This window comes from Photobacterium sp. GSS17 (assembly GCF_028621875.1).
Classification (GTDB): Bacteria; Pseudomonadota; Gammaproteobacteria; order Enterobacterales; family Vibrionaceae; genus Photobacterium; species Photobacterium ganghwense.
Map to the genome: position 1 here is coordinate 115,343 of NZ_CP117518.1, position 57,400 is coordinate 172,742.

The window sequence follows — 57,400 nt, forward strand, 5'->3', positions numbered from 1 at the left end:
ATATCGGCCTGAGAATCTCCGCTGTGCCAAGGTACAATATCGGCATCAACCGTCAGGGAGGCACCGGCCAACTCACCGTTGACCTGCAACCTGCCTTGCTGTTGATTGAGCAGTTGTAGCAGATCGCCACGCAGATCAAGCTGATATGCTTGTCCCATGACCGCGCCCTGGGCCAGCAGCTGCCATGCGCTGTCGTCCTGATTCAGAGAAAGGGTTTCCAGATAGCTGTCGTAGAACAGGTTTTCCTGGCGGTCCTGATAAATCAGCGAGATATTTTTGGCTGAAATCTTATCACTCAGGGTGAGATGTAGTCCGGCAGATGTAGAGTCTGGTGTTGTATGAGGTGCTGGCTGGGATACAGGTTGAGCTGCGGCGATCCCGTTGCCGAGTAACCAGTTCGCATGCCCGTCTGCGTCTTTCCCCAATTGGACCTGGATGTCTTCCAGCTCCAGATAATCTACCGCCAGCGTACCGGTCAGCAGTGGAAGCAAGTTGACCCGGGCGTTGAGCTTGCCCGATTGCAGCAATGGCTGCCATTGAAATGCCTCGGTGTTAGCAACAGAAATGGCTTCGAGCTGTATTTCCGGGCTGAATGAGAGCGCCAGGCGGATATCTCCCTCGATCCGGGTTTCCCGCGCCAGCGTATCGGTCAACCACTGACTGATTCTGGTTTTATGTGGGGTCAGATCGACGTCAATGCCGACGCTCAGCAGCGCAGTCAGCGCCACTGTCGGTGTCAGAACGCCAATACCAGTCCATTTGGCCCATTTCCTTAATTTAAACTTGCGTAAAAGGGTTTGCTTCTCTGGCGAATCGGCGTTGTTGTTCGTTTGAGCGTCAGAGGAAGATACTGGTTTTTTTGATTGCATAATTTTATGAAGGATGACGTTGGGTAAAGGCGCAGCGTTATCGCCGCAGCCGCTTACGAAGGCGTTCCCGAATGCTTGTGACGTTGACGTGAAACGCGTACAGATCACTGCCAATACCGTAATTTGGCGGCACCTTAACACAAATCAACGGGCAGTGGCAGGCAGGCCAACATATCTGACAGACACTTTGCTTTTTAGTTTCAGATGCGGGAGTTGCATAAGCGATTTTGCCCCTGTTGAGGAAAAAACGCGCTATTCCGGATCTGCTCGGGCAGCACTGCTTGGACAGTAATTAAAACAGGGTGAAGCAGCCTGACTGCAGAGGATTTAGGCAGTGTGAAGAGGGCTGCGCGATGGGGTGGCTTGGAGAAGGCTGATGAAGAATGCGCGCAGCCAGTCAGTGATTGAAGTATGGAATCAGCATGATTGATGTTTTTTATGATTTTCAATCATTTGTGTCTGAGGTTGGGTTTATCTAAACTTGAGTTTTCAGGATCCTTTTCGTCTTGTTAACCTTTCGCTTGTGAAGGGAAGATTAACGTTTGCACCAGCCCTTTGCTCTCCGACTATTGGGTAACAGGAAAATAGTATGACGACACACCCGCCTTCTATTCTGACCATCCACGCTTTAGCCGCTGGGCGAGGGAGCGGAACGTCCGATACGCTGAACGCATCATTGCACCTCGGCCAGCATCTTGTGGTTTCCGGGCCATCGGGGTGTGGCAAAACCAGTCTGTTACAGGTGCTGGTGGGATTGCGTCCCGCACATGGGGGAACCGTAACCTGGCAACAGCAGGTTGTTCAGGAATCCAATCTGCACTGGTGGCGGCAACAATTTTGCTATCTGCCGCAGGACCCGGTGATGGGGGCAATGTCGCTGATTGAAGCGTTGTTACTGCCGTGGCGGTTAGGCGCCTGCAGCCATACGTTGCCTGTGCGCGAGCAGTATCAGCCGTTGCTGCACAAGCTGGGTTTACATCATGATGACGAGACAGCGGTGACTCGCCTTTCCGGCGGTGAAAAACAGCGCCTCGCAATTGCCCGGGCAGTGCTGATGAACCGCCCCTTGTGGTTTATGGATGAGCCGACTTCCGCCCTGGATCCGAATAATCGCGACAACGTGCTGGCATTGTTGGCACAAGAGTCTGTCACGGTTGTATCTGTCTCACATGACCCGGCCTGGATAGCGTGCGCTGACCAGCAGTACACGATGCACGGTAATGATCACAAGGAACCGTAATGATCAAAAGGAGCCGTAATGATCAAAAGGAACCAATAGATCGGACCGCAAGCCAGGAAGGCACGTCAAGCAAGCTGAACATGAACAGTAAAGAAGAAGCAGTAAACAAATAGGGCGATAATGGGTAGTGCACTGACGCTCAGTCCGTGGGCATTGGCAGGATTTTATCTGCTTTGTCTTTTGCCTTTGGGGCTGTTCTATCGCTGGCAGTTGGGGTTAGGTAAAGACCTGCTGATGGCCTTGCTGAGAATGACGGTGCAGCTGTCGGTCGTGGGACTGTATTTGCAGGTTTTGTTCTCTTTTCAGCATCCCGGGCTTAATGCGCTCTGGTTGTCGGCCATGGTGCTGGTGGCCGCGGTAACAATTTGTCGCCGCTCGGGCGTTTCGCTCAGGCGGACAATGCCTGCAGTGATGGCTGGTCAGGTGGTGGCTCTGGGGATTGTACTGCCGCCGTTGCTGATTGGTGTTATCCAGACCAACCCCTGGTGGCAGGCTCAGTACCTGATCCCAATCTCGGGCATGCTGCTGGGTAACTGTCTGGCGGCCAATGTACTGGCGCTGGAGCGGTGGTACAGCCAACTCAGCGAGAATCACCGAGAGTACCAGTTCTATCTCGCGATGGGGGCGCCACACCCGGAACGGCCGTTTCACCGCATAGCCGTGAAAGCGGCACTGGCACCACAGCTGGCGTCTATGACAACCCTGGGTATTGTCAGCTTGCCGGGCATGATGACCGGCCAGATCCTGGGTGGCACCGAGCCGATGCTGGCAGTGAAATATCAGCTGGTCATCATGGTGGCGATCTTCATTTCTGCCACCTTGTCTGTCACAACCACACTGGCAGTTGCGGCGCGGTACGCGTTTGACCAATACGGCGCACTCAGGCTGTAACGTTAGCGGGCAGCGTATGTTCTTCTGACATTCGTCGATCGGTCTGCCACACTTAAAAATGCAGACTTTATTGACGATTGGCTGTTAAACAACCGGGACATTATTCGCGGAGGCAACCATGAACAGGCGGCGTTTCCTGGCAGTATTCACCCTCGCAGCATGTATGCTGGAATCGGTGGGGAACCGGTTTCGGACTGCCTTGGCGGCCGGTAAACTTCGTTTGACACCCTCGCAAACTGAAGGACCGTTTTATCCGGTGGAGGCTATTCCGCTTCGCGAGAATTTGATCCTGAATGCTGATGCGGTGAATGGTTCACCAATGTGGCTGAGTGGCCGGGTACTGAATACCGAGGGTGAGCCGCAGGCCGATTGTCGGGTGGAGATCTGGCAGTGTGATGGTGCAGGGATTTATCATCATCCGAACCAACCCGGTCAAGCGCGGGTTGACCCGTATTTCGCCGGTTTTGGTGCGGTGGTCACCGATGCGGAGGGAAGATACCGATTTTATGCCCTTTATCCGGTGCCATACACAGGAAGGCCGCCACATATTCACGTCAAAGTCTGGCGCGGTGAACGGGAATTACTGACGACACAATTATACCTTCGAGGTCAGACTGGCAACGAATGGTGGGGACGAAACCGCGATGAATTGCAGATGGATCCCAAACCCATTGCCTCCGGCTCACGAGACGCCGGACAAGGCATGGCGCAGATGGGCGCCGTGTTCAATTTTGTGGTGTAATGAGGTCAGGGCAGTGCCGGTTTGACTCATTCTTCAAAGGCCGAGGGTGAACAAGTTGCGTGGTTTTGCTTAAGGTATTTTTAAGGTATTAAGTACAAGCGTGCAACCTGTTCCTCGTTCTTCCTATCTTCCTTGCTCTTTCTGTGTTCCATGCTTTCCCTGCCGCCAGTTCTGTCTTTTAGCTGTTTCGCTCATCCGTATCTCCGGTTACCACATGGTCGGCCGTCAGTCGAAGGGGCGTCTGTTGTTTTGTTTTTCAGTCTATCGCTTCGCAAACCCGTTTTTGGCGATGGCGGCGCAGGTATGTTGACCACCTGACTGGCATCATCGGCACGACAATCAGCACGATGCCCACCAGAGTCAGCACATCCGGTATTTCATCAAACCACATCACTCCCATGACAGTGACAAACACCAGGCCTGAGTATTCGGCCAGAGCAATACGGTTTGCTTCCACACCTTTGTATGCCAGTACCACTAGGGCGTGATAACCGAGCACCAGCAGGTTAATCAACATGATCCAGCCCAGATGCGACCAGGAAATCGTACCCCATTCAGGTATCGCCAGAATGAAAGCCAGAGGCAGTGTCATTACCCCGGTCCAGAACAAGGTAGAAATTAACGGCTGATCGGTGGGTAAGCGACGAATCAGGATATTGCCTAATCCCATTGAGAGCGCGCACCCCAGTCCGGCCAGTGCTGCCCAGTGAAACTGTTCCGGCCGCAGGACAACCAGTACGCCGCCGAAGCCAACCAGCGTGGCGATGATCTGTTTCAGAGCCGGTCTCTCTCGTAATAAAACCACTGACAGCGGCAGCATCAGCAGTGGGCCGACGTAAAACATCGCATTAGCGGTCGCCAGCGGCAAATAGGTAATAGTGATCATCGCGCAGGCGCTGCCAAGCAAAATAAGCTGAGCCCGGGAAAATGTGATGAAGCAACGCCCTTGCATCCTTTGTGCGCGGGGAAGCCTCAGCCACAGCGGCAGCAGGATAAGGGTGCTGATAAGCTGCCGAATAAAAACATACTGAAATGTCGGTACTTCTCCGTTGAGAACTTTAAGCGAAACATCGGAAAAAGAGGCCAGCAAATTGGCAAGCACTAAAAGTGCAACCGCTCGGGAAATGGAATTCGACATTAAACTATGCCTGCAGAGGAAACGGCGATGCGCCAATAAACGTGGCGTCATTGTAGTGCAAATTTCAAAGTTGAAAAGGTGTTTTAAAAATTATTTTTCGATTTGGGGTTTTTATGATGGCACGCTAAAAAACAAACCCAGCTGACTCTCATAAGTGATAAGTCTGATTTGCCTGACAGGGTCCCAGCAAGTCACTGACTATACTGTCATTGGCTGACTGATAGGTTGGGGAAAAGGTGAAGGTGAGTCGGGTAAAGCACGTACTTTGTGTCATTGCTCCGCTTAGCACGGGGATGACGATGGTCCGGAAATACGGCAGATTTTTCGGCCGCACTCTCGTGGGAAGGATCAGGCCGCGGGCTTGGCAGCCTCTTTGGCTGTGGGCTTTGCTGCTCCTGTGGCTGATACTCGGTTGGCGACCGCTCACTGCGCATGCTGAAGAGGGCGGTGGCGGGCATTATCAGCCGGGAACCTTAACATCGGCCATTGACATGTTACCGCTGGTGACACCGGTTACCGCGCCCAGAGCTTCCCCGTTCAGTGTGCGTCTGGACAGCTTCGGCTATGACGGAAATATCGCCAAGCCAGAGCAGGCCGTCCCTGTGGGGGGCATGCTGGCGACCCGTCTCGATATTGATATGAAGGTGCTTGCCCTGAACCTGATGTGGAACCCTGGTCGGGAATTCGGTGATGGCTGGGCGTATGCTCTGGGACTGTCACTGCCTTATGTCTCGCTCGATGTCAGCGCAAATGTGGAGGATGACCCGGTTTCCGGGCGTACCGGGTTCCGACATGACAGTGAGGATGGTATCGGCGATGTTCTGTTGCTGCCGGTGATGCTATCGACTTCGGTGGCAGACGACTGGTATAGCGAATGGCGGCTTGGAATTTATATGCCGACCGGGCGCTATGAGGTGGGTCGTCTTGCCAATCCCGGCCGTAATTACTGGACGTTTTCCCCATCGGCTTCAGTGGTCTACCTGCAGCCAATGACCGGGCAGGAGTTTGTAGTCTCCGCCGGCATCGATGTGAACACGGAAAATGCAGAGACCCACTATCGCTCCGGGGTGCAGGGGCATCTGGAATCAACGCTGATTCAGCATGTGATGTTGCTGGGTGGCTTTACCGGAATCGGCCTGACCGGTTACTGGTATCAGCAACTCAGTGCTGACAGTGGCGACGGTGCCAGATTCGGGGATTTTAAGGGCATGGCGGCCGGAGTGGGACCAGTGCTGACCTATCGAAAGCAGTTTGCCAACTCGGAAATTGTGTCTGAGCTCAAATGGCTGAATGAGTTTACAACCCGTCGGCGGCCGGAAGGTAACACCTTCGCGTGGAAGCTGCGGGTTAATTTCTGAACCAACTTTTTTGCTCACTCTGCGTTAGCGCAAAGAAAAAAGATGTCGCTCAAAAACTATCTATCTCCCAAAATGAAAAAAGCAGGGCTGAGCCCTGCTTGGATTGTTGGCCATTTCGGAGACGTCGGCGGTTTTCACACTTTCGCTAAACGGCTTAGTTAAACGGCTTAGTTAAACGCCTTAGCCAAACGCTTGGTATTGGCCTGATAGCGGCAGCTTCTGCGAGAGATTAGCCCCACACCGCCACGTCTGGCGCAATCACCTGACTGCCCTGATAAATCAGGCCGTTGTCACGGTCTTTGCTGAGCAACAGTGGTCCGTCGATATCGACCCAGCGCGCTTGCTGCGCCAGCAGCATTGCCGGTGCCATTGCCAGCGACGTTCCAATCATGCAGCCGATCATAATGTCAAAACCCAGCGCCTGAGCGTCTTCCAGCAGTGCCAGCGCTTCGGTCATCCCACCGGTTTTATCCAGCTTGATATTGACGATCTGATAGCGTCCGACCAGTTCAGGCAGCGAACTGCGATCAATGCACGACTCATCCGCAGCAATCGGAATGATTGGGTCGATTTGCTCCAGCAAATGATCCTGACCCGGAGGCAGAGGCTGTTCAACCATTTCGACCCCCAGCTCGGCCAGTTTAGGCAGATAGTCTTTCAGTTGCTCCAGACTCCAGCCGGTATTGGCATCAATCACCAGTCGGGTGTTTGGCGCTGCGGCACGCACCGCTGCCACACGCTCGATGTCGCCTTCACGGCCCAGTTTGAGCTTGAGGATCGGACGGTCCTGATTCTGCGCTGCCATTGCGCCCATGTTTTCAGGCGTATCCAGCGACAGGGTGAAGACCGTGGTCACCGGTTGCGGCGCTTCACGGAACCCGGCCATTTGCCAGCCAGTGTGGCCTTTTTGCTTCGCTTCGAGCTCGAACAGGGCACAGTCAACCGCGTTGCGCGCACACCCGGCCGGCATCAGCGACAGGAGATCTTCACGGCTGGCGCCACGTTCTACGGCCTCGCGAGCCGCCTCAATGCCATCGGTGACGTTCGGGTAATCCGGTTCGAACACATCGCTGCGTTCACATTCCCCGCGTCCGACAATGCCGTTTTCCTCTATCTCAACGACCACCACTTCGCCATGCAGCATGGGATCCATTCGAGAGATAACGAAAGGCTGTTTCAGCGGCCACTTTTCAACGGTGACAGTCATCTTGCGCATCATCAGCCCTCCAGCACGTCAACAATTGCTGCCACGCCGGTGCGGACCGGATCCACTACGGGTACCCCAAATTTGGCCTGATAACGTTCAATGGCTTTCAATGCATCGTCTTCAGACAGTGATGACGTGTTGAGCGCGATACCGCCCAAACGGATGTTCGGGTTGGTGATGCGACCCAACGCCAGATTAGTTTCGATCAGCGTGTCAAAATCCGGCACTTCAAAGCCCGGCATTTCGTCCATCTGAATACGGCCTTCTTCGTGACACAGAATAATCACATCGGCTTGTGCACCGTGCAGCAGACCCAGGCTGACACCGGCATAAGCCGGGTGCAGCACCGAGCCCTGACCTTCGATAATATCCCAGTGATCGGCATCGTTGGCCGGGCTCAGTTGTTCAACCGAACCAGCAATAAAGTCAGAGACCACGGCATCGACCGGTACGCCGGAGCCTTCAATCAGGATCCCGGTCTGGCCGGTGGCACGGAAGGTCGCGTTGATGTTACGTGCGGCCATTTCCTTGTGGATCGCAAGTGCGGTAAACATTTTGCCAACACAGCAGTCGCTGCCTACTGTCAGCAGGCGCTTACCGCTGCGAGGCTGGCCTGTACCGCATTGCAGGGTTTTCGGCGGGTTACGGACGTCAAACATCCGGCGTCCGGTGCGGTTGGCCACCGCGACCAGATCTTCGATTTCGTTGAGGCGGATATGCAGGCCGCTGGCAATGTCCATACCGGCTTCCATCGCTTCAATCAGCAGCGGGATCCAGCTCTGGGGCAGGGTGCCGCCCATAGGGGCAAGACCCAGAATCAGGGTTTTGGCTCCGGCTTCTGCCGCGTCACGGATCGACATATCCGGCAGGCCAAGATCGGCTTTGGCATTGTCAAAACGGTTCTGCGCCAGGCATTTTTCCGGACGCCAATGGGCAACACCTTTCGCCACTTTGGCCATCAGCAGATCCTGAGCATCGCCCAGAAAAACCAGATACGGGGTTTTCAGTTCATTCATTGTCATGGTGTTGTCCTTCTGTCATTTATTCGCAGTGTTCCATCAGCATGTTTTCAAACCATGCCAAGGACGGTTGTTTTCAGGCTTCAATACATTCAGTACTGGGAGGATAAAAATCGTTGTAGATGTTCCGATTGCGGGTGGTTGAACAGCTGTTCCGGTGGCCCCTGTTCGGCAATTTTTCCCTGATGGAGGAAGATTACGTGCGTGGAGACATCACAGGCAAAGCGCATCTCGTGCGTCACCATAATCATGGTGCGGCCTTCTTTCGCCAGCTCGCGGATCACGAGCAGGACTTCACTGACCAGCTCCGGGTCCAGTGCCGATGTCGGTTCATCCAGCAAAATCACGTCCGGCTCCATCGCCAGCGCTCGAGCAATGGCGACGCGTTGTTTCTGGCCGCCGGACAGTTGATCCGGGTACATATGGCATTTTTCCAGCATGCCGACCCGATCCAGCAGTGACTTGGCCTGCTTCTCGACTTCGTCTTTGTCGCGTTTGAGCACACAGCATGGCCCCAGCATGACATTTTCCAGCACCGTCATGTGGCTCCACAGGTTGAACTGCTGGAACACCATGCCCAGATGGGCACGGGTACGCTCGATCTGGCGTTGCAGTGCCTTGTCGGCCTGACCGGCGGCCGCCTTGGACAGATCCAGCTCCTCGCCGTGTACCTGTAAAGTGCCGCTGTCAGGCATCTCCAGCAGGTTCAGACAGCGCAGGAAGGTGCTTTTGCCTGAGCCACTGGAACCAATAATGGTGATGACGTCATGCTTGCGGGCTGCCAGCGAGACGCCTTTCAGCACGTCGATATTGCCAAAGGCTTTGTGCAGATTGTCGGCCTGCAAGGCGATTTCAGCGGTATTAACGGACATGGGTAGCCTCCTTGGCTTGCAACGGTTGAGCTGTGGCTGATGTGGTCGTTTGTTGCATGCTTGGCTGTTGTGTGGCCGGTCGTGTGTCTGCCTGAGAGCTGGCCGGACGGCTCACAATATTCAGTCGCAAGTGACGCGTTAAGCGGTGTTCAATCCGGCGCCAGACCAGCACAAACAGCGTGGTGATTAGCAGATAGATCAGGGCGGCCCAGACGTAGACGGAAATATCAAATGTCTGTGAAAACGCACGCCGGGTTTGACCCATCAGATCCAGCAGTGTGATCACACTGGCAATCGCCCCGCCTTTGAGCATCAGGATGATTTCATTCCCGAGCGCCGGAAACGCGATCCGATAGGTGTGGGGCAGAATGATCTTGCGATACAACAGGTGCGGCGACATGCCCATAGCCACCCCGGCTTCCACTTCTCCGGGTGGAACCGCCTGTAACGCGCCGCGCAGAATCTCAATCTGGTATGCCGTGGAGTTCAGCGCAAAGGTAAACAGGGCGCAGTAAAACGGATCACGGAAAAACCACCACAATCCTGCCTCCATCAGTTCGGGACGAAACTGACCGGAGCCGTAATACACCAGAAACAGTTGCGCCAGCAGTGGGGTGCCTCGGAAAAACGATACATAAAGGCGTACCGGATACTGAAACAAGCCTTTTTTACTGCGGCGCAGCATTGCCAGTGGCAATGACAACAGCAAAGCAATCGCGACCGCAATAAAGGTCAGCTTCAGGGTCATGATGGCGCCATCAAGCAATTTGGGCCCGTAGCTGATTAACATCTCAAACATGGGTATATGTCCTTATCCGGTGCTATGAGGCGCGAATGCCGCGGTTAGCCCGCTGCTCTAGCTTGCCGATACACCAGGCAAAGCACAGGCAGATAATCCAGTACATGACGCAGACCGCGAGGAAAAACAGAAACGGTTTCTTTGTGACCCCAACCGCGACGTTCGCCATGCGCATCAGGTCGTTCAGGGCAATCACGGAAACCAGAGCTGTGTCCTTGACCAGGTTGATCCACAGGTTACCGAGGCCGGGCAGTGCCAGGCGCAGTAGCTGCGGAAGCTCAATGCGAAAAAAGATTTGCCTGCGGTTCAGGCCGATCGCCAGGCCGGCTTCGAGTTGGCCGCGATCCAACGCCTGCCAGGCGCCGCGCAGCACCTCACCGGCATACCCGGCAAACACCAGCCCCAGCGCGACTGTGCCCGCCACAAAAGGGCTGAGTTCAAAAAACTCGGCCTCCGGATTGATGGCTTTCAGCAGGGTGTTAATCAGCAACCCTGCGCCGTGGTAAATCATGAACAGGGTTAGCAGTTCAGGAATCCCGCGGATGGTGGTTGTAAAGGCGGTGGCCGCTGCACGAGGCAGCGGTTTGCCCGACACCGAGGCCGCCGCCACTATAAAACCCAGTATCAGGCCAATAGGCAGCGTGACCAGAGCCAGACCCAGAGTCACCCCCAGGCCGCTCAGTAGTTCATCGCCCCAGCCCTGCTGGCCAAAGCTCAGGTAATCAAACCATTGCATAAACATTTCTCCGAAATCACTGCAAGTCGGGATGTCTGCCGGTTTATTCCAGCGTCAGGATGTTCAGAGAAAAGTATTTGTCGTTGATTTTCTGATAGGTGCCGTCAGCCACGAGAGCTGCCAGTGCCTGATTCAGTTGCAGGCGCAGTTTGTCGTCTTCCTGGCGAACGGCAATCCCGACGCCTTCACCGACGTATTTCGGATCGGTAATGAGTTCACCAGCCAGTTTGCAGCAGTTGCCATCCTGCGATTTTTCAACCCAGTTCAGCATTGGAATGATGTCACCGACCTGTGCATCGAGACGGCCGGAAACCAGATCCAGATTGACGGCATCCTGTGTTGGATAGAGGCGGACATCCGAGTCAGGGTACAGTGCCGACAGGAAATCCCCCTGTGTGGTTGCACCCTGTGCACCGATGGTTTTGCCTGCCATGGCAGACGGTGAGAAATCCGTGAGTTTAGACTCTTTCGGCACCACAAACGTCATGGCTGATTTCTGGTACGGTTCGGTGAAGTCTACCTTCTCTTTGCGTTTTTCGGTGATAAACATTGACGCAATCACGGCGTCATACTTGCCAGCCAGCAGCGCCGGAATAATGCCTTCCCAATCCTGTGCCACGAAGGTGCATTTAATGGCCATTTTGTCACACAGTGCGCGACCAATATCGATATCAAAACCTGCCAGCTGACCGTCCGGGGTGTAGTAGTTGAACGGAGGGTAGGCGCCCTCGGTCGCAATTCGCAGGGTTGTGTCTTTAGCCTGTGCCTGATGGACAGGCAGTGACGCAAGCAGTGCTGTCAGTGCCAGCGAGCAGAATGTATTTCGCATTATGGTGTCCTTTGATTTTTTATTGTGATGTTGTGTTTGCGCGTTGCATCCCTGTCGTGTGGTGACTGGCTTGCTGCCTCCTCTTCTACGTTCAGGCAGTCAGTGCAACACTCTGAGTGTTATTAAGATGTTAAATGTTTACAAATGAAGAATTGCTATGCTATTCATAGCCTCACGCTATGTGTTGCACGTAAAACTTGTAAGGAATGCTGAATGCTGACGTCTCACGAACGGCTGCTGCGGAATCTGGACTGGAATTTGTTGTATACCTTTCTCACAATCGTGGACGAAAGCAGTATTACTGGTGCCGCCCGTAAACTGTCGCTGAGTCAGCCGAGTGTCAGTAATGCCCTTAAGCGACTGGAATGCCATTTGGGGGTAAAGCTCATTACGCGGCGTAAAGGGGTGTTTACCCTGACCAGCCAGGGGCTGAAAGTGTACGAATATGCATCATCCACCCGTCGGGTACTGGCGGATATGGCGGCACAGTTTTCTGAAGACGAGCACGCTATTCACGGTGAAATCGATATTCAGATCGCCAGCCATATTCACTGCCCGGCGTTTGACCAAACGCTGGCCGACTTTCACCAGCTTTACCCCAATGTGCTTTTCACCATCAATACCCAGCCGAGCGCGGAGATTGTGCGCGCGGTAAAAGACGGTGAGATTCATATTGGGATCTGCAATAAAAAAACCTCGCAGACAGGGCTCAGCTTTGACTTGCTGGGTTATGAGCAAATGGGGTTTTATTGCAGTCGTCGCCACGCGTTATATGGCCATACGGATCTTTCCATTGAAGATCTCAGCGGGCTGTCTTACGTCTCGTTCGAAAGCGACCAGCCAGGTGAGGGGCTGAGCGCCATTGCTCAGCTTCGATCCCAACAGCCGTTCTGGGGAAAACTGGTGGCCGTCTCTTCTAACGAAGAAGAAATCCGGCGTTTCATCCTGGCCGGGGTAGGATTCGGCGCCCTCACCGTTGAAGGCGCAAGGCCCTATGTCGAGCAGGGGGCACTCTGGCAACTGCCGCCGTATCAGCAATTGCCGGTGGCAGATATTTATCTGGTCACACCGGAGAACGTGCCGCTCAGTGATGTCGAATCACGGTTTGTTGCGATGCTGCGTCAGGCCAACAGCCGGGTAGTGGAACAGATACATTTTGCTCACTAAGCACTAAACACTAAGCACTAAGCACTAAGCACTAAGCATTAAGCACCGAGCATGAGTATGAGCACTGAGCACGGGCACTGAGTATAAGTACTTTGGCACTTGGCTCTGAGATAGTGAGCCTGTGAGCGTTAAGCCACTTTGTTTTCGCAGGCAGGAAGCGCTTGTTGCCAATGGTTGATGCCACCATTAGATGCAGCCTATCGGCAGGGGGAAGTGTGTCGAAACGGCATGACAGACTTTTTTCCTGATTGAAACTATCACTCAAACATCACTGAACGGTCGCCGTTTTGAGCTATGTGGCCCGATGCCGCTCTTTCGCTGGCGTCAACGCAGCAATAAAGTGGGAGCAATCTTTAACTTTATGAATTTAAACATTAAAAATGGTTTTTGTTACGTTCTCTTCTAACATGGTGTAACTGCCTGAACCGCCATCGTTTTTTTGTAGCACTTGTCTTTTCTTTCCTGAAACTATCACGCTGGTCATGGCCAAATGAGGGTGTACTCACTTTTTATTTTGCGTGGCGAAATTAAGATGTCGGTCAGTTGGGACTGCCTCAGTGTTTGAATACTTCACCTTGATGAATCGAAATCAGCAGCAATTAAAACTGAAAGTTAAACGGTGAGTGGTGCAGTCTGAGTGGCATAGCTTAAGTGGGATAGAAGCTTAAGTGGAATAGCTTGAGTGGTACAGCAAAGGAAGGGTTATGAAAAAAACGATTTTTCCCGTGATGATGATGGGTATGTGTGCGGCGTCGGCGATGGCTGGCGTGACCGGGAATGCGCCAAATACGGATCTGAACCTGATGCCTTACCCGCAATCGGTGGAATTGCATCAGGGGCGAATTGCCATTACCAGCGATTTTAAGGTGTACATTCAGGGCGACCAGTCTGAGCGCATCACGTTTACTGCGCAGCGTCTTATTGACCGTCTTGCCCGTCAGACCGGGTTGCCGCTGCTGTCGCCTTTCGCCAGCCAGGTATCTGAAGCGACGGTAATCATTGAGGTCAAAGAAGCGGCCAAGACGCCAGTCCAGTCACTGGATGCTGATGAATCGTACACGCTTACGGCTGAAAACGGCCGGATTGTTTTATCTTCAGCCCGGCCTTACGGGGCTATTCGGGGTATTGAAACTCTGCTTCAGCTAGTGGAAACCGACCGTGACGGTTACTTTGTACCGCAAGTGACGATCTCTGATGCTCCGCGTTTTCCCTGGCGCGGAGTGTCTTATGACACGTCGCGCCATTTTATTCCCGTCGCGGTGATTAAGCGCCAGCTGGATGCGATGGCATCAGCCAAGCTGAATATTTTCCACTGGCACCTGTGGGACGATCAGGCCATTCGTATCCAGCTCGACAGTTATCCGAAGCTGTGGCAGATGACGGCAGACGGGCACTATTACAGCAAAGACCAAATCCGTGATGTGGTTGCCTACGCCCGTCAGCTGGGCATTCGGGTTATTCCGGAAATCTCCCTGCCGGGCCATGCCTCAGCTGTCGCGCACGCGTATCCGTCGCTGATGTCTGGTGAAGAAGGACAAACTTATCCGCATCAGCGCCATTGGGGCGTTTTTGAGCCGCTGATGGATCCGACCAACCCGGCGCTTTATACCTTCCTGGGGAAAGTGTTTGACGAAGTGGTGGCTTTGTTCCCGGATGAGTACGTGCATATTGGGGGAGATGAACCAGACTACAGTCAGTGGACGAATAATGCGGGCATTCAGGACTTTATCCGGTCACATCAGCTGGACGGTAACCAAGGCCTGCAGTCTTACCTGAACACCAAGGTAGAAACCCTGCTGGCTGAGCGCGGTAAGAAGGTAATGGGCTGGGATGAAATCTGGCACAAAGACCTGCCTAAATCGGTCGTGATTCAGAGTTGGCGTGGCCACGACAGTATTGGCCGCGCGGCGCAGGAAGGCTATCAGGGAATTTTGTCTACCGGCTATTATCTGGATCAGCCACAGCCCACCAGTTACCACTACCGCAACGACCCGATGCCACCCGGCATCCAGGTTGATGACACCCTGCATCCCGGCGAAACCTTTGTGACCTATGAGTGGGTGAAACCCCGCACCAAAGGGGGGCCGCGCAAAGGGTTGCTGACAATTATCGAAGGGAAAGACGGCACGGTGCGGGCTTTTACCGACTATAACGGCAAATCTCGGGCGAAGGTCGAGGTGCTTGACTATGTACCGGGTACCCGCTTCCGGGGCCATTTCGATAACTTTATGTCCTACACCGAGTTTAATTTGCGTTTTGCCGACACTCAGCTGGCTGAAGGCAGCTACCAGCTGATCGGCAATGTGCGCTGGCCGACAACCGGCACGCTGGTGGCGGGCACAGCCATTAAAGGCTCCGAGATTCCGGCCCCGACTGGCGGGTATCCGGCTGAGCTGAACGCCCAGGAGCAGCAACGTATTCTGGGCGGCGAACTGACGGTCTGGGCGGAAAATCTTGATGGTATGACGGTCGAAAACCGGATCTGGCCACGCAGCTATGCCATTGCCGAGCGGCTTTGGTCTGATGCTGCACTCACGGATGAGGCGAGCATGTACAGGCGCATGGCGGTGGTAGATGACTGGGCGGAGCTGTCTGTCGGCCTGCAACATCATGTGAATGCCCGCCTGATGTTGCAGCGGTTGGCTAACGGGCAGGGCCCAAGCAAGGCTCATGGACAGGCTCAAGGCACTGCCGCTATGCATATACCGGGGACGCTTCAGGCTGTCACGACATTACAAACTCTGGCCCGTTATACGGAACCGGCGCAGTATTATGCCCGCAACTGGGAAAAGTGGATTCAAACCACACCTTCCGGCCAACTGTATAACCAGCACGAACGCCTGAATCGCTTTGTGGATGCCCTGCCGGTCGAAAGCTTGACCGTGTACGGAATGAATGCGCTGGTGAAGCACTATCAGGCGGAGCGTCAACCGGAAACGCTGGTTGCGCTGCGAGCCCATTTTGAACTGGCCGCACAGGCAGCGGAGCAGGCGAAAACGATATTTGCGGAAAATACCGCGTCTGTGGCGACGGTACCGTTGGCCGATGCCACCACTGATGTCGCGGAGATAGCTGGCCAGCTTATCACCGCACTTGAGCAGGGGAAGGCGCTAAGCCAGGCTGACAGCGATGCCTACCGTCAGCGGCTGAGTCAGGCGGCAGCCATTTATGATGAAGCCATTGTGGCCACGGTGAAACCCGCAGAAAGCTTGTTGGTACTGGTTGAAGAAATGCAGCCCAGCACCTGAGGCGAATGTGGCAGAAACAGTATTGCCAACGAAGTGACATTTTTGAATGTCTCTGGGCGTAAAAAAACCGGCGAAAGTTTCGCCGGTTTTTTGTTGATGTCAGTTGGTTAACTGTTGTTTGCGCTTCATCAGAAAGAGGCTGATAGTGAGTGCTTAGTGCGCTGTCAGAATGGCCTCGCTGTCACTGACCAAAGGGATGAGAACCGCCACCTCAATACGATTGTGACCCAGCAAACGAATGTTCCACTCGAAATGGTTGGCCCGGCACAGGTTATCGACAATCGCCAGACCCAGTCCGTGCCGGTCACGCTGACTGCGGGAAGGATCGGCCTGATACAGCGGTTTGCACAATTGTTCAATATCCTCCTCACTGAGCGGCGAGGAGAGGCTGTTTTTAATGCTCAGCATCAGCAAATCCGGTTCACGGTGCGCCATTGTGATGTCGACCCTTGACGCCGCGGGGCTGTAAAACAGGCCGTTGTCCAGCAGGTTGGTCAGAATGGTGTCCAGACTGAACAGATCGGCATAGACCGTCGGCTCATCATCGTAATGGAGGGCGACCCGCTCCCGGCAGTCATCGTATTTAAACGCCAGCTTGCCCAGCACCTTATCCAGCAGAGGCAGCAAAGGTTGCGGATGACAATCAATATTGAATGCGCCGGTGGCGGAGTGTTGCAACAGCATCAGGTTGTTCACAATCTCTTTCATGCGCAGGGCAATATCCAGCATGTCTTCTTTGTAGCTGGCACCGATACGCTCATCGTGCGGATAGCGAATATAGACTTCACTGAGGCTGATCATCTCGGAGATCGGCGTTTTGAGCTCGTGGGCGATATCCGCGGTCAGGCGTTTTTCGTTGGCCAGCAGCTGGCAGTTAGTCGAAATGAAGTGGTTAAGTTCTTTGCGAATCGGGGTGACTTCCGCGTAATCGACAGCAGGCTCTGGAATATGGGCGTGGGAGGCCGAAATATCCAACGATTTAATGTTCTGGTTTAAGTCCTGTAATGGCTTCAGCCCTGAATCAACGATGCGGGTGACCAAAAACCGCACCCCAATGATGGCCGCAACAAAGCTGAGGATCAGAGAGATATCTATCAGGATCAGTACGCCACTGATGCTGTCAGTGCTGGCAGCCACAGAGATATAGATGGCATTTTTCTGGTGAATGACATCTGGGTTTTCGTTAGTTTGCGCAGGGGGCATGTAATACGTGAGAACCGTTTTACCGTCCTGACCATTGGGCAATGTGACCGGCACGATCACCGAAGTGTTGAGCGGAATCTCCGTTTTCAGCAAATTGGTGCCCGGATACGCATCCAGAGAATGGGAACGGGCTATTTCGGTACCTCCCTGCCAGATCTGGAAATAGTCAGAGTCTGAGTGGAGGTCAAACAACATCATGGCATCTTTGTTGTAATTGAACTTGGCGTGCTCATCTTCCTCCTTCAGAAAAGCTCTCAGGTAGTTGGCTTTACTGGTCAGGGACTGATCAAACTGATTGTCTACCCAGTCGTCCACACTTAAGTCGACAATGAGAAAAATGGCAAACAAGATCAACCCGATAACGATGGTGATGGCCTTCACCAACTGGGTACGAATGGACAGCATCAGACACTTCCTGCGATGTAGCCGAAGCCACGTTTGTTTTTCACCGGGAGGTTACCGCCTTTTTCCCTGACTTTCCGTCGGATTGCGGAAAGGTGGGATTCGATGGTGTTTTTCGCCAGCAAATCAAATGATCCGACGACCGCTTCACTGATTTGTTCCGCATTGACTACCCGGCCTTTCGACTGAAACAGGTACTCCACAATTTTATACTCGTTCTTGGTCAACTCGATGAAATTGCCCTGATAGCTCAGGGTTTTGGTCGACAGATCAAGACAGAAACCTTCTATTTCTAGCAGGTTACTGGTCTGTGCCGTTTGACTGCGGCGCAGCAGGGCCAAAATACGGGCATGCAGTTCTTCAAATGAAAAGGGTTTGGTGAGGTAGTCGTCGGCACCTGACAGCAACCCGTTAACCTTATCTTCGGTTAATGAGCGAGCGGAGAGGATCAGTACCCGTGATTGCTGCCCGGACTGACGAAGACTTTTGAGAATACTCATGCCATCGACATTGGGCAGCATCAGATCCAGCACAATCAAATCATAATGGTTTAGCTGCGCCATAGTCAGTCCTTTAGAGCCGTCGCCGGTACTGTCGACCGTAAACCCGAGGTTGTTCAGGCCGATACTTAAACTGCGGCGAAGTGGCTCAGAATCTTCAATGACTAATAATTTCATGGCATACCTGTTTGTCAATCTGTGGTTCAGTGCGCTGCTTACCGCGCTGCCTTACGGACAGTGGGCATGCGGCTGTTTCAGCTCTTTCGAGTTTACCCGATATGGTGAGATCCCCCACATCATTATTGGTGTATCTGGCCAGTTTACCGCTCACTTTAGCGTTCAGATTAGCGTCGGGTTGGGTCCGGTACATACCGGTTAAGTCTGTCAACATGGTGGTTTTTCGAAAAGAAGGCTTCAATTTCGATTAAGACCCCAGGGTTGAGCTTGTGACTAAATTCCCGTGGGGTATCCAGTTGTGGGGTAATCGATAAATATAACCAGTCCTTATAGATTTTTTGCCGCCAGGACGCCGAAATCCAGAAGTTAGTGAGTGGATCGGATTCATTCGTATCAATACTGACACCGGTTGAGTATTCCATCAGATGGTGGTCGTTTAGGCGGTTAAACAACTCAATCTGGTTTACCAACTCCCAGCCGCTTTCATCGAACAGGTACTGGGCGCTGGAGCTGAACTTGTAGATACGGGCCGGATCGTTGTTGTTGCCGTAGTAAAAGTTAAATTCGGTCAGAGAGCCCAGTCCTTTAGAATCAAAATAGAAGAGCTCTTGCTTCAGCTGCGTGGTCCAGTTTTCTGATAAGTTATCGACCCGGCGTAAATTCGCTCGCACAAAGGGATCCAGCGGCAGTTTAAATTTTACCCCGACATCAAAGTGGGTTTTCCACTCGCCCCAATGCGCATTCTGGAGGCGAAACCCGGCAATTGCGTCACTGCCGGACGTTGTGCTGCTACTTTTTGGGGTCAGTGCCCGTTGTTTACTCTCCAGCGAGTCATAGTCATCCGGATCCGTTTCCAGGATCAGCTTCCAGTCACGTTTGGTATGGGGCAGGTCGATTCGCGCAGAAATTTTGAAATCTGAATCAAAATAACCGCGGTGGGTGTATTCCGGTTTGTAGCGAATCCGGACATAACTTTTATTCATTAACTCTTCTTCGTTTTCCTCCTTGGCGAGACTGTGATCAATATAGGTACTGAAATCATGCACGGTGTCAGCCACATAGGTTTCGGTTTCGTCAGCCCAGTAAGTGGTTTGATCCAGCCAGGAGGACTCATCTGAAGGCTCTGTCTCTTCAGCATTAATCGAAAACGGGGAAGGTGGCAGACGAGATTCATACTCCGGCATGATCGGTTCGATATCCGCATCCGTTCCGTTAGCCCATGCCGGGCATACCGATAAACTGGGTAGCAGTAAAAAAATGGCCGGAGGACGCTTGCAATCATGCATGACTGCCAGCGAATGCTGCAGAGCTTTGTTCAGCGAGCGATACCGAATGTTCATAAGCGATCCATTGACTATGAAAGCATGGCCACTGTGCAGATATGTTATTTTTATTGTGCTTTTAGTATAGGTAAAAATAAAAATATCACAGAGGTAAAAATAATATTTGTCCGTTTTTATCTAATGATATTGAATATTTAATGTGTAACGAATGAATAAATGTTTCATTCGTTACACAGGTCTTTATTTCACTGATATTTAGGAGATATTCAGTGAATCTTCAGCATTTGTTGATATTAATGTTTTTGGATAACAGCCTCACAATATTTATCCTCTACTTTCAAAACAATTAATATCGCTTGATTAAATATATCCTCTATTGATATATCGCCTCAGGAGTTAGCTGATAACGTTTAATCGTTTTGGGTGGTTCACATTCTGGTAATAACGAATTCTCATCCAACAAAATCCATTCACGGCGGTGAGCAAAGCCCATCACTTGCGATTTACTGGTATCAAAGCAAATTATGTTACCGTCATTCTTAGCCAGAATGAATCGGTTAGGGCCTTCTTTCATCCATAACCAAGCATTTTTATCCTGTTCATGAACACTGCTTAAATAACTGAAATGCGTCATGGGAACGGATGAAAATAACAGAAACTGCTCTTTAAACCGAGTCATGCCCAGCTCGCCATCCTGACCGACAATGGAAGAAACGTCAGCCATGATATCTTTCGCCGGGGTACGAATCGGGTTCAGCAGGGTATAGCCCCAGGTGCTGTACAGCAGCCAGGTCAGAGCTAATGCCAGGCCGTATACCGGCAGGTTTAACCTGAATTTGCGCAGCCATAAAATTCCGCCCCAAATCAATGCCGCAACGGCGAAAAAGGCGGCAAAGGGCAGCAGATTGTCGCCCAGCTCTTTGGTAAGCACCCGGGCGTGGAACAGCGCGAGTACAGTGGCTGCGGCCATGGCGACGGTCACAATACCAGCCACGCCGGTAAACAGACGATTTATCCATTGCGGTATGCCTGATTGTGTTATCAGTGCGCCCATCACCATCGCCAGCATTGGCAGCGCCGGTAAAATATACACGCCACGTTTGCCTGGGCTGATGCTGAAGAAGATAACAACACAGACCACCCAAACCAGAATGGCCTGAATAACCGGTGACTTGAAGATCTGCTTCCAGTTTTCTTTGTTGAACAGAAAAAAGTAGAGCGGGAACCACAGTACGGGAATCACACTGACAATGAAGTAATGCCAGGGTTTGAGGTGGCCGGTTGGATTGGCATAGCGCTCAGCGGTTTGCTGGAGCAGGATGTTATTCCGGTACGCGATGTAATCCGGGTTATCTTTGAAGAACGAAAAATAGAGCACGGGCAGCAGCCAGAGAATCAGAACCCCCAGCATGGTAGCCGGGCCGAGCAAGGCTTTGGCTTTCAGTTGTTGCTCGAACCGTTGCCGCCCGGTGAGGTGCAGCACGGCGATAGGAATGAGGACAAAAACCGGCAGGAATCCGACCCCTTTGGTCAGAATCCCCACGGCCATGCATGCCCAGCTGAACAGGTACCAGCGTGGGCTGGGTTGCACGAAGAAATGGCGAATCAGTCCGTACATCGACACGGTTATCCAGCAGGCGACCATGGCATCGATTTGTGCCGCTTTGGCTTGAATCACAAACTGGGGCGTAATCAGCAACAGTACCGCTGCATTACGTGCAGTTTGCACATTCCAGAGCTTGGCGGCCAAGTCAAACACGCACCACACCATGACCAGACCCGCGACCGCGTTAGGGATCATGAAAGTCGACGAGAGACTGCCAGTTAGCTTATACAGCAGCGCCATCAGCCACATGAATACTGGCGGTTTATCCGGATAAAGTTCGCTGCCTCTGAGCGGGAAGAACCAGTTGCCTGATTCCACCATTTCCTTTGCCGCTTCGACAAAGCGAGGTTCGTCTGCTGGCCAGGGATCGCGTAACCCGATGCCGGCAAAAATGACAATGAAAGCGATCGCCAAGATGGCGAATAAGTTGGCATAGTAGCTGTTGCTCAAAGAACCGGCGTTACCACTGTGGGGCACTGTGATGTTTTGGTGCTTTTCTATATCGGGGAGCTTTTTGAAAAAGCTGAATCCATTCATGAGTGATTTTCCATTTTCAATGGTGCAATGCGCTGACGGATATGATCGCGATAGATCACACCCGTCAGAATGAAACTGATTAGGGTCAGCAGAATGCTGGCGTAAATCATGGCATCGTTGGCGGCACTGATACCGCTGCCAATCAGGCAAAAGATCAACGTCTGCGGAATGTAGCCCAATAAGCTGGCGGTAATAAAAGGCTTAAACGGCACGCCAATACTGCCTGACAGCAGGTTAGTCAGCACATTATTGCCAACCGGAAATAAACGCAGCATCAAAATTTTCAGGAACGGTGTTTGCCGGACAAATTGCTGAAACTGATTCATTTTTTTCGGGAAGGTACGGCGCAGTGTCTGGCTTAGCAGGGTGTTGGCAACGAAGTAATTCACACAGGCGGCGAGGATGCAGGTCAGTAACGCAATTTGCAGGCCGAAGACAATGCCGTACAAGTAGCCGTTGAGTGCGGCAACAACCTGTCGGGGGCCGCCCAGTCCGACAAACAGAAAGCTGATGCTGAAAATGACTAGATGGCCAGATAAGCCGTTGGTGAGAACATAGTTATTCAGCCACAGTTTATCCGTCATGTGGGCAAAAACCGGCGTATTAATGCCGGCAATTAATACCAGAAACACGGAGCAGGTTAAGAGAGGCTTCATCACTGTCATAAGCGCTACTCGTCAGACATTTGGCCGGTATGCAGAGTGACCGATGGAGGATACTTCGTGCGTTTGCGCAGCCACAATACCCCCATTAAATCAATGATGCCCGCCCAGGCGCGGTTCCAGGCGTTGTAGTTCGACTGACCGGCCTCGCGGTTGCGGTGGTTCACCGGACATACCACAATCTCACCGTTCAGTCGTTTGATCAGGCAGGGCAAAAAGCGATGCATGTGATCAAAATAGGGTAGTGCAAGGAAAGTCTGTTTCGGGAAGAGCTTCAGGCCACAACCTGAATCTGGGACGCCATCGCGCAGAATCGTCTGGCGGATCGCATTGGCAACTTTGGACTGAAAGCGCACCCAGGAGGTGTCTAGGCGTTTCTGGCGGTATCCGGCGATACAAAAATGTGGTGCCTGACACTGGAGTGCCAGTTTGAGCAGTGCAGGTATATCAGCCGGGTCGTTCTGGCCATCTGAATCGGCGGTGACAATCCATTCGCCACGGGCGTGGCTGATGCCGGTATGGATGGCGGTACTCTGTCCACAGCTGACAGGATGCGATAAAACGGATACCCGGCTTTTCCGGGGTGAGGGTAACGGGGTGTGAGAGCCATGAGCGACTTGCTGCTGACAGAACTCTTCGGCGATGCATGCCTGACCGGCTCGAAGTGCCTCTTCGACGGTGTTGTCTGTGCTACCGTCATCAATCACCAAGATCTCAAACTCAACGTTCCCTGTTAATGCGACATGTAGCTCTTCAATGAGCTGTCCAATGTTGCCCTGCTCATTTTTGGCTGGCAGGACGACTGAGATCAATGGGTACATACAATCTTTCCCTAAAAGAAAACAGGATATTTGTTCTACTTTTAATTTGTATTGCAGGCAGAAATAAAACTGAGAAGTTTATCCAGCGACATATCCAAGCCCTCTGCGGTTTGAAATTGGCAAGGTCCGGTTAACCTGTTTCAGCTTTCTTCTGACCGTCGATAAATGTGCTTCAATCGAGTTTTTTGAAATTGAAATTCCTTCATTGGTTAAATGTGCTTTGATCTGCTCAACACTTTTTAATTTGCCGTGATCGGTAAACAGGAATTCAATGATGAGAAATTCAGTCTTTGTGAGTTTTATCACGTCACCCTGACAGTACAGGCATTTTTCTGATTTATTCAGCATGCATTCGTCGATCAGAATAAGGGCGTCGTCCATATGGGACTCTCTGCGTCTGAACAATGACTGGATGCGGGCATACAACTCATCAAACGACACCGGCTTCGCAATAATGTCATCGGCACCGGATGTTAAGGTGCTGACGATGACCTCCGGGGTGTACTCCGTGGTCAGGGCCAGTAGCCGAACAGAGAGCTCCAACTTTCTGATACTGCTGATAAAACCCTGATGCTCAGGGTTATTTTTATCATAGTCCAAAATAATCAGGTCGTAGTGCTCACTCAACAACATTTTGAGGCCATCATGGTGATTCTGTGCAATGTGTACCAGTAATCCCATTTCCACCAGTTTGCTATGGATACGTTTTTGCAAACAATGTGATTGATCGATGATAAGCAGTTTCAGCATGTTGTTTAAATCTCTGTTCTGTTTATTGTTCTGATTTAAAAGGAGTCATTGTTTAGTTTATTGAAAGTATGACCGCCAGCCAGAGAATGCCGGCGATCAGAAAACTGATAAAGACACAGGCTGAGCCAATGTCTTTAGCCAGACCGGATAACGGGTGATAGTCGGTACCGATTCGATCAATCGCGGCCTCGATGGCGGTATTGGCCATTTCGGCAAACAGGACGAACAACAAGCTGCAAATTAGCAGGGCTTTTAATAGCACAGATATTGGAAGCCACACTGCGATTGCCGTCAGCGGAATAAACAGCATCAGTTCCTGCTGAAAGGCCGCTTCATTTTGTGCCATCCAGCGAATACCGCGATAACTGTTGGCAAAGGTATAAATAATTCGATTCAGGCCTGTGCGCTTTTGTAATGTCTGGGTTGTCATAGGTGGTTAACTCATCGAAGCCTGACAGCGGCTGATAATATCCATGTCGTTATTTTTATCCTGGGTGGTGACACCAAAGAAACCAATCAGGGTGTGGAAGAAGTTATCGTGCGAGTATTCGCCAGTTTTCGCGCTGGCTGATAAACAGTCACGATCAATCTTTCTCTGCTCAGAATACTGATCCGGTAGCCACATCAACCACGGCACCTGAGTTTGCTCTTTCGGCGCGATGGCATACGGTGTGCCGTGCAGATAAATGCCGTTTTCACCCAGCGATTCGCCATGGTCGGAGATATACATCAGGGCAACGTTGTACCGATCCTGATAGGTTTTCAGCTTATTAATCATTTCCGCCAGTACAAAATCGGTGTATGCGATGGTGTTGTCGTAAGTGTTGACGATTTGCTCATCGGTACAGTGCTCGATGTCGCTGCGCGGACAATCCGGCAGAAAACGCGCTTTATCTTTCGGGTAGCGTTTGTAATAGGTCGGGCCGTGGCTACCCATGATGTGGAAGGCGATCAGCTTGTTGCCGTCCGTAGCCTGAATTTGCTGGTCAAGCATTGGTAGCAGCACTTCATCGTAACAAGCGTCATCCTTACACAAATCGGGATTTGCCGTGTGATCAACGCCTAACAGCCGGAAGTTTTTGGCAATGCTTTTGTCACCGCCGTCATTGTCAATCCAGGTGAGGTCTACGCCGGCACGGCCAATGACATTCATGGCATTGTCACGGCTGTTGGCCTGCGCTTTGTTGTAGCCTCCGCGATTCATATTAGAAAACAGGCAGGGAACTGAAACCGCCGTCGCTGTGCCACAGGATGAGACATTCTGAAAAGCAATCAGCCCCATTCCTTCGGTATAAGGATTGGTATTACGGCTATAACCGTTGTAGTGATAATTCATTGCGCGCGCGGTTTCACCCACAACCAGTACAACCAGATTCGGTTTTCCGTTAGGAACCGAAACCAGTTTGGCATCTTCCCCCAGTGGCTGATAAACCAGCGGCTCAGTCAGGTAGTTACGCTGAACATATTTGATGGTGTTGTAGGCAAAAGCCGGGTTAATCATCTTGTTCAGGTAGCTGTTATTGCGTCCTACAGAGGCGTAGTCTTTATAAAACAACAGTGCAATGAGGGCGATACCAAGAATCGCTACCAGAACAGCAATGAGTCGTTTCAGAACGGCTTTAAAATGAGACTCAGCTTTTTTGACTGTGATGCTACTGAAAAAAAGGGCCGGCATCAGGCCGAAAACAACAAAATACAGCACGGAACTCAGGCTTAAATAAGAGGTCGCCTCACCAGAGTTTGTTTCGAAAATATTTTCAATCATGCCGTAGTCAAAAATGACGTTATATTTCATCGAGGCATAAAATGCCATTGACGATAATAATGTCAGAATGACGGAGAAGGGCTTTAGCACAAACGGCAAAGAAAAAAGTGTAAAAATAATAATAAAACAGAAGAAAAGCAGTAGCGGGCTACTGGCAACAAAACTCAGCGAACTTTGAGCTGCCAACTGATAGATTTTGCTGGTTACCGGCAAGTTGAGCACCAACGCAAAATAGGCGGCAACCATCACAATGTAAGTAATGGCACTCATTTCCATTTGAAAAGGTTTGCGAAGTGTCGCGGTCAATGTATTCAAGCTAAGAAATCCAGTTTTCATTCAATAACCTGATATTAGAATTCAAGACTTAAGATTTACTTAAGATTGATTGAGGGGAAACTGAAATTTTTGCCACTATGCTTACTTGTGCTTATAAGCTACGTCGTGAAGAAATATAAAACCGTAGGTTAGATGAGAAATGTCTGAAAAATAATACGAATAAAAATCACATTGTATTAACCCGACAATATGTCACTGCGTTAATAACCTTAGAACAATACTTAGACTGTCTTGAAATTGATGCATTAATTTCAGCGTTTCTTAAGAAAAAAGTGCAATCCTTACCCTTGAATAACGACAACATGGGGGAAAGATTATGCCTGTCCCAACCTCAGTCTTTGTGACCGCGTTTCTGACCGTTATGGCAGCGTCCACTCACTCAGATTATTCGTGTTCGACTCAACCGGAAGAGACATGGGTACCGATGGATCAGGCGAGAGAACATTTAATTCAAAGGGGTTATCACATACGTTCGTTTAAAAAAACACGTTCGAACTGTTACAAGCTGTACGGATTTAATCAGGAAGGGAAAAAAGTGGATGTTTACTTTAATCCCGTCGATCTAAGTAAAGTCAAAGAGCATTAAAATGGATAAACATTACAAATGGGATGTAATTGTACGGATTACACATTGGGCAGTGGCTGGCCTCTTTTTCGCGAATTATTTCGTGACCGAAGAAGGGAGTGAAATTCATGAATGGGTAGGTTATTGCATTATCGGTTCGATTGTTATCAGGCTGGTTTGGGGAATGGTTACCCGTTCCCCGGCCAGGCTGTCTGCTTTCAAGCCGTCGGTGACTCAAGCGGTGACACACTTGAGCGAAGTCATCTCCACTCGGGTCGATGCGTCAGTCGGTCATAACCCGGCCGGCGCGGTGATGATCTGGCTGATGTGGTGTGGCTTGCTGGCAACGGCAGTAACCGGCTGGATGGCGCACGTTGAATTGATGGGTTACAAAGATGGGTTGAAAGAGATCCATGAAGTATTCGCTAACCTGACTTTCATTGCTGTGGCTATCCATATCTGCGCTGTGATTGTGATGAGCCGTTGGACAAACCGTTCTTATCTCAGCGGAATGCTCAAATAAGCGCTACGAGTGTGTGCCATAGGTAAACGGTGAAGCACCGTCAAAAGCCGTAAAAACCAATAGAGATGCCAAGAGATGCCGGGTATGCCAACAGATACCCGGTTTGGTTTACTTGAGGACAGCTCTTCAAGCCAGACCTTCAAGTGGACGATTCAAACAGCCCTGTCAGATAAGCCAGAGCAGTCCGGCGCGCTCAATACGCATAGAGTTTGTGAACCGGCGTGTGACAACCAATATACTGGCCGTCACTCATGTTCAATGATCAACGATTCAGGATAAACTGCTCGATCACTTTGGCGACACCGTCGTTGTCGTTGGTATCGGTAATGTGGTTCGCCAGAGCTTTGGTATCTTCTGTCGCGTTGCCCATAGCCACTCCCAGTCCAGCATAGCGAATCATGTGGTGATCATTTCCGGCATCGCCCATGCAAATGACTTCGCTGGCATCAATGCCCAAATGTTCGGCTAACATTGCGACACCTGTCCCTTTATTGCTGTTCGGGTTAAGCAGTTCCAGGAAGAACGGGGCACTCTGTACGACGGTGTATTGTTCTGTGACGACTTCCGGCAGTTGGCGAATTGCGGCTGACAGTATTTCTGGCTCTGCCACCATCATCACCTTGATAATCTCTTCATCATCCGGCAGGTCGGCAAAATCGATCACGGTGGCACTTACCTGATTGATGTCTGCCTCATGGTCAGTAAAAGCGTTGCTTTGTGGCGTGATCAGGCCGCGAGTCGTTGAAAACGCATGCACGAACGTACCCAAATCGCGAGCCAGGGCAGCGATGTTTTTCGCATCACGGCCTGCCATGATTTGCTTGCGCAAAATCGTCCGGCTTTTCACCTGTTGCACCAGGGATGCGTTGTAGCTCAGTACAAAATCCTTGTCGCTGGTCATGCCCAATTCTTCCAAATAACGGAGCATGCCTTCTAACGGTCGTCCTGATGCCAGAACAACGTGTACGCCTTGGTCACGAGCAGCGGCAATGGCTTGCTTCGTCCGGGGAGAGAGTGTTTTCTGTGAGGTCAGCAGGGTGCCGTCCATGTCGAGAGCAACGAGTTTGTACATCTGAAAATCCACCGTAAAAATCTTGGGAGCGTCGAGGTCAACGGCGTCTATTGTAATCAACTTTTGTGATCAACTCGACACTCCCATGAAACCTATATGCAGATGGATTAATGTAGACCGGTATGCACCCAGACATCGACGATGCTGATTGGGGAAATACTGAAGAGACAACCTCGTGGCAAAAACCACTTAATATCTCGCGCAGCCGTCACTGCGCGAGAGGTTATCGTTGCCAGCGCAAGCGATTCAGCCAGCCGGGTTGCTTTAGTATCCCCTTTAGGGGAATGAGTTCGCTGGCTGCCAGCGCGCCGCAGATGATGCAGCTCATTGCCAGCAGCGTGGTTGTCGATAACGCTTCATGGAATATGGCCGCTGCCAGCAGTGCGGCAACCACAGGGGTAAACGAGCCCAGTGCGGCGCTCATCTCAGCGCCCAGTCGTGAAATGGCAAAGCCATAGCTGAAGTTGGCCAGAACGCCCACAGCCACACCTTGAATTAGCAGATGCACCATAATGTCGCTGAGCGGTGCAGAGAACAGATTGAATGTTACCCAGCCCAGACCATGAAACACAGGTAGCAGCAGACATGCCGAACCTGCCAGTACCAAGCCGCCGGTGACAGGCGTCAGACCGCTAACCCGCATGGCGACGGTAAACCAGGCCCAACTGAAACTGGCCAGTAACAGCAATCCATGTCCCTGTACGACGTCGGTTTGGCCACTGAACAGAGAATGGGTCACGAATAAGCTGATGCCTACCACAATCAGACCGATACCGGTTTTACGGGAAGCTGAAATGCGTTCTTTATAGCAAAACGCGGCAATGGAGGAGACAAACAATGGCAAGATGCCCGGAATCAGTGATGCGCCATCGGCAACAGGGGCCAGATGCAGGCCATTAGCGGCCAGCATTAAGAAGGGTAAACCGGCTCCCCAGCCGATAGCCAACAGGTAGCGTTTCGGGGTGGTTTGTATTTTTCGCAGAGAATGGCGGCTGAGATAGCCAAAGACGAGAGCTGCCGGTACAAAGCGCAGCAGGGCAATATCCCCAATGGTTAGGTCAGATTCGCTGGATGCGCGCAATGAGATAAAAAAGCTCGACCAAATCAGGAGAGTGGCCAGCATGGCCGTGATACCTAACAAGGTATCCTTAGTGGTTAAACGTTCCATTGTTTAGTCCTGATGTTATTTCTATAAGAAGGTGTCAGGAACTTATTATGGAAAATGTAAACGGGTTAATGTTGGCAAAAAGTCTGCTTTGATCATCTAATATTGATGATGATTACCAAAATAAGATTATTTTTTGATAATTATTGCCAAAATATGAGATGGAACTTAACGATGGTGTCGAAATGGACAAGAAAGACAAACAAATACTGATGGAGTTGCAAAGCGATGTGCGCAAGACGACGGCGGATATTGCCGATGCTGTCGGGCTCTCTGTTTCTCCCTGTGCCCGCCGTATCCGCAAACTGGAATCGGATGGCGTTATCGCAGGCTATCAGGTCAAGCTGGACAGGAAGAAAATGGGGCTGATGATGACCTTTTTTGTCAATGTCCGGCTCAGTAATCACCGGGATCAGGTTATTGATGCGTTTGAAGAAGCAATCGCTGAGATGACAGAGGTGATTAGTTGCCACGTGATTTCCGGCTCATACGATTACCTGTTGGAGGTTGTCAGTAAGGACTTACCTCACTATGAGTCTTTTATGCGTAAGCTGCAAACCCTGAATATGGTGCAGGACATCAATACGAACCTGGCGATTCGGGCCGTAAAGCAGGGGTCGCCACTCACTATCGTTTAATCGTTGCACTCGGAACACGTTGTGATTGTTACCTGCTGGGTTAGCCATGCCGTGGTGGGGAATCCCTGCGTGATTTCAGCGAACAACCTACGCTTAAAAATGGGCGGGTGTTTATTGTTTCTCGGGGCGAGGCCCCGGAATGAGGAGCTTGGTTGTATGCTCTGATTGCTATGTCCTGGATGCCATGCTGAGTTCAAGTACGTCGTGGGTTTGTGTGTGTCAGCGCAGCAATTAGCGGATCAAAGAGTCGAGAGTAAAGAATATGGCAATGCAAAACGAAGATAAGAGCACTTGGGCCATTGGCGGCGGTGTGATCATCGGTTTGGGTGTAGGATTCTTTTTTCTACCGGAATCCGTTTTTGGATTTGTTGGTTCGCTTTTGGTTGGGCTGGGTGTGGGACTGGTGGTGACGGCAGTGTTATCTGTTATTCGTAAGCCGTAAGCCGTAAGCCGTAAGCCGAGGCCTGATGATGCTCTGTTTGATCAACACGCTTGGCTATTGTGGTTTTACATACCGTTTGAATTTTCATAAGGTTTGAATTTCAGATACAAGGCGAAGGGCACGCCTTTAAACGGGAAAATGACCTACATGGAAACAAGAACGGAATCTTGTCTGGAATGGGAATCACTGGCGGCGAAGTTGCGCCTCGTGCTGGCTCATTGGCCGCAAGTGCCTGAGCACAGCATGCTGGAACCCGTTGCGGTTGGCGCAACGAATCATGTTTTTCGGGTACATGGTGAGCCGGAGGCCGTATTGCCCGTCTGGTATCTTCGGCAATATCGCACTCAGGATGTCTCGAAAATTCAGCGCGAGCACCGGCTTTTGTGTTCCCTTGCCAGTACTCTTGAGACTGTTGTTGTTCCCGTGACGTCGTCTGCGGGCGAAACGCTGGTTTCGCTGGATGGCCATTACTTCGCCTTATTTCCTGAAGCGCGGGGCCAATCAGTGCCTGCTTGTCAGCTGACGCTGGATCATGCCTGTTCAGCTGGGGAAGCGTTGGGACGGTTGCATTACGCATTAAATCAAGCGTGTTCTGAAAGCGAGCTGTCTGAGTATTCGACGATTACTCTGCGCTGGCCGCAGCAGGAATGGGTCCGCCGGCTGGAAAAAGTTATCGAGGCAATCGAACAGCGCTTACCGTCGCAAGCTCTATTCCAAGCGCTCTTTAAACCGCTCTCTCAACCGCTATTGCCAATCCAACCGTTATCGTTAATCCAGCGGCAAGCGCCTATAAAACCGCTGCCGTTAAACCCATTGTACCGCTTACCGCGTGGGACTGATGCTTGGGCGTTACGGCGCGCCATCCGACAGAAGGCGTATCTGGCAAGTTCGCGAAGCTTGCACCATTATACCCCGACCTCTCCGCTGAAACTGATTCATGGTGATTATCATCACTACAATGTCTTTTTCGACGGTTCGAATCAGGTATCGGGGATTATCGACTGGGATTTGGTCGGACGAATGCCGCTCGGGTATGAAGTTGTCAGGGCCTGTATGTATATGTTCCAGATGGATGTTGAACGCTCACTGGCTTTCATTCGATCTTATCTGACGGTGATGCCGCTTTCTTTTGCGGAGCTGAGCGATGGGGCTAAGTCCTGGGGGATCTATGCTGATCACCATGTTTGGGCCTTAGAAGAAGTGTATCTGAAAGGTAACCTCTCAGCGAAGAAATTCATTCCGCACCATGACTTTGAAGCCTTTCAGGAACGCTGGAAACCTATCGGAGACCAGCTTTCCTCTTCCATCTGTTTCCAGCACCGCTAATCCGGTCGTTAACTTATGGTAAGTAAGGATGAATTACTAATAAGTCAGATTACTCAGCTCGACATAATTGGTGTTCCAGGGTTGGCATGTGCCGTCCAGTTCAATTTCAAACAGGATTAGTTCGCTGCTGTCGATAGCCCGAATGACGACCCGATTAGGGTTGTCATTGGTGCGATCAACGGCGGAGTAGGTGATCAGATAATTGTCTCCACTTTTGTATACGCTTGAACAAATATCACTGAAAATACCGGCATCGTATATCCAGGTGGCGTCTGCCGTCATGGACGATTCATCAATGGCAAAGGACATGGCTAAACTGGAGGCTAATGCAATGCCTGTTGGCGCGCCAGCGGGTTGATTGAAACTCAGTTGCCCATTGTTAAACAGCATGAGTTCACCATTGACGATCGATAAAGCGTGCTGGCCAATAGGTTTCGTGTCGCTCGAAGTTAGCGACAGAGGCTGCAGTGAAGGATGATTGACGAACCAGTGTTTAGTTTCATCGCCCAGTAACCATTTCATTTTTTTGCTGGCGTAATCGATTTTAACGACAAAATTTTCCCGGCTGGACACTATAATACTGTCATCGTCAGGGGAATAAATCGCAGAGTTCATGTGAAACCAGTCAATACCATTACGGATGAAATCTGACGGATCTTCGCTGTTTTCTGTCAAATGCGTTGAAATGATTTCGCCAAAATCCCAGTGATCAATTTCATTCCCATTCTGATCGACTTCTAATAACACGGACTCGACCAAATTATTGCCGTTTTTTGTGGTGTCCACATTTAAGAAATAGCCGGTTTTTCCTTTTGAGGTTTCGTGGTGTGGTCTAATCTGTGTCAGTTGACTGGAGGTAATCTTGAACCTTTTTTCATCACCGGTCAGGGAAAGATACACCAACTCATCATTATCTTGAATGACAAAACGCCCGTCTTTAAAAAGTGCGTAACGATAAGCACCTGTTGGTGTATTGGCTGTCCAGCGCACATTGCCATCGACATCCACAATGATGGGGCCTTGATCTGAGTTGTTTTCAAGATGGATAAAACTAAAAGCGATGTTGCTGGTATCCAGTTTTTTGTTGATTTGCAGATTGTCGTAATTGCCATTGGGATCAATATATTCGCTGGTTGTAATCTGTGTTGACACGGAGCGTGTGGAGCCGTCGGTCAATGTAATATCAACAGTGACCTGATTGTTATAGCCGCTGTAAAGCCCGAAAACAGGCAAAATAAAGCCACTTTCTGTAGCGGTGAGGGCATCAGGCGTGAAGGTGGCCTTGATGGGTTTGGAAAACGTACCGGGCATGGGCTGAATGGTAAATGAGACGCTGGAAAGGGAATTAATGTCTAACCCGACGTCTAAATCAGAAATAAACACTGATGAGTCAGTATCTTTTTCAGTTACATTAATTGGGGATGTGGTGTTTATGGTGTCATTGGTTGAAGAAGTACTCTCCGAGTCATTACAACCAGTCAGCAACAACAATAATACAGCAGCAGGATACCTTTTCATAAGCAATAATCAGTTAATTTCGCTATGAAGATTTTAAATGATCAGTCATTCTTATTTGTCTCAGTTTTAATAATGGGGAATGACGATATTATAAATCTGTTTGGTATAACTTTTTAGTGGTTAAGTATTGTGGTGAATTTATACTTCTATTTTGATGTGTTCTTTTTAAGTGATTGTAAAGTTACAATTTTAAAATAACGTATCTTGCGTTGGGAAATTTTGATGGTGATGAAAGCAAATAAAGGCATCAATGTTGATGCCTTTATTTATCATTGTTTTTTGTTGTTACTTTTATTTTTTCTAGCGGATACGTTCTGTTTGGCTTAGGGGCGATTTAATTATTCTGATTTGTTTACGATAGTTTATCACTTGTCAGGGTTTCGCTTTATTGGGCTATTAACACTGGGTTTTATCCATTACAGCGAAAACGGTGACAATTTTAACTGATTCAACTGGCTAATGTGTGTGTAATGGCTAATTTTACGCATTGACTTGGCCAGCAGCAGTAAAGACGTCAGCAACTGATAACTTTGATCGGCTTGCGCCGGCGTTAAGGTCAGTTGCAAGACGGAGTGTTTGTCAAAACCTGCCAGATACTGCTGGAGTTTGTCTGACATTGCATCCAGTTTTTGTTCGTGCTCGTTGATGGCACTCGCTTCAGCATGATGAGTGTGCACTGATGATAGATCATGCTGAGATTCATTCAGCAATGGTGTATCCAGCAAACTGGCCAACTCCTCAAGTGTGTGTTTGAGTAATCGCTCGATACCGGTATTGCGGCTATGCGCCAACCATGTCTGGTAACTATCCTGGAATGCGTGAAAGTGAACGCACAAAGTGTAGCTTTCTTCAATCAGCTGGCGAATATTTGCTGGCGCAACATCAGGGAAAGCTGGCCAGTTCACCCGGGTAGAGGCCACTTCAGCCATCGTGGCGGAACGCAACGGAGTCTGACTGAAAGCCAGCCAGGTAGGTTGTGGCTTATCGGCGGCACGGCTCATCACTGTGAGTCGATGCAACAGACCAAGGCGAAACCGTTTCAGTTCCCGTAGCAACACATGCTCCGCGGTGGCTGGAAACACGGTATGGTTAACCAGAAAAATGACCAACATACTGATTGCAATCAGCATGAGTTGCAGCAGAGCCAGATTAATGTCATAGACCGGATTCAACTGCATGGCACTGCTGGTCATGATCGCCAGAATCTGAGAACCCAGTAAGCGCTGAATAATCTGCTGTGGCTGGTGGAAAACATACCAGATCAGGAAGGCATTCAAAAAGTAGAAGGCACCCAGTTGCCACACCTCTGACATCAATGGCATCAGAAAAACATACTGCGCCAGCATGATTCCAGACCACATCATAATGCTTCTGAGCAGCACGCTGGTGCTGATAAACGGCAGTGTCAGGATCACACTACCCAGAATTCCCCCCAGTAATACGATCAGCGCGCCACCCGGCATCGGGACATACAGCCATAACACGATACATATCCACAAAATCACCGTGATCTTTAATGCATTGATGGCATTTTCAGGCATAAATCGCCATCCGGCAGGCTTTGCTTTTGTCGCTGGTTGCGCTCTTGCCTTATCCAGCATGATGGCTTCAAGGGTGTTTAGCATCTCGTGGTGCAGCCGATCAATTTTGGTCAGGACATTTTCCAGCATTCGCAGTGCCCCGTGATGATGAGACAGCTCCTGTGGCTGCTGGCTAAGGGTACTTTGCTGTGGCAGGGGATTTACGCCTGCGCCGCCGCCAGACAGCAAGCTCTCGGCACGGCGGGTACGTTGCTCAAGCCGTAGCAACAGATCGTGAATATCCGCCTGAGCACTTTCCGGCAATGGCGTAGGCAGAAGTGCTGAAGCTTCGGATAAGTGGCCGCACAGTAAAGCCCATTGGTTCATCTGTGCCAGATAGTGCTGCCAGAGCTGTTTGGTGCTGGCGATATGGTAACTGTCGGCCTGGGCCGCGGAAATCAGATCCTCCAGTCGGGTCAGGCGCTTAATGCTGTCACCGACAGACAGGCTGTGACTGAATGTACCGGTTTCTGCCAATTGCTCTAACGCGGCTTGGAGGTGTGTTGCCTGAGTAGCGTAATACCCTTGCAGCGTACTGGTCAGCACCTGACGGCTGGAGCTAGGCCAGAGCAGACTGTACACCAAGGTAAACGACAGAACCCCCAACACGGTTTCCTGCAGGCGCAGAACCGCAATGTTGAAAGTCTGATCACTGGAAAACTTCCCCATCACCAAAATCAGGGAAGCCACCATAAAGGTCATTGTCCAGACGTAGCCGTTTTTCGGATTGGTCTGATGATAGACACACAGGGCAGTAAACAGTGAATAACTGATCAGAAACGGCAGTTGCTGCTGGGCAAACAGGCCGGCCAGGGTAAAAGCAGCCACCATGCCGAGAACTGTGCCCATAATACGGTGGCGGCCTTTTTGCAGCGAATGGCCGGTTGTTTCCGTTGCCGCCATCACAAAGACGGCAAATGCGGCCCAGTACGGGCGCTCCCAACCGAGCCATAAGGCACTGACAATTGCCAGTGTCAAAGCGGAAGCAACCTTAATCGGCCGCTTGCTGCGTTCGCTGAAAAACATGATAGCTCCTGACGTTAACGCTGAGTCTTAAGGGCGATTTGTTCGATGGTCACCGGTGCCACTTTATGGATGATGATTGAGGCGGAAGTGCCGACCCGTAACTGGATGTTTGGCGGCAGCTGCTCAATCTGCACGCGAACCGGTATCCGCTGGGCCAGACGAATCCATTGAAATGTCGGAGTAACATTTGGCAGTAGCGACACCCCGGTGCTGCCGTCTTTATGGGCAATACCGTAGCCGATACTTTCGACGGTAGCCTGCAGAGGCTGATCCGGGTATGACATCAGAGACACGGTGGCTTTGTCGCCGGTAGAAACGTCACGGATATCTGTTTCTTTGAAAAAGCCTTCAATCCAGAAACTGTGCTGATCCACCAATGCCACCACCGGCTGGTTGGCGACCACCTGAGTACCGACGCGCATGTTCAGATTGGTAATGAAGCCGTCAACCGGTGCCGACACTTTGGTAAAGCCCAGATTCAGACGGGCTTCCTCGACACTGGCCTGAGCCACTTTGACGCCCGCGCGTGCGGCTTCTACACCGTTATTAAGCTGGGTAAGCGTTAACTGGGAGACCGCGCCAGGCTGACGGCGGGCAAGTGAGTGCCCGCGATGGGATTCATCCTGTGCCTTTTTCAGTATTGCGTTGGCCTGAGCCAGGCTGGCTTCCGCTTTTTCCAGCGCAGCCTGATAGGTACGCGGATCTATCTCAAACAGCAGGTCACCGGCTTTGACAACACTGTTGTCTTTAATGTGAATATGGGTGATAGGCCCGGTAACTCGCGGGGTGATCTGGATAACTTGCGCACGAATCTGACCGTCCCGGGTCCAGGGATTGCTGAGGTACTGCTGATATTTCCAGCCAATCGCAGCCAGGGCGGCAAGTAATAAAATAGTTGTCAGGGAAACACGTTTAAGCACAGGCATACTCTCAACAGTCAATCATGAAGGAAAAACAAACGTGCCGAACCAGAGGGTATAAAGCACGGTCAGAGCCAGTTCGACCAGCGGTGGACTGGCAATAAACCGGTGCCATCGCACTTTATTCAGCAGCCGTACGGTGAGGGAAGTGCAGACTAACCCCAAGATGCCAGCTACCATCAGCGGTGGCAGGTACACATCACCAATAGCGACCTCTTTGGGGACTTGGGGTATCGCGAGAAGATCAAACATCACGTCGTACACTCTTAAGCAGAATCAATGGAATTTGACGAGCCGGTCGACTCAGGATTAGATTTCCAAGTGTGATGTTAATCACATGTTGGTAAAGGATAAAGTCGTCAATATGGAAAACACTTGAAACTATTAGTTTCAAATTAGTGTTAAAATCATCCAAATTTTGTTTCTAATAGGAGCTGGGTGTGGATCGGTTAACCAGTATTGAAATCTTTGTCCGGGCGGTCGAATTGGGCTCATTTACCGCTGTTGCCGAGGAAAAAGGCATCAGTTCGCAGATGGTCGGAAAGCATATCCGCGGGCTGGAAGCCTCGCTGGGCACAAAGCTGTTGAATAAATCAACCCGGTTTCAGAGTCAGACCACTGCCGGAGAGCAATACTACCGACGCTGCAAGAACATCTTGTCGGAGCTGGCCGCCGCAGAGGAAGACATTTACCGGGAAATGCATGAGCCCCATGGTCACCTGAAAATTGTGTCCGGGGTACATTTTGGTATTTCTTTACTCTCCCCGTTACTTGCCCGCTTCCAGATGAAATATCCCTCTCTGACGCTGGATCTTGTCCTTGATAACCAGCCGGTAGATGTGCGCAAGGATGGGGTGGATGTCATTTTTCGTGAGTTTTCCAACAACTACGAGAGTCTGGTGGCGGTAAAAGTCGGGGCGTACCCGGTCATACCGTGCGCCTCGCCGGAATACCTGGCCCGATACGGCAAGCCGGGCCATCCGGAGGAGTTGGTCGGGCATCAGTGTTTTCAGCATAACCAGTTGCATGTGGTTACGCCCTGGAGCTTTAGTGACAAAGGACGCATGATTGAACCGAAAGTGTCATCCCGAATGACGTTTAACAGTACTCAGGCGATGCTGGCGGCGGCACTGGAAGGTGCCGGTATTGCTCTTCAGCCGATTTTCCAGGTTCAGGAACTTCTCGATCAGGGCCGTCTGATACCGTTACTGGAAGAATACCCGATACCCCAGGTAGAAATGTACATGTTCTACCAACCGACGCTGCGGCACACGGCGCGGCTGACCTTGTTACTTGAGCATTTGCGGGAAGAGTTGGTGTCGCACGTATAGCCGGATATTTTCGCCCCAAAGCTGCTCCGCTCCGTATTCCTGAACCCTTGTATCGCTGTATAAAAATTGGGGTTGGAGGTGAGCCGTGGGGGCAATATTGCTGGGGCAAACAGTCTGGGATTACAGTGAAAGGCCACTAGAAAGACAACGCGATGCCAGTAATATGCTGTCATCGCGTTGGATTTATCGAAGGGGATTACTCGCCGTAAATGTCGAATTTAAAATATTTGCTGGCGATACGGTCGTAAGTGCCGTTTTCACGAATGGCCTGAATGGCCTGATTGAATTTCTCAGCCAGTTGTTTGTCCTGCTTACGCAGTGCCAGGGCAGTGCCTTCGCCGATGTAAGCTGTGTCCGTTACCGGTTCGCCAACAAAGGTGTAATCAGCGCCACGGGGCTTGTCTAAAAACGCAAGAGCAAGTTGATCCGAGTTGCCAAATACGGCATCAAGACGGCCTGACTGGATGTCCATGTACACTTCATCTTGTCCGGTATAGCGCTGAATTTTAGCCACATCCCCGAACATGTCTGTGACATATCGGTCGTGAATCGTGCCAAGCTGAACACCGATCGCTTTTCCGGTCAGTCCTGCTTTATCAATCACCAGATTTGCGCTTTTGGCCGCGACGAAACGTGCCGGAGTCTGATAGTACTTGTCGGTAAACAAAACGCGCTGTTTACGTTCTTCGGTGATACGCATGGAAGCCATGATCACATCTGCCTTACGGGCCAGCAGCGATGGGATAAGGCCATCCCAGCTCTGGGTGATCCACTCGCACTTCAGCTGAGCTTCGGTACACAGCGCATCGGCAATTTCAATATCAAACCCTTTTGGTGTGCCTGTCTCGTCCTTGTAATTAAAAGGCGGATAGGTAAAGTCCGATGCCAGTCTGACCGGACGCTCGGCGGCCTGGGCATTGGCAAACAGGGTGGTAGCCAGTAACAGGCCCATTCCAACGTATTTTTTCATATTATCCCTCTTCATACCGTACTGTTTGTTGTTATACGTTTATGTCTCGTGATTTGTGCTTCTTCGCCGTTCACGCCGCGTTTTGTGGTGAAGCTGCCTTGAACGCTTTCAGGGCGTTGAGTGTTTCCTGCATGCTTGCCTGAGTACCGACAGAGATCCTGACGCAGCGCTTCAGCTGAGGTTCGTGGGCCTGATTACGTGTCACTATGCCGTGTTCCAGTAGATAGCGATAGAGGCAGTCGTCAGTATTAAATCGGATCAGGACAAAATTGGTCGCTGACGGATAAACCGCTTCCACAAACGGCAGCAAGGCCACTTCGTCGGCAAACCAGTCACGCACTGAAACCAGCGCTTCAGTTTGATTCCGCATCGCTGCAATGCCGCTGTCAGCCAGCGCTTTTTCGGCGATGCGTGCGCTAGGATCCGGAATCGGGTAGGGGGCGATAAGGCGTGATAAATAAGTCATCACGCTGCGATCGGCCAGGATAAATCCAATGCGAGCCGAAGCCAGTCCGAAAGCTTTCGATAAGGTACGGATGACGATAAGGTTCGGGTAGCTGGCAATCAGTTCCGCTACCGTCGTGTGCGGCGCAAATTCAATGTAAGCCTCATCGACCACAATCAGGGTTGTCTCTTTTGCCGCTTCAAGCAACTGGATGATGTGACTGTGCGGGATGACGTTGCCGGTCGGATTGTTCGGTGAGCATAAAAACAGCATTTTGCTGTGTGGCAAATTTTCTTTGATTCCATCCAAATCAAGGCCAAAACCCTCAACCAGCGGCACCTTGATGGTCTTAAGTGCAAATGCATCAGCACAGAATTCGTACATGGCATAGGTTGGCGGACAAACGATGATGCGATCCTTGCCAGGTTCACAAAATGTTCGGATCAGGAGATCAATGCCCTCATCTGCACCTCGAACAGCACGGCTCTGACAACTGAGTGGATTCCCCGAAGGCGTAAAATGGCTGCTATAGTCAAGATAAGCCTGCTCAATAACTTGCGGTAAAAAGTCCGGATATCGATTGTAGCCCTCTGATTCACCGTAAAGCTCGCTTTCTTCCAGCTCATTGGCATTTAGCCAGATGTGTCCATTCCCGCCGATACGACGTGCGGACTGATAGGGTATGAGGTTTTTTACTACCTCTGGCGCTAATTTATCTGCAAGTGACAACACAAACCACCTCGCTAATATGCATGATTATCAATCAGAATCCAATCTTTATGGTTGGATATTCATAATTGGCTTTTTAATATTCCCGTTTACATAAATTAAACAACTTGGATTGAAATAAGAATCGAAAAGTCGGCATACTATCTATGAGAAAAATGCATGGCTAAAAAGGATGTTTAAATGATGCGGATGCCTTCGACCCGAGAGTTGCAAGCGTTTCTTGTAACGGCAGAGCACCTAAATTTCACCGTGGCGGCAAAACACCTGAATGTGACGCAGGGAGCCGTCAGCCGTCAGATTCTGACGTTGGAAGATCAACTGAAGGTCAAGCTGTTTCACCGGCACGCGCGCGGGTTGAGTTTGACGCGTAAAGGTAATGAGTTTCTGCCTTTGGTGCAGCAGGTAATGATGCAATTGCAAAAAGCGGTGGAGCAGGTCGCCAATGAAAAGTTAAAAATCAAACTGAAGGCACCCAGCTGCGTCACGTCATGGTTGTTGCCAAAGTTAATGTCATTCCAGCAGGCTCACCCGGATATTGATGTGGAACTGACCTCAGCCATTATGCACAGTGTGAATTTTTCGACAGAACCATTTGATGCCGCTATCTGTTATGCAGATCGGGCACCGGGTCGGGAAGGGAAAAACTATTTGCTGTTTGAAGAAGTACTGGCTCCGGTTTGCTCCCCGGTGCTGCTGCAGGAAACCGTAGCGTCAGGTGCGCTATCGCTAACATCGTCTGCCCCTACACCTCAGCCCCTGCAACTTGATATTGATGGGCTTACCCAGTTTACCTGGCTGCATGCTACCCCGCAGCAGACTGACTGGCAATTGTGGTTGGAACAGGCCAACGTTACCGGGCGCTTTGCGACTCAGAACCAGCACTTTGCGACGCTGGATTTGGCGGTCAGTGCAGCCATTCAGGGGTTCGGCATTGCAATTGGTGATGTTGAGCTGGCCAGGCAGGATCTGGCGGCAGGACGGTTGGTCAGGCCCCATCCTCTGAGTGTGCCTTCAGGGAAGGGATACTACCTGGTGCGTCCTGGCCAGAGCAGTAATCCCTCACTCGATTTATTGTTTGACTGGTTACTGGCCGGCCGCTGAACGCAGGAAATCCAGGCGTTGCTGCTCTTCGGCACTCGGTTGATAGGGAGCCTGCTTCAACAAACGGGTATTGAAGGTACCTAACGGCCAGATTGCTTGACGACTGATTCCGTATTGCGCTTTTTCCCCGGGAAAGCCCGACATCTTTTCAACCTGAACGGTGCGTAGCTCCAATGTATCGTTGTGACCATTCAAGACACTGTAGTGTGCTTTCAGTGTCAGAGATTGTTTTCCTTCTCCCAGTCTCTGTTTCTCGGTCAGCACTGCGATGGGTTGACCACTTTGGGTGAACAAATTGGCTCGAATGCGATAGATACCGCTTTGTTCGACCTGAATCTGGACCGGAATGGTCATATCGGAACCGGCTGAGGAAGGCGCTTCAACCTGGGTGATTTCAGCGACTGGCTGGTAATAGTGAAAATCTGCCGTTAACACATCAGTGCCAGAGGTAAAATCAATGGTTGCTTTGACCCTTATTTCCTGCGGCCAGTCTGTTTTACCTGGTAATTCAAGGGATGCTTCGTTAACCCGTTGCTTGAAAAGGATGTGGTGAGTTTCAACATCCAGCAGCTCAATGGTCATGGCCTCCACAGGTAAGGTTCCTGAGACTGAAATAGTGATCGGCTCCGGGTAAATAAAGCGATATTTTTCAAGGCTCAATGCCGCTTGGGCGTCGCCATCCAGTACCGGCAGACTGACAGTGCTGTAGCGTTCGGGCTCAAGCCATTGGGTATCGTGCGGATTTAAAGGCTGAGAGTAAGAGGGGTAGCTAAGCGCATCAGCATAGGCGCTGGATAAGATAGCAAACTGTTCGGTCATAGACTCTGTCATCACATCGTCTGTTACTGCTTCAGAAATGGCCTCTGCTATCGCCGGTTGCTTAGGTGCGCCTTCATTATCCTGACGTGTTTGATTGATATGGGCCGGTTTTTCGTTCAAAGACGTGTTATTACCCAGAGAAGGCGAGTGTTCGGAAGAAGCAACGGTTGCGGATGAAGCCGAAGCGGAAGATTGGCTCGCCAGTTTGTCCTGAACCAACAGCATGCCTGCACCGACAGCCACGCCGGTAAGAAGAATAAGAGGTTTCTTTTTCATAGTTTTCGATGTCCAGCCCTTGGTGAAGGGCTTTGAAAAAACACTTCTGGTGAATGGCGCAAGGTAAAGCGACCGGTAAAAGTGTCACATAAAAGCGAGGGGAGAACAGCATTAGGCAAACGGATTTTATACTTTGTTAACTGTTTCCGATGAAAAATACTGCAGGCTCACCGTACCACTGAAGTTATGTCCGAAAGCTAAATTTTTAGCCGCTTGCATACAGACACGAACAAAGGCTTTGGTCGTAACCAAAGCCTTTGAGATCAGCTCTATCAGCAGAAATTACAAATAGGAATGTGCAATTTCTGATATCGATTGCGACTCAGAACCGTTGACGTAGCGATAGTAACTGCCATTGAGCCAGTACCATTCATCGCTGGTTTCCGGTTTTATCGCCTGACCACTTAGCATGGTGACACTGTCTGTTGCCGTGGTCACCTGACCTTGGTGGGCCTGTTGAATCAGGCTGCTGTGACTGTAGTCCGAGCCCATCAGCAGAGGGTAATGGAAGGGCATGAACTGGCTGACGCCACCGGATTGCGCGGTCAGCTTGCCGTTAAATGCCACTTTTACCGAGCAACTGCTGTAGTCTCCCGCGACACTGGCCCCGCAGGATGAATGGCTGGCGACGACCCCGTCATCGTTGCCTGGCAAAAAGCCGGAGGTCGTTCCCAGGTAGTCAGAACTGTCACCGGCGAAACGGATGCGGGGTACGCGGCTGTCTGGCAAAGCCGCCAGTTGGCGGGCATTGGCAACACGCAAATCGTTGAGCACGCCGGTATTGTCTTTGGTCGGCGTTTCTCCCAGCCACATGGCAATGGCTGACTTCATTAAACTGTTCCAGGTCCCGCTGCCTTCGGCAATATTAACGGCTAAATCGCCCAATTCGGAACCACCGCCAGCACCGGCAAAGTCAAACGTTGCGACAATATTCAGTGGCTGCAGTCCTGCATTTTCCAGCCAGTTAGCTTGATTATCCAGCAGGTATCGGGCAACCAAATCCCCGGTGGAGTGCGTCACTAATACGCAACCCGGCTGGCAGGTACCGTTCTGGGACAGTTCCTTCAGCTTTGGCCAGAGATAATCGGTGGATATTTTATCGGCAATGCGCTCGTGTGACGGCCAGTCAATTCGGGCATCAGTCTGACTGAGCCAATAGTTTTGCCAGTAAGCGGCGCCATCCTGAGTTACCGTTGTGGCATCAGGTTTCGATTGCAGTTGCCCCGGTTGGAAGCCGTGAATAAGCACAACGGCGTAATCCCCGACGTTTGCGTGTACTGCTCCAGACGCCAGAGCAGAGGTAACGAGAAGTGAAATAGCTATCTTTTTCATAATTGATTCTGATTATTGTTGTTGGTTTATTGTCATGGGTTATGTATTTCCGGGTACCGGTTTTGCTCGATACCGGTCATACCATTAACTCATGGTTATGGGTGGTGCATTCGCGAGGCAACGTAACAGGTGAACCTCGTCATGATTGCTGTATGACCACATTCCTTGCCAGTCAGCAATATGCAGTTGGCACAGCCAAACATCTGAAAGTCATCCTATTTTGCGAACGTGACAACCTCGCGAACCTTATTAAAGAAATCACGTAATGGCAAAAAAACGCTATTTGGTGTTGAGATCTGGGCACATCATCACACTTGTTCTGAACGAAATGCGACCAAAGTGATTAATCAGTTAATGGCCAAGGCAATAGCGGTCGAAGAATTCATTTTGATGAGGAAGACCAAGCGATGATGTCTGCCGCTGACATTGCTGATGAGCGTCGCTGTCACGATGTGCTGATGGATTTCCTCGGGTTTCATGCGATGCTGAAACCCGTGGGGAGACGAGTCGTGTATAACCGTACGGGAGGTTTTACCCAGAAAGTCTGAGCTGCAAGTTTATTGATAAGTCAGCCACACAGACAGCATCATTTTGAGAGCCAGCAGGCTGAGAATGATTTTTATCAGCAGCAGGACATGTTGGTTCTGGCTGCGGTGGCGTACCCGTGTGCCCAGCCAGGAGCCAAGAATGGCGCAAAGTACTAAGGTGGTTAGCAAGGGCCATTGCGACAGGTAATTAAAGCCCACTAAGCCAAACAGAATCAGCTTTAGTCCGTGGGCAATGGTCATCATCATGGCGGTGGTGGCCACAAGGTGGTTCTTATCGGACAGTTTCTTCATCATCATAGGATGAAAGAGGGGACCCGGCGCACCGACCAACAGTGACAGGCCGCTCAGAACAAACCCGGCCAAAAACATGGATTCAAATCGGCTCACCCAGCGCATAAATCCCTGATGCCAGATGTTCATCAATATATAGCTGCCAATAAATAAGGGAAGGTATTCGGTTGCCAGACTAACGGCAGTCAATCCGACGAGAAGAGTACCTGTTATTGCACCTATGAGGTACGACGGAAGCAGTGACCAGCACACCTCGCGCCAGGAAAACATCGCCCGGCTGATGTTGCTGACCATTTGTGTGGCACCGTGTACCGGAATAATGGCAGCAGCCGGCAGGTAGAATGGCATGATCGCGATTAGCAGCATGCCTCCGCCAAATCCTAATACCGCGGCCACGACAGAGGTCATGATGGTGAACGTGCCTAAACTGAGCAGGTCAGTGACAGAAAGGGCAAAATCAGCCAGCATGTGATCTCCGGGGCTTTCATTGAAATTGAAGTGGACAGCCTTACAACGGTTTGAACAGACTGAAATGTGAACAGTGAAGTCTAAATTCACATACACCTGGAAACGTGTCAATGTGACGTGCTTGTTATTTTTTCTGTGAAAGTAAGCGTTGCTGCAGGAGATAGAACAATAAATATTTGTATCACTTAAAGTGATTGGAAATCATTTCCATTAACATATAGCGATTTAATGCTGTTAATGACTTGGAAGGTGCCGATTACGCAATAAGATATATTTTGTAACAAATATATTGATAACAATTCATTTTATTTTGCATGGTGTTTGTTTTTTGCTCATCGTCTGTTTGATAAACAGTGATTATTGAAACCCACTCAATATATGGAAGAAGAATTACAGAACGTGATAATTTTCTCTAAAAATTATTAATAATTTATTTAATTGGAATTTATCTTTTCAAATAATTGACGTCGTATGATGTTTACAGAATGATGTTCTATGGCTGAAGTATGCTTTATGTGCATGATACGCTTTGCAATTTTATTAGCCTAACATATAATTTTCGTTAATGAATACTTGAGATTATGTATCGCTGCACGTTTGCACAACGCATTTCTTACGTTCTTTTCACTTACAAATCATATTGATATTTAAATTAAACCACCTAAACAAGTAGAGACTTGGGTGGGAATATCTATCTTCAATCAACGCCGACCAGAGAAGCATTCACCTACATTGATTTAAATAAACCGTGGGAAACAATATGAGTTACCCCCTAATGGGTATTTCTGATAAGCAACGTTAATTCAGGATACAGTCAGCCAGAGACATCAGGATGAATAGATTTTTTATTTTATTTCTTATCTCCCTCAGCAGTTTTGTCAGTAATGCTTCCGTTTTTCCGACACCGAAAATGGATGTGATTTTGTCGGTGAGCGGTGCCATTCATCACACGAATCTGAACCGCGCTGCGCAGTTTGATCGTGAGATGCTGGAACAGTTTCCGCAGACCCAGGTAGTCACATTGACGCCCTGGACGGATGCCCTGCATCGGTACGATGGCGTATTACTGACCGATCTGCTGGATCAGTTGCAGGCCGAAGGGCACAGGGTTATGGCAAAAGGGCTGAACGGTTATCAGGCCGAGTTGAACATGGAGGTCCTGGGCAAATACCCGGTCATTATTGCCATTAAAACCGATGGTGAGTACATGAGGGTTCGGGATAAAGGCCCGTTATGGCTGATTCTGCCGTTGTCGGATTACCCTGAATTAGATACGACGCTGTTCCATGAAGATATGGTCTGGCAACTACACGAGCTGGTTGTGTATTGATGTATAAGATAAAGATACTGCTGTTGTCGATGACGGTTGCCATTTTTGCAATCAGCTCTGTGGTCAGCTCTCTGCGCCATCACCATGTCACGGAACTGATCACCGGTTCAATGAAAGCGGTCAATTGGGCGGTGTCGGAACTGGATCGTGAACTCTACCAGTTTATGCACTCGTTGCAGCTGGTTGCGCTGGATTTTGAAGGTGCCGCGGACGTTCAGCTTCGCTTTGACATTCTTTGGAGTCGGATTGATGTACTGGCGGTTGGTGAAGAAAACCGGATGTTCCGAGAACGCCACGGTGCGGTCGAGCTGCTGGAGAACCTAAAACATGAGCTGGAACGGTTTGAACCTGAGGTATTTGCACTAACCGGTGGTGACCCGGCAGCGGAAAGGCTGATGCGTGAGTTTGCTCCGATTCAGAAACAGGTGCGGGAATTTTATGTTAACAATTTTTCAATCAAGTCGACTCGTGACAACCTGACCCGTATCTTTGATGCCCATACAGGAGAAGACTACTACTTATACGGTTTGTTATTGAGTGGTGCCATGCTGATTTTGTTGGTGATTCGGGAAAGCCGGATTAATCGGCGTCAGGCGTTTCGTGACCCTCTGACCGGATTGCCAAACCGTGCCTGTTTCAACGGGTGTCTGCAAGACGCCATCATATCGCTGGAGCCGGGGAAAAATCAGCAAATGGCCCTCTATACCCTGGATCTGGATAACTTTAAGGGCGTGAATGACTACCTTGGGCACGGTGCGGGAGACATCTTTTTAAAAGAAGTGGCCAGACGGCTGTCAGAATTACCTGCACGATGTAAAGTTGCCCGCTTGGGGGGCGATGAGTTTGTCATTCTTCAGCCTGCCGTGCAGGGAAGGGGCGAGTGCCTGCAGCTTATTGAACGAATCAAACAACAGTTTGACGATGAAATTGAGGTTGACGGGCACCGCCAGTTAGCCCAGATGAGCATCGGTATCAGCCTTTATCCGCAAGATGCGGCTGAGGCAGAGCAGTTGATGAGCCATGCAGATACTGCGATGTATACTGCGAAGAAGACCCGCGGAACCTCATACTGCTTTTTTGAGCCGTATATGAATGAGAAGGCCATTCGCCAGCGGGTGCTGACAGATGCGTTAAGCCAGGCGCTGATGCGTGGTGAGGTGAGGCAGGTTTATCAGCCGATTGTGTGCCTGCAAACCCGGGACATCAAGCTGGTTGAGTCACTGGTTCGTTGGCATCATGACATTTACGGCGATATTTCCCCGGCAGAAGTGATCGATATCGCAGAGAAATCCGGGTTGGCGCAAACGCTGAATGAGTGGGCGCTGGAACAGGCTTGCCAGCAAAATGTTCGCTGGCGACAGGCCGGGCTCCCGGCGATCCGGGTGGCAGTGAACATTTCACCGACCATGTATTCGCATTGTGATCTGGCGGAGATAGTCCAGCGCTTGCTGACTAAAACCGGGATGTCGGCGAACGATCTGGTACTGGAAGTCACTGAAGATACGGCATCGCATGATATTGAAAATTCTGCCAATGTGTTGCCAAAGCTGCGGGAGATGGGGGTAGGGCTGGCGCTGGATGATTTTGGTACCGGGTATTCCTCGCTCAGCCATTTACAGGAAATGCCGTTTCAGATCCTGAAAATTGATAAAAGCTTTATCTGGAAAATTCATCAGTCCGGCTACGATATTCGCTTTATCCGCGCCATTATTACCCTGGCGAAAGGACTGGGTATGCGAGTGGTGGCCGAAGGCATTGAACAGCAGGCGCAATACGCTGAAATGTTTGCTGAAGGTTGTGATTACGGTCAGGGTTTTTTGTTCAGCAGGCCAGTATCCGGCGAGGAAATGGTAGTAAAGCTGAGTCATATGCAGCAGCATCGGGTAGGCTCATCCACGTTGTCCGCCTCGGAACGTTTGGCGAAAACACTGCCGACATCTGTCTAGTAGGCTATGTGGCTGAAGCACACTTTTTTAACAAGCTAAGCGTTAGCGATGACGTTTAACGAAGACATCCCCAAGGCCTCAGTTGAGGCCTTGTTCATCTATAACGGCAGAAACCGGACGTTTGAACAGTTGCTCAGGGATGACAGACAGCCATCCATGACTGCGTGCGTACTCAATCAGAGAGGCGCGGTTAGTAACGCCATAATCAGCAAACTTGGTGATCAAGTTGGCGATTTGCTTTTCCACCGCCTTCGGAGTGCGATGGATCAATTGTGCAATTTGTTTAGTCTGGCGTCCCCTTAACAGCCAGAAGAGCACGATTTCCTGAGATGAGGTTAACTGTACATCCTGTGGCGTCAGGGTACAGAGTGAGGCGTTTGTTTTATCAAGAGCAAACACTTCGGCAAACGTTGCCAGATTTACCCACTTTTTCAGGTTTATGGCATTGAACTGGATCCCCCATGTCTCACCATTAATCACTATCGGACGTTTCTCGAACGTGTAGGCATCAAAGCCATGCGCGTAGTGATGGATGTCAATTATGGTGATTGTCTTGTTTTGTGCCATTGCCTGTCTGTCTTGTTGGACAAACACGGACGCAAATTGAGCCGTATCACATGGTAGATCACCGTCTGTCAGCCCTTCGATGTTATCCGGTGCGTTGACCAGAGTGCGGTATGCCTGATTAGCGTACGCAAACACGCCGTCTTTTGACTTCAGCCCTGCTGGCGTTGGGGTGTTTTCTAGCATGTGAATAAGGACAGATAAATATGTATTCTGATCGATTTTCACAGGCTTATTTTAGCAATTTGTAATTTAAAAAAAGTAGGGGAATTTCCCACTTTTGTTGGGGAAATTCCCCCGAGAGTTGCAGTTTTGATGACTTTGTGACCTTTTTGCGGTTTTAGTTGCATAATTTTGCGTAGCTGGTAGAGCCAGTAATAAAAAACAAATCTATTCAAATGCAGTCTGTTATTATTAGATGTGAGAATGAATACAAAGATAATGACAAAGTCGTAAACACAATATGCTTAAAAAACTTCTCTGCCTGTTGTACTTTCCTGCTGTAGTTCTGGCGAGCCCGAGCGAGTATGCAGAAAAGTTAGCCAAGGATGTGTATCAGTCTGCAAGATTGCAGGGGGTACTGGACTATAGCCTGCTTGAAGAAGGTGTTGATGCCTATCTCAGCCATGGCTCCGGTGCTAATCACCATCTGGTGCTCATCGATTTTAACCGTCCATCCTATCAGCGTCGTTTTTACGTGATAGACCTCTTGGAAAAAAAACTGAAGTATCATACTTTCACTACCCACGGTATTGAAAGTGGTGGCGCTTTCGCGACCAAGTTTTCCAACACGGTCAATTCTCGGCAAACCTCATTGGGCGTGTATAAGACCGCAGAAACCTATTACGGTAAATATGGTTACTCCTTGCGCCTGGACGGTTTGTCGGAAGGGGTGAACGATAATGCTCGTCGACGTCATATCGTGATCCACGGGGCCAATTATGCATCGCCGGACTTTCTGAAAAATAACAATTTTATTGGTTGGAGTTGGGGCTGCCCGGCACTGCCACCGGAAAAAAACCGTGAGATTATCGATGTGATTAAAGGTGGCAGCATTATTCTGGCCTCCCGCTACACTCAGGGACGGCAACTTCCGTTGGCGACAGCTAAATTGGACGCTACTCATTTAGCGGGTAATAAGCCCAACGAACACCAGTCTCAGCTGGCGGCTCAACCGTTGTCGGCCGGGGAAATGCTAGCGCGGGTTGAGCCTGATAGCTTGTAGCGATCCATGCATTGAATATGCAGTAAGTTGATATTTCGGTGGGGTTGAAACGGCTCCGGATAAAAAACGCCCGAGGCTGATACAGACTCGGGCGTTTTCATTGAGGTACAGGAGCGTGTTTTTCAGGCTCCTAGAGTCCCAGCAAACTGGCGTTTAACCTGTTTCTGTCAGAGTGCGGCTTCCAGAATCGCTCGGCTGTCGTTCAGAGTGATGTTGCCGTGTTCACCCAGTGCTGTCATACCGTGGCTTTCAAGGCTGCTCATCAGCACATCAATATCGCTCTCGCCCAGTTTCACGTCGGCAAGACGAGTTGGCACCTGCATTTCTTTGAAGAAAGCAATGGTTCGCTCAATGGCCGCGTCGATGCGTTCATCAACAGAACCTTCACGGATACCGAAGATACGCTCAGCATATTGCAGCAGTTTTGCTTCTTTGTCGGCACGGCGTTCTTTCATGACCGCAGGCAGCACGATGCTGAGGGTACGGGCATGGTCGATACCATAGTTACCGGTGAGTTCATGGCCAATCATGTGAGTTGCCCAGTCGTGAGGCACCCCCACGCCAATCAGACCGTTTAATGCCTGAGTGGCGGTCCACATGATGTTGGCGCGCACATCCAGATCATCCGGGGTAGCCAGTGCTTTCGGGCCTTCTTCAATCAGATTGAGCAGCAGGCCTTCTGCAAAACGATCCTGTACTTTGGCATTCACCGGGAACGTCAGGTACTGCTCCATGACGTGGACAAAGGCATCGACAACGCCGTTGGCAACTTGGCGCGGAGACAGGCTCAGCGTGGTGGTTGGGTCAAGTACCGCAAACAGTGGCTGGACTTTGTCAGTCATGAAAGCCAGTTTGTCTTTACCGCGTGAAACCACTGCACCTTTGTTGCTCTCTGAGCCTGTGGCAGGCAGGGTAAGTACGCAACCCAGTGGCAGCGCAGCTTCTACCGGATGCTGCTTCGCCAGAATGTGCCACGGATCTTCACCTTCATAGCAGGCTGCCGCAGCGATGAACTTGGTACCGTCAATCACAGATCCTCCGCCAACGGCCAGCAGGTAGTCGAATTTCTCATTGCGGATTTTCTCTACTGCTTTCATCAGGGTGTCATATTGCGGGTTAGGCTCAACACCGGCAAATTCAGCCCATTCATGACCAGCAAGTGCTGCGCTGACTTGTTCGTACACGCCATTCTTCTTGATGGAGCCACCACCGTAAATCACCAGTACCTTCTTGTCTTTCGGAATGTCATTGGCGATAGCGGCGATTTGGCCTTCACCAAAATGGATGCGAGTTGGGTTCTGGTAGGTAAATTTTTGCATGATACGTCTCCAGGGTAGTGACTGCCTCACTGATAAGGCGAGTGAGGCCTGTTTTAGTACGCCAACAAGTCTACGCCAGTTAAGACTGAAAGGTGATGCTCGATCCTGTTTAATGCTTGCCTATTTCTCTCAAAATAAGTGAGGCGTGTTTGTCAGAAAATGCTTGTGGTTTGTCTGGTCTCATTTTGTCGTGGTTAGGGGGTTGCAGCGTGAGTCACTCAGTCATTTACCTTGTTTTCCGCCCCAGCCCTGCCTAAGATGGCGGTGAAACTCAGGTTCAGAGAAAGCATCCAATTTGGGAATACCACGATGAAAAAGTGTCAGGAAAAAGGTGAACAGCTTTGCCATTACTATGGTTTGAGCCATCAGGCCGGAATTGTTGAGACCGAGGTTCCTGGCGTTCGCCTGTTCAGAATCAACAAATACCACAAAGTGACGCCGCAGATGTATCAGCAAGGGGTTGTCGTGATCTTACAGGGGAATAAGATTGGTCATCTCAACGATTATCGATTTGAGTACGATACCGAACATTGCCTGATTGTGGCAACGCCATACCCTATCGCCTGTGAAACTTTTGCATCTGAAGACGCGCCGTTGATTGGCATTGATATTGATTTCGATCGAACCCTATTGCAGGAGCTGGTGGATAGCGTCGAACAGCATGACGATGGCACGCTGTGTTGGCGTGAAGAGTCTGGCCGTGGGGTCGCTGTAACGCCAATCACGTCGGGGATTGAAGACAGTGTCTGTCGACTGCTCAGTTGCCTGGATAAACCGTTGGATGCCAAAGTCCTTGGGCGTCAGTTACTGCGAGAGTTTTATTTTCAGTTACTGAAAAGTGAGCAGGGATACCTGCTGTCACAATATTGTAAGCAGGACAGTGCTCTGTCGAAAGTCTCGCGGGTGATTAACCATGTTCAGGTTCACTTCGATCAGAAATTGTCGATTGAAGAGTTGGCGGAAATGGCAGGGATGAGCGTTTCAGCATTTCACCGAACCTTCAAGCAAGTGGTGACCGATCCACCGTTACAGTACATCAAGAAAATTCGCCTGAACAAAGCAAAAACTCTGATGATTCAGGAAGGGATGCCCGCTAATGTGGCCGCGATAAAAGTCGGTTATGAAAGTCCAACCCAGTTTAGTCGGGAGTTCAAGCGGTATTTTGGCTTGCCGCCGAGCAAGGCGGGACAACTGGCGCTGGCCTGAGGAGTGGGCTCGCTAATGCTGCGCGGTGGCTTTGATCGAAAGCGGTCATTTTGCCTTTTGAGCATCAGATGTCTTGCGCAACGTTTGGTATACCGTTTCGTATGATTCATAAAAGTGGTGGCGAAAAAAATGTGCCGTTCAGCGTGCATTCAGATTAAAAACGATGTTTTATATTTTAAGTTGTGGTTAAGGTTGCAGGTGTAAGGTGTTTAACGAAGACAAACTTTACACACAATTTTTTTTCAACAGGTCGGTCAGGTGTGACCGGGCTGAGTGGAAGAGATAGGAGCAAAAAAGATGAAAAAAATCACTGCAATCTCAACACTGGCACTGGCTGTAATTGCTGCTTCTCCTGCATTTGCTGCTGACACTGAATGGTTTGTTGGTGGCGGTGTTGGTTACCAGAACGACAACGTAAAAGGTCAGTACGAACAAAACGGCGAAGATGCGACTTACCAACTGCGTGGTGGTGCCATCATCAACGATCACCACCGTCTGATGGGTACTTACAGCTATATGGATAAGTCAGAGCAAAACATGTTCTTGGCTTCATACGATTACCTACTGCCAGTTCATCAGAAAGTGAACCTGTTTGCGGGTGTATCTGCCGGTTTTGCTGACAGCGAAATTAACAACGACAGCTCATCTGACTTTGTATGGGGCGGCCAGGTAGGTGCGATGTACAAAATCACCGACAACTGGTCAACAGATCTGACTTACCGTTATCTGGATCAGGATTACAAAGAGAACAACACCAAGATCGACTACTCCCAGCAAGTTGTCTGGTCTGTGGACTACCACTTCTAATCCCATCCCGGATATGAAGACAGGGGAAGCATTGGCTTCCCCTTTTTTGTGGCTTTTGCTTACAACGAATACCTGCTATAACTGATTGTAATCAAATAAATATCAGGAGTTAAACGGATGCGGTTGGGTAAAGCTGTACAGGTGATGGTTTTTCTGTCTGGTTTGGCAGGTTCAGGTATGGCCGGCGCAACCAGTCTGGAAGGCGGCACCTGGCGTTGCCAGCGCCCTGATACGCCTGACAATATCCGGGAATGGACAACGTACCGTTTCAATCACGACGGCACGATCCACTCTCAGGAGTGGGTGCAAACCCGCCAGGGTGATGAGATCGCGCTGGATTTTACCATGACGGTGGATTATCAACTGTCTCACAACGGTAAGCAGTATGTGCTGAAACCGGTTTGGTTACAACGTAACATCAAGGTGGACCGCGACAACCTCAACCCTTTTGACGCGGATGCACTGCGCGATTTACTGGGATACCGAATTTTCTTTGAACCTGAATTCGGGGATGAAAATCACGCACGCTTTGAAATGCGCCACCATATCACGCCTAACCAGCGGTTTATCCTCCACTGTAGCCGCCAAATCTGAGTGGGCCCGCCTCTTCTGAAGAATGTGCAGCCTTTGATTTTGGTTGCGTTCATTTTCTGATTTAACCAAAAGTCAGTCGCTGCCCAATACCTAAACCTAAAGCTAAATCTAAACCTCAAATCCTACTCTTAAAGGGGCATGAAACCTGTGCCTTGGTTGGGTTTCCTGTGTCCAGTTCCTTGTACCTCATTTCTTCTGGCAACGACAGCGCAGAGAGTGATGCAGGCGAGAGGCTTTAGTGGCGCATCCGCTCCAGCAATTTTTCTTTGTACTGGGTTGGTGTCTCTCGCCGCTGACGTTGAAACGCCTTGCTGAAACTTTGCACGTTCGAGTAGCCCAGTTTGGCTGCAATTTCTGCAATGGGGATATCTGCCTGCATATACTGTATAGCCTGATTACACAGTACATAGCTGGTAATTGACGTGAAGTTCCAGCCATATAGACGCAAACGTCGCTGAAATTGCTGAGGTGACAGCGAGAATTTTCCCGCCACGGTATCCAGCGACGGAAAACCGAAACAGCGCGAATAATTGATCATTTCATAGACCGTTTTTGCGGCATCGTGGGGCTGGGGCATATTGAGAAATTCATCCAGCTCCAGGTTAGACAGCATCATCGGGCGCTGGCTCTGATACAAATGCTGATTACTCTGCTCCAGCACAGAAACATACAGCCAGACTTTGGTTTTAGGGGCATTCCAGCGAATGTCGCAACCGAAAAATGCCCGCAGTGCTTTCTCACCACAGGGAGGACCAGAGATCTCGACATTGAGGGGTTGGTAATCATGACCCAGAAAGTCGCGCAGGGTATTGGTGAACATGATTGCAATGCGCAGGCTGTCATGCAGCCGTCCTCGTCCGTGCGAAAAATGGTTGTCGTAGCACCATTTGATGAACTTCCCGGACTGTTCGCCGTAAAACGTCGCTCCGGCCTGCAGACAGCTGGTACCGTAATTGATTCGGCGAAATGATAAGGCCAATTCCGGTGAGGATAAAAACCACTCGCCGAGTCGATCCATCTCCCTAAACGTCAAATCTTCAGCCAGCTTGACCATAAACGCTGGGTCACCGGTTTGTCTTTCCATGTTTTCTAACCAGCGATTGATATCGGAGAACGGAATTAACCGCATCGGTTCACGATACAGGACTTCTGGGATATCCAGTTGAGCCGGCGACAGACTGTAATGGCGGTTCAGTGCTTTCAGTAACGGCTGAAGAAAAATGGCCCGGGTAAAGGCAGCATTGAACAGGGGAGGGGACACAGACATGGTTTGAGTCTTCAGGGCTGATTGGCGTGGTTAGATTATTTCATAGATCTGCTTAATTTGAATGAATCTGTCCGTATTTATTACAGCCACCCACCTGATCTCACAAAATCACCTACATAAAAACAATGTATTACATCTGACTTTTTGGTTCAGAACAGGAGAAGAAATGAGTCTCGTCAGCATGCCATTTGTTGATACCGGGGTGGATACTGCCCTGCATATCGTGGCGGGCGTGGTACTGGTAGGTGCCATTGTTGCCGCTGCATACGGATTTTGGCGCATTCATGAATTACCTATTCAGAAAGCCCACAAAAAAGAGCATCGCCAGCTAGGGCTGATTACGGCCCTGACCTGGATTGGATTTATCTGGCACTGGGTGTGGGTGATGGCGGTGATCATTGCGTTTGTCGATGGTGAAGCGGCGCTGCGTCGGATCCGTGATATCTGGTTCGGTCGCGATGAAGAAGCGGCGGAGCACCCGGTAAAGAGTGATGCGTTGTCAGCAACGGCGGCACATGCACCACACCCTTCGCGTCAGGTGGCGGCGGGAGAAAACGTGTCGACGGAGGCTGATCATGCTTGAAGGATTAGCGGTATGGGCGCTGTTTATTTACCTGTTACGTATGGTCGGCATGCCATGGAACAAATACACCCAGTCATTCGCCTATCTTGGTGGTGGCGGTTGGCTGATTTTTGTCTGGATCGGACTGATTACGTTTGCGCCGATGGACATGTCTGGCGGGTCGGTTGTGCAGTCGCCGTTCATTCAGCTTCGACCAGCCTCCAAAGATATTCGTGGTCATGTGGACCAGATTCTGGTGAAGCCAAATGAGAAAGTGAAGCAAGGGCAGTTGATTTATACCCTAAATAGCGAACCGTACCAGATTGCGCTGAACAAGGCGGAAGCCAAACTGGCGTCGACAGCAGCGACCCTGTCGATTGCTCGTGAGGATGTCCGCATCGCCCATGAGAATAAACTGGCCGCTGAGAAAGACATCGAGATTGCGGAAAACCAGCTCATTGCGGCGAAAGAAGATTTGACGTGGAAACAGACGACGCTACAGCGTTATGTCGAGCAGAACCGTGTTGTGCAGCATACCATCACTGAAACTCAGCTAGATGAACAGCGCACGGCCGTTAATGTTGCCAAGGCTGAGCAGGTAACACTGGTCTCCAAAGTTGAGCAAGCGAAGCTGGCAGCGAACCGCGCGACGCTGGCTTGGGAGAAAGCCCAGCTGGAAGTCAGCAGTCGGGAAGCGGCTTTGGCAGAAAAGCACGAATTGGTCGCACAGGCTGAATGGAATCTGGACCATACCCGTATATATGCGCCCGCCGATGGTTATTTGACTAATTTCATCATGCGTGAAGGGCAATATGTTGGTGTGATTCCGCGTATTCAAATGTATACCAACGAAAAATACGTGTTGATGCGGGTAAATCATCAGGCGATTCGCAATGTGAAAGTGGGTCAGCGAGCTGAGTTTGCGTCTGCGGTGTATCCCGGCACTATTTTTAATGCGCAAGTGGAAGGCATTATCGAAGCAACCGGCGAGAGTCAGGGCAACCTGATTGGACGGGATGAATATGTGCGTATGACAACGGGTCAAAATGCTATGAACAAGCACCATTTTGTTCGTCTGAAGCTGGAAGAATCTGAGGGATATGACATTCCGGTCGGCTCTGCCGGTATCGCATGGATCAGTGCCGAAAAGCCTAACAGTTTTCTGCAGTTTCTGGATGTGCTGCGTGGCATCATCATTCGTATGAAATCTCAGATCTTCTATATCTGGTCCATGTAATCCTGAGGCAGTGGATAATAGACAAACGGATAAAGAGAAAATGTGAGAGAAGAAACCGAGTAGGACTTGGATAGGCGCACGCCTTAGCCGCAATCCCGGCT

Annotated in this window: 53 protein-coding genes and 1 pseudogene (1 of these 54 only partly in view); 23 read left to right on the forward strand and 31 right to left on the reverse strand. The window is 50.3% G+C overall.

Annotation, left to right across the window (positions count from 1 at the left end; genetic code table 11):
* Positions 1-869: the 5' portion of an AsmA family protein gene (locus PGW97_RS16930; protein WP_273860198.1), read on the reverse strand. Its footprint begins 3,169 nt before the window's first position; only the first 869 of its 4,038 coding nucleotides appear in the window; its start codon is at positions 867-869; the stop codon falls past the left edge of the window.
* A 589-nt stretch (positions 870-1,458) separates the two neighbouring features.
* Here PGW97_RS16930 and PGW97_RS16935 point away from each other — a divergent pair.
* The 3 genes from PGW97_RS16935 to PGW97_RS16945 all read left to right on the forward strand — a co-directional run bounded on the left by PGW97_RS16935 (position 1,459) and on the right by PGW97_RS16945 (position 3,742).
* Complete coding sequence (locus PGW97_RS16935) at positions 1,459-2,109, forward strand: ABC transporter ATP-binding protein (protein ID WP_273860199.1); 651 nt, start codon at positions 1,459-1,461, stop codon at positions 2,107-2,109.
* A gap of 120 nt (positions 2,110-2,229) precedes the next feature.
* A complete protein-coding gene (locus tag PGW97_RS16940) occupies positions 2,230-3,000 on the forward strand; it encodes an ABC transporter permease (protein WP_217393233.1) in 771 nt (256 codons plus the stop codon).
* A 118-nt stretch (positions 3,001-3,118) separates the two neighbouring features.
* Positions 3,119-3,742, forward strand: coding sequence for a dioxygenase family protein (locus PGW97_RS16945; RefSeq protein WP_273860200.1), 624 nt, complete (start codon positions 3,119-3,121; stop codon positions 3,740-3,742).
* A 256-nt stretch (positions 3,743-3,998) separates the two neighbouring features.
* Here the strand turns inward: PGW97_RS16945 and PGW97_RS16950 are convergent, their stop codons facing one another.
* On the reverse strand, positions 3,999-4,880 hold the full coding sequence (locus PGW97_RS16950) for a DMT family transporter (protein ID WP_273860201.1): 882 nt from the start codon (positions 4,878-4,880) through the stop codon (positions 3,999-4,001).
* Between the two features lie 386 nt (positions 4,881-5,266).
* Here PGW97_RS16950 and PGW97_RS16955 point away from each other — a divergent pair, with 386 nt between their 5' ends.
* Positions 5,267-6,238, forward strand: a complete 972-nt coding sequence (locus PGW97_RS16955; RefSeq protein ID WP_273860202.1) for a SphA family protein — start codon at positions 5,267-5,269, stop codon at positions 6,236-6,238.
* A 229-nt stretch (positions 6,239-6,467) separates the two neighbouring features.
* Here PGW97_RS16955 and dgcA read toward each other — a convergent pair whose 3' ends face one another.
* The 6 genes from dgcA to PGW97_RS16985 all read right to left on the reverse strand — a co-directional run bounded on the left by dgcA (position 6,468) and on the right by PGW97_RS16985 (position 11,700).
* Positions 6,468-7,457, reverse strand: a complete 990-nt coding sequence (gene dgcA / locus PGW97_RS16960) for an N-acetyl-D-Glu racemase DgcA (protein WP_248827403.1) — start codon at positions 7,455-7,457, stop codon at positions 6,468-6,470.
* Positions 7,457-8,467 carry an N-acetyltransferase DgcN gene (gene dgcN / locus PGW97_RS16965; protein WP_047887679.1) on the reverse strand — a complete coding sequence of 337 codons (1,011 nt, stop codon included), beginning with the start codon at positions 8,465-8,467 and terminating at the stop codon, positions 7,457-7,459. The genes dgcA and dgcN overlap by 1 nt, the downstream gene beginning before the upstream one ends.
* A gap of 89 nt (positions 8,468-8,556) precedes the next feature.
* Entirely contained in the window at positions 8,557-9,336 is a 780-nt protein-coding gene (locus PGW97_RS16970; protein WP_047887680.1) for an ABC transporter ATP-binding protein, read from the reverse strand.
* Positions 9,326-10,135: an ABC transporter permease gene (locus PGW97_RS16975; protein WP_273860204.1), complete on the reverse strand. Its 810-nt coding sequence runs from the start codon at positions 10,133-10,135 to the stop codon at positions 9,326-9,328. The genes PGW97_RS16970 and PGW97_RS16975 overlap by 11 nt, the downstream gene beginning before the upstream one ends.
* A 22-nt stretch (positions 10,136-10,157) precedes the next feature.
* On the reverse strand, positions 10,158-10,871 hold the full coding sequence (locus PGW97_RS16980) for an ABC transporter permease (protein ID WP_273860205.1): 714 nt from the start codon (positions 10,869-10,871) through the stop codon (positions 10,158-10,160).
* A 43-nt stretch (positions 10,872-10,914) separates the two neighbouring features.
* On the reverse strand, positions 10,915-11,700 hold the full coding sequence (locus PGW97_RS16985; RefSeq protein WP_053061945.1) for an ABC transporter substrate-binding protein: 786 nt from the start codon (positions 11,698-11,700) through the stop codon (positions 10,915-10,917).
* 213 nt (positions 11,701-11,913) lie between these two features.
* Between PGW97_RS16985 and PGW97_RS16990 the strand changes: the two genes are divergently transcribed.
* Entirely contained in the window at positions 11,914-12,867 is a 954-nt protein-coding gene (locus tag PGW97_RS16990) for a LysR family transcriptional regulator (RefSeq protein ID WP_047887683.1), read from the forward strand.
* A 704-nt stretch (positions 12,868-13,571) separates the two neighbouring features.
* Positions 13,572-16,115: a family 20 glycosylhydrolase gene (locus PGW97_RS16995; protein WP_443147131.1), complete on the forward strand. Its 2,544-nt coding sequence runs from the start codon at positions 13,572-13,574 to the stop codon at positions 16,113-16,115.
* A 153-nt stretch (positions 16,116-16,268) separates the two neighbouring features.
* Here the strand turns inward: PGW97_RS16995 and PGW97_RS17000 are convergent, their stop codons facing one another.
* Positions 16,269-17,723 carry a sensor histidine kinase gene (locus tag PGW97_RS17000; RefSeq protein ID WP_273860206.1) on the reverse strand — a complete coding sequence of 485 codons (1,455 nt, stop codon included), beginning with the start codon at positions 17,721-17,723 and terminating at the stop codon, positions 16,269-16,271.
* Positions 17,723-18,397: a response regulator transcription factor gene (locus tag PGW97_RS17005; protein WP_047887686.1), complete on the reverse strand. Its 675-nt coding sequence runs from the start codon at positions 18,395-18,397 to the stop codon at positions 17,723-17,725. The genes PGW97_RS17000 and PGW97_RS17005 overlap by 1 nt, the downstream gene beginning before the upstream one ends.
* On the opposite strand from PGW97_RS17005, the gene PGW97_RS17010 reads away from it, so the two are divergent.
* Positions 18,381-18,599, forward strand: coding sequence for a hypothetical protein (locus PGW97_RS17010; RefSeq protein ID WP_273860207.1), 219 nt, complete (start codon positions 18,381-18,383; stop codon positions 18,597-18,599). The genes PGW97_RS17005 and PGW97_RS17010 overlap by 17 nt on opposite strands.
* On the opposite strand, the gene PGW97_RS17015 is transcribed toward PGW97_RS17010, so the two are convergent.
* From PGW97_RS17015 to PGW97_RS17045, 7 genes are all read right to left on the reverse strand, one after another.
* Positions 18,565-19,737 (reverse strand): hypothetical protein, encoded by a 1,173-nt coding sequence (locus PGW97_RS17015; protein WP_217392879.1) that lies wholly within the window; start codon positions 19,735-19,737, stop codon positions 18,565-18,567. The two genes, PGW97_RS17010 and PGW97_RS17015, sit on opposite strands and share 35 nt — an antisense overlap.
* A 316-nt stretch (positions 19,738-20,053) precedes the next feature.
* Positions 20,054-21,823, reverse strand: a complete 1,770-nt coding sequence (locus PGW97_RS17020) for an ArnT family glycosyltransferase (RefSeq protein ID WP_273860208.1) — start codon at positions 21,821-21,823, stop codon at positions 20,054-20,056.
* The gene (locus PGW97_RS17025) at positions 21,820-22,488 is read right to left on the reverse strand and encodes a TVP38/TMEM64 family protein (RefSeq protein WP_273860209.1); all 669 of its coding nucleotides are present in this window, start codon (positions 22,486-22,488) and stop codon (positions 21,820-21,822) included. Before PGW97_RS17025 ends, PGW97_RS17020 begins: the two co-directional genes overlap by 4 nt.
* 5 nt (positions 22,489-22,493) lie before the next feature.
* Positions 22,494-23,306: a glycosyltransferase family 2 protein gene (locus PGW97_RS17030; RefSeq protein WP_273860210.1), complete on the reverse strand. Its 813-nt coding sequence runs from the start codon at positions 23,304-23,306 to the stop codon at positions 22,494-22,496.
* 78 nt (positions 23,307-23,384) lie between these two features.
* The gene (locus PGW97_RS17035) at positions 23,385-24,056 is read right to left on the reverse strand and encodes a response regulator transcription factor (RefSeq protein ID WP_273860211.1); all 672 of its coding nucleotides are present in this window, start codon (positions 24,054-24,056) and stop codon (positions 23,385-23,387) included.
* A gap of 52 nt (positions 24,057-24,108) precedes the next feature.
* Entirely contained in the window at positions 24,109-24,486 is a 378-nt protein-coding gene (locus tag PGW97_RS17040) for a diacylglycerol kinase (protein ID WP_273860212.1), read from the reverse strand.
* Positions 24,487-24,492: 6 nt separating this feature from the next.
* Positions 24,493-26,157 (reverse strand): phosphoethanolamine transferase, encoded by a 1,665-nt coding sequence (locus PGW97_RS17045; RefSeq protein WP_273860213.1) that lies wholly within the window; start codon positions 26,155-26,157, stop codon positions 24,493-24,495.
* A gap of 361 nt (positions 26,158-26,518) precedes the next feature.
* On the opposite strand from PGW97_RS17045, the gene PGW97_RS25205 reads away from it, so the two are divergent.
* Complete coding sequence (locus PGW97_RS25205) at positions 26,519-26,743, forward strand: PepSY domain-containing protein (protein WP_443147148.1); 225 nt, start codon at positions 26,519-26,521, stop codon at positions 26,741-26,743.
* Position 26,744: 1 nt separating this feature from the next.
* A complete protein-coding gene (locus PGW97_RS17050; RefSeq protein ID WP_273860214.1) occupies positions 26,745-27,245 on the forward strand; it encodes a cytochrome b/b6 domain-containing protein in 501 nt (166 codons plus the stop codon).
* Between the two features lie 262 nt (positions 27,246-27,507).
* Here the strand turns inward: PGW97_RS17050 and yidA are convergent, their stop codons facing one another.
* Positions 27,508-28,317 (reverse strand): sugar-phosphatase, encoded by an 810-nt coding sequence (yidA, locus tag PGW97_RS17055; protein WP_273860215.1) that lies wholly within the window; start codon positions 28,315-28,317, stop codon positions 27,508-27,510.
* Positions 28,318-28,540: 223 nt separating this feature from the next.
* Positions 28,541-29,485, reverse strand: a complete 945-nt coding sequence (locus tag PGW97_RS17060; RefSeq protein WP_273860216.1) for a DMT family transporter — start codon at positions 29,483-29,485, stop codon at positions 28,541-28,543.
* 182 nt (positions 29,486-29,667) lie between these two features.
* On the opposite strand from PGW97_RS17060, the gene PGW97_RS17065 reads away from it, so the two are divergent.
* From PGW97_RS17065 to PGW97_RS17075, 3 genes are all read left to right on the forward strand, one after another.
* Entirely contained in the window at positions 29,668-30,120 is a 453-nt protein-coding gene (locus tag PGW97_RS17065; RefSeq protein ID WP_047887738.1) for an Lrp/AsnC family transcriptional regulator, read from the forward strand.
* A 268-nt stretch (positions 30,121-30,388) separates the two neighbouring features.
* Complete coding sequence (locus PGW97_RS17070) at positions 30,389-30,562, forward strand: hypothetical protein (RefSeq protein WP_169776058.1); 174 nt, start codon at positions 30,389-30,391, stop codon at positions 30,560-30,562.
* 147 nt (positions 30,563-30,709) lie between these two features.
* Positions 30,710-31,888: a phosphotransferase enzyme family protein gene (locus tag PGW97_RS17075; protein ID WP_273860217.1), complete on the forward strand. Its 1,179-nt coding sequence runs from the start codon at positions 30,710-30,712 to the stop codon at positions 31,886-31,888.
* Positions 31,889-31,924: 36 nt separating this feature from the next.
* Here the strand turns inward: PGW97_RS17075 and PGW97_RS17080 are convergent, their stop codons facing one another.
* The 4 genes from PGW97_RS17080 to PGW97_RS17095 all read right to left on the reverse strand — a co-directional run bounded on the left by PGW97_RS17080 (position 31,925) and on the right by PGW97_RS17095 (position 37,184).
* The gene (locus tag PGW97_RS17080) at positions 31,925-33,406 is read right to left on the reverse strand and encodes an aryl-sulfate sulfotransferase (RefSeq protein ID WP_273860218.1); all 1,482 of its coding nucleotides are present in this window, start codon (positions 33,404-33,406) and stop codon (positions 31,925-31,927) included.
* 416 nt (positions 33,407-33,822) lie between these two features.
* On the reverse strand, positions 33,823-36,012 hold the full coding sequence (locus PGW97_RS17085; protein ID WP_273860219.1) for an FUSC family protein: 2,190 nt from the start codon (positions 36,010-36,012) through the stop codon (positions 33,823-33,825).
* 14 nt (positions 36,013-36,026) lie between these two features.
* On the reverse strand, positions 36,027-36,932 hold the full coding sequence (locus PGW97_RS17090; RefSeq protein ID WP_047887741.1) for an HlyD family secretion protein: 906 nt from the start codon (positions 36,930-36,932) through the stop codon (positions 36,027-36,029).
* A 21-nt stretch (positions 36,933-36,953) separates the two neighbouring features.
* Positions 36,954-37,184, reverse strand: a complete 231-nt coding sequence (locus tag PGW97_RS17095; RefSeq protein WP_047887698.1) for a DUF1656 domain-containing protein — start codon at positions 37,182-37,184, stop codon at positions 36,954-36,956.
* Positions 37,185-37,372: 188 nt separating this feature from the next.
* Between PGW97_RS17095 and PGW97_RS17100 the strand changes: the two genes are divergently transcribed.
* Positions 37,373-38,263, forward strand: coding sequence for a LysR family transcriptional regulator (locus PGW97_RS17100; protein ID WP_273860220.1), 891 nt, complete (start codon positions 37,373-37,375; stop codon positions 38,261-38,263).
* Between the two features lie 196 nt (positions 38,264-38,459).
* Here the strand turns inward: PGW97_RS17100 and PGW97_RS17105 are convergent, their stop codons facing one another.
* On the reverse strand, positions 38,460-39,233 hold the full coding sequence (locus PGW97_RS17105) for an ABC transporter substrate-binding protein (protein ID WP_217392866.1): 774 nt from the start codon (positions 39,231-39,233) through the stop codon (positions 38,460-38,462).
* A 70-nt stretch (positions 39,234-39,303) separates the two neighbouring features.
* Positions 39,304-40,410, reverse strand: coding sequence for a histidinol-phosphate transaminase (gene hisC, locus PGW97_RS17110; protein ID WP_273860221.1), 1,107 nt, complete (start codon positions 40,408-40,410; stop codon positions 39,304-39,306).
* A 180-nt stretch (positions 40,411-40,590) separates the two neighbouring features.
* Here hisC and PGW97_RS17115 point away from each other — a divergent pair, with 180 nt between their 5' ends.
* Positions 40,591-41,508 (forward strand): LysR family transcriptional regulator, encoded by a 918-nt coding sequence (locus tag PGW97_RS17115; RefSeq protein ID WP_443147149.1) that lies wholly within the window; start codon positions 40,591-40,593, stop codon positions 41,506-41,508.
* On the opposite strand, the gene PGW97_RS17120 is transcribed toward PGW97_RS17115, so the two are convergent.
* Positions 41,491-42,603, reverse strand: coding sequence for a hypothetical protein (locus PGW97_RS17120; protein ID WP_273860223.1), 1,113 nt, complete (start codon positions 42,601-42,603; stop codon positions 41,491-41,493). The genes PGW97_RS17115 and PGW97_RS17120 overlap by 18 nt on opposite strands.
* Before the next feature lie 282 nt (positions 42,604-42,885).
* Positions 42,886-43,935 carry a hypothetical protein gene (locus tag PGW97_RS17125; RefSeq protein WP_273860224.1) on the reverse strand — a complete coding sequence of 350 codons (1,050 nt, stop codon included), beginning with the start codon at positions 43,933-43,935 and terminating at the stop codon, positions 42,886-42,888.
* A 407-nt stretch (positions 43,936-44,342) separates the two neighbouring features.
* Here PGW97_RS17125 and PGW97_RS17130 point away from each other — a divergent pair, with 407 nt between their 5' ends.
* Positions 44,343-44,483: a hypothetical protein gene (locus PGW97_RS17130; RefSeq protein WP_273860225.1), complete on the forward strand. Its 141-nt coding sequence runs from the start codon at positions 44,343-44,345 to the stop codon at positions 44,481-44,483.
* A gap of 9 nt (positions 44,484-44,492) precedes the next feature.
* Here the strand turns inward: PGW97_RS17130 and PGW97_RS17135 are convergent, their stop codons facing one another.
* The gene (locus tag PGW97_RS17135) at positions 44,493-45,242 is read right to left on the reverse strand and encodes a sulfite exporter TauE/SafE family protein (RefSeq protein ID WP_273860226.1); all 750 of its coding nucleotides are present in this window, start codon (positions 45,240-45,242) and stop codon (positions 44,493-44,495) included.
* Between the two features lie 832 nt (positions 45,243-46,074).
* Between PGW97_RS17135 and PGW97_RS17140 the strand changes: the two genes are divergently transcribed.
* On the forward strand, positions 46,075-46,572 hold the full coding sequence (locus tag PGW97_RS17140) for a molybdopterin-dependent oxidoreductase (protein ID WP_273860227.1): 498 nt from the start codon (positions 46,075-46,077) through the stop codon (positions 46,570-46,572).
* Positions 46,572-48,518, forward strand: coding sequence for a putative bifunctional diguanylate cyclase/phosphodiesterase (locus PGW97_RS17145; protein ID WP_273860228.1), 1,947 nt, complete (start codon positions 46,572-46,574; stop codon positions 48,516-48,518). The genes PGW97_RS17140 and PGW97_RS17145 overlap by 1 nt, the downstream gene beginning before the upstream one ends.
* Before the next feature lie 78 nt (positions 48,519-48,596).
* Here the strand turns inward: PGW97_RS17145 and PGW97_RS17150 are convergent, their stop codons facing one another.
* Complete coding sequence (locus PGW97_RS17150) at positions 48,597-49,268, reverse strand: PAS domain-containing protein (protein WP_273860229.1); 672 nt, start codon at positions 49,266-49,268, stop codon at positions 48,597-48,599.
* 277 nt (positions 49,269-49,545) lie between these two features.
* Here PGW97_RS17150 and PGW97_RS17155 point away from each other — a divergent pair.
* Positions 49,546-50,154: pseudogene (locus PGW97_RS17155) on the forward strand (murein L,D-transpeptidase catalytic domain family protein); the annotation flags it as partial.
* Between the two features lie 320 nt (positions 50,155-50,474).
* Here PGW97_RS17155 and PGW97_RS17160 read toward each other — a convergent pair.
* Complete coding sequence (locus tag PGW97_RS17160; RefSeq protein WP_217392856.1) at positions 50,475-51,626, reverse strand: iron-containing alcohol dehydrogenase; 1,152 nt, start codon at positions 51,624-51,626, stop codon at positions 50,475-50,477.
* A 309-nt stretch (positions 51,627-51,935) separates the two neighbouring features.
* On the opposite strand from PGW97_RS17160, the gene PGW97_RS17165 reads away from it, so the two are divergent.
* From PGW97_RS17165 to PGW97_RS17175, 3 genes are all read left to right on the forward strand, one after another.
* Positions 51,936-52,832: an AraC family transcriptional regulator gene (locus PGW97_RS17165; protein ID WP_053061952.1), complete on the forward strand. Its 897-nt coding sequence runs from the start codon at positions 51,936-51,938 to the stop codon at positions 52,830-52,832.
* Between the two features lie 297 nt (positions 52,833-53,129).
* On the forward strand, positions 53,130-53,639 hold the full coding sequence (locus PGW97_RS17170) for a porin family protein (protein WP_273860231.1): 510 nt from the start codon (positions 53,130-53,132) through the stop codon (positions 53,637-53,639).
* 117 nt (positions 53,640-53,756) lie between these two features.
* Positions 53,757-54,233, forward strand: a complete 477-nt coding sequence (locus PGW97_RS17175; RefSeq protein ID WP_273860232.1) for a hypothetical protein — start codon at positions 53,757-53,759, stop codon at positions 54,231-54,233.
* Between the two features lie 235 nt (positions 54,234-54,468).
* Here PGW97_RS17175 and PGW97_RS17180 read toward each other — a convergent pair whose 3' ends face one another.
* Positions 54,469-55,500 (reverse strand): AraC family transcriptional regulator, encoded by a 1,032-nt coding sequence (locus PGW97_RS17180; RefSeq protein ID WP_273860233.1) that lies wholly within the window; start codon positions 55,498-55,500, stop codon positions 54,469-54,471.
* A 166-nt stretch (positions 55,501-55,666) separates the two neighbouring features.
* Between PGW97_RS17180 and PGW97_RS17185 the strand changes: the two genes are divergently transcribed.
* Both PGW97_RS17185 and PGW97_RS17190 read left to right on the forward strand, forming a co-directional pair.
* Positions 55,667-56,083: an MFS transporter gene (locus tag PGW97_RS17185; protein WP_273860234.1), complete on the forward strand. Its 417-nt coding sequence runs from the start codon at positions 55,667-55,669 to the stop codon at positions 56,081-56,083.
* Positions 56,076-57,299: an HlyD family secretion protein gene (locus PGW97_RS17190; RefSeq protein WP_273860235.1), complete on the forward strand. Its 1,224-nt coding sequence runs from the start codon at positions 56,076-56,078 to the stop codon at positions 57,297-57,299. Before PGW97_RS17185 ends, PGW97_RS17190 begins: the two co-directional genes overlap by 8 nt.
* Positions 57,300-57,400 lie beyond the last annotated feature (101 nt).

Bases quoted from the DNA above. Each gene is read 5' to 3' on its own strand.
- PGW97_RS16935 (WP_273860199.1), top strand. From the start codon at position 1,459: ATGACGACACACCCGCCTTCTATTCTGACCATCCACGCTTTAGCCGCT.
- PGW97_RS16940 (WP_217393233.1), top strand. From the start codon at position 2,230: ATGGGTAGTGCACTGACGCTCAGTCCGTGGGCATTGGCAGGATTTTAT.
- PGW97_RS16945 (WP_273860200.1), top strand. From the start codon at position 3,119: ATGAACAGGCGGCGTTTCCTGGCAGTATTCACCCTCGCAGCATGTATG.
- PGW97_RS16950 (WP_273860201.1), bottom strand. From the start codon at position 4,880: ATGTCGAATTCCATTTCCCGAGCGGTTGCACTTTTAGTGCTTGCCAAT.
- dgcA (WP_248827403.1), bottom strand. From the start codon at position 7,457: ATGATGCGCAAGATGACTGTCACCGTTGAAAAGTGGCCGCTGAAACAG.
- dgcN (WP_047887679.1), bottom strand. From the start codon at position 8,467: ATGACAATGAATGAACTGAAAACCCCGTATCTGGTTTTTCTGGGCGAT.
- PGW97_RS16970 (WP_047887680.1), bottom strand. From the start codon at position 9,336: ATGTCCGTTAATACCGCTGAAATCGCCTTGCAGGCCGACAATCTGCAC.
- PGW97_RS16975 (WP_273860204.1), bottom strand. From the start codon at position 10,135: ATGTTTGAGATGTTAATCAGCTACGGGCCCAAATTGCTTGATGGCGCC.
- PGW97_RS16980 (WP_273860205.1), bottom strand. From the start codon at position 10,871: ATGCAATGGTTTGATTACCTGAGCTTTGGCCAGCAGGGCTGGGGCGAT.
- PGW97_RS16985 (WP_053061945.1), bottom strand. From the start codon at position 11,700: ATGCGAAATACATTCTGCTCGCTGGCACTGACAGCACTGCTTGCGTCA.
- PGW97_RS16990 (WP_047887683.1), top strand. From the start codon at position 11,914: ATGCTGACGTCTCACGAACGGCTGCTGCGGAATCTGGACTGGAATTTG.
- PGW97_RS16995 (WP_443147131.1), top strand. From the start codon at position 13,572: ATGAAAAAAACGATTTTTCCCGTGATGATGATGGGTATGTGTGCGGCG.
- PGW97_RS17000 (WP_273860206.1), bottom strand. From the start codon at position 17,723: ATGCTGTCCATTCGTACCCAGTTGGTGAAGGCCATCACCATCGTTATC.
- PGW97_RS17010 (WP_273860207.1), top strand. From the start codon at position 18,381: ATGACTAATAATTTCATGGCATACCTGTTTGTCAATCTGTGGTTCAGT.
- PGW97_RS17005 (WP_047887686.1), bottom strand. From the start codon at position 18,397: ATGAAATTATTAGTCATTGAAGATTCTGAGCCACTTCGCCGCAGTTTA.
- PGW97_RS17015 (WP_217392879.1), bottom strand. From the start codon at position 19,737: ATGAACATTCGGTATCGCTCGCTGAACAAAGCTCTGCAGCATTCGCTG.
- PGW97_RS17020 (WP_273860208.1), bottom strand. From the start codon at position 21,823: ATGAATGGATTCAGCTTTTTCAAAAAGCTCCCCGATATAGAAAAGCAC.
- PGW97_RS17025 (WP_273860209.1), bottom strand. From the start codon at position 22,488: ATGACAGTGATGAAGCCTCTCTTAACCTGCTCCGTGTTTCTGGTATTA.
- PGW97_RS17030 (WP_273860210.1), bottom strand. From the start codon at position 23,306: ATGTACCCATTGATCTCAGTCGTCCTGCCAGCCAAAAATGAGCAGGGC.
- PGW97_RS17035 (WP_273860211.1), bottom strand. From the start codon at position 24,056: ATGCTGAAACTGCTTATCATCGATCAATCACATTGTTTGCAAAAACGT.
- PGW97_RS17040 (WP_273860212.1), bottom strand. From the start codon at position 24,486: ATGACAACCCAGACATTACAAAAGCGCACAGGCCTGAATCGAATTATT.
- PGW97_RS17045 (WP_273860213.1), bottom strand. From the start codon at position 26,157: ATGAAAACTGGATTTCTTAGCTTGAATACATTGACCGCGACACTTCGC.
- PGW97_RS25205 (WP_443147148.1), top strand. From the start codon at position 26,519: ATGGCAGCGTCCACTCACTCAGATTATTCGTGTTCGACTCAACCGGAA.
- PGW97_RS17050 (WP_273860214.1), top strand. From the start codon at position 26,745: ATGGATAAACATTACAAATGGGATGTAATTGTACGGATTACACATTGG.
- yidA (WP_273860215.1), bottom strand. From the start codon at position 28,317: ATGTACAAACTCGTTGCTCTCGACATGGACGGCACCCTGCTGACCTCA.
- PGW97_RS17060 (WP_273860216.1), bottom strand. From the start codon at position 29,485: ATGGAACGTTTAACCACTAAGGATACCTTGTTAGGTATCACGGCCATG.
- PGW97_RS17065 (WP_047887738.1), top strand. From the start codon at position 29,668: ATGGACAAGAAAGACAAACAAATACTGATGGAGTTGCAAAGCGATGTG.
- PGW97_RS17070 (WP_169776058.1), top strand. From the start codon at position 30,389: ATGCAAAACGAAGATAAGAGCACTTGGGCCATTGGCGGCGGTGTGATC.
- PGW97_RS17075 (WP_273860217.1), top strand. From the start codon at position 30,710: ATGGAAACAAGAACGGAATCTTGTCTGGAATGGGAATCACTGGCGGCG.
- PGW97_RS17080 (WP_273860218.1), bottom strand. From the start codon at position 33,406: ATGAAAAGGTATCCTGCTGCTGTATTATTGTTGTTGCTGACTGGTTGT.
- PGW97_RS17085 (WP_273860219.1), bottom strand. From the start codon at position 36,012: ATGTTTTTCAGCGAACGCAGCAAGCGGCCGATTAAGGTTGCTTCCGCT.
- PGW97_RS17095 (WP_047887698.1), bottom strand. From the start codon at position 37,184: ATGTTTGATCTTCTCGCGATACCCCAAGTCCCCAAAGAGGTCGCTATT.
- PGW97_RS17105 (WP_217392866.1), bottom strand. From the start codon at position 39,233: ATGAAAAAATACGTTGGAATGGGCCTGTTACTGGCTACCACCCTGTTT.
- PGW97_RS17115 (WP_443147149.1), top strand. From the start codon at position 40,591: ATGCGGATGCCTTCGACCCGAGAGTTGCAAGCGTTTCTTGTAACGGCA.
- PGW97_RS17120 (WP_273860223.1), bottom strand. From the start codon at position 42,603: ATGAAAAAGAAACCTCTTATTCTTCTTACCGGCGTGGCTGTCGGTGCA.
- PGW97_RS17125 (WP_273860224.1), bottom strand. From the start codon at position 43,935: ATGAAAAAGATAGCTATTTCACTTCTCGTTACCTCTGCTCTGGCGTCT.
- PGW97_RS17130 (WP_273860225.1), top strand. From the start codon at position 44,343: ATGATGTCTGCCGCTGACATTGCTGATGAGCGTCGCTGTCACGATGTG.
- PGW97_RS17135 (WP_273860226.1), bottom strand. From the start codon at position 45,242: ATGCTGGCTGATTTTGCCCTTTCTGTCACTGACCTGCTCAGTTTAGGC.
- PGW97_RS17140 (WP_273860227.1), top strand. From the start codon at position 46,075: ATGAATAGATTTTTTATTTTATTTCTTATCTCCCTCAGCAGTTTTGTC.
- PGW97_RS17145 (WP_273860228.1), top strand. From the start codon at position 46,572: ATGTATAAGATAAAGATACTGCTGTTGTCGATGACGGTTGCCATTTTT.
- PGW97_RS17150 (WP_273860229.1), bottom strand. From the start codon at position 49,268: ATGCTAGAAAACACCCCAACGCCAGCAGGGCTGAAGTCAAAAGACGGC.
- PGW97_RS17160 (WP_217392856.1), bottom strand. From the start codon at position 51,626: ATGCAAAAATTTACCTACCAGAACCCAACTCGCATCCATTTTGGTGAA.
- PGW97_RS17165 (WP_053061952.1), top strand. From the start codon at position 51,936: ATGAAAAAGTGTCAGGAAAAAGGTGAACAGCTTTGCCATTACTATGGT.
- PGW97_RS17170 (WP_273860231.1), top strand. From the start codon at position 53,130: ATGAAAAAAATCACTGCAATCTCAACACTGGCACTGGCTGTAATTGCT.
- PGW97_RS17175 (WP_273860232.1), top strand. From the start codon at position 53,757: ATGCGGTTGGGTAAAGCTGTACAGGTGATGGTTTTTCTGTCTGGTTTG.
- PGW97_RS17180 (WP_273860233.1), bottom strand. From the start codon at position 55,500: ATGTCTGTGTCCCCTCCCCTGTTCAATGCTGCCTTTACCCGGGCCATT.
- PGW97_RS17185 (WP_273860234.1), top strand. From the start codon at position 55,667: ATGAGTCTCGTCAGCATGCCATTTGTTGATACCGGGGTGGATACTGCC.
- PGW97_RS17190 (WP_273860235.1), top strand. From the start codon at position 56,076: ATGCTTGAAGGATTAGCGGTATGGGCGCTGTTTATTTACCTGTTACGT.